This is a genomic window from Pseudomonas sp. 8_5_2, from assembly GCF_059295255.1.
Window position 1 is genome coordinate 55330 of sequence record NZ_CM181238.1, and the last position, 56567, is coordinate 111896.

At 62.8% G+C, this 56567-nt stretch carries 52 protein-coding genes and 1 pseudogene (2 of these 53 only partly in view); 29 read left to right on the top strand and 24 right to left on the bottom strand.

The window, feature by feature from the left end; all coding sequences use genetic code 11:
* Both AC5O5R_RS00270 and AC5O5R_RS00275 read left to right on the top strand, forming a co-directional pair.
* Positions 1-584: the 3' portion of a carbonic anhydrase gene (locus AC5O5R_RS00270; protein ID WP_172226553.1), read on the top strand. The gene continues 136 nt to the left of window position 1, outside the view; the window shows 584 of its 720 coding nt (coding positions 137-720); the start codon falls outside the window, past its left edge; it ends in the stop codon at positions 582-584.
* A gap of 190 nt (positions 585-774) precedes the next feature.
* A complete protein-coding gene (locus tag AC5O5R_RS00275) occupies positions 775-2307 on the top strand; it encodes a SulP family inorganic anion transporter (protein WP_172226556.1) in 1533 nt (510 codons plus the stop codon).
* 133 nt (positions 2308-2440) lie between these two features.
* Here the strand turns inward: AC5O5R_RS00275 and AC5O5R_RS00280 are convergent, their stop codons facing one another.
* Positions 2441-3082, bottom strand: coding sequence for a hypothetical protein (locus AC5O5R_RS00280; RefSeq protein ID WP_172226559.1), 642 nt, complete (start codon positions 3080-3082; stop codon positions 2441-2443).
* A gap of 368 nt (positions 3083-3450) precedes the next feature.
* On the opposite strand from AC5O5R_RS00280, the gene coxB reads away from it, so the two are divergent.
* From coxB to AC5O5R_RS00300, 4 genes are read left to right on the top strand one after another with little or no spacing between them, the layout of a single operon-like run.
* Entirely contained in the window at positions 3451-4578 is a 1128-nt protein-coding gene (gene coxB / locus AC5O5R_RS00285; protein WP_172226562.1) for a cytochrome c oxidase subunit II, read from the top strand.
* Between the two features lie 43 nt (positions 4579-4621).
* Complete coding sequence (gene ctaD, locus AC5O5R_RS00290) at positions 4622-6211, top strand: cytochrome c oxidase subunit I (protein WP_172226565.1); 1590 nt, start codon at positions 4622-4624, stop codon at positions 6209-6211.
* Between the two features lie 10 nt (positions 6212-6221).
* Positions 6222-6788, top strand: a complete 567-nt coding sequence (locus tag AC5O5R_RS00295; protein WP_172226568.1) for a cytochrome c oxidase assembly protein — start codon at positions 6222-6224, stop codon at positions 6786-6788.
* A 16-nt stretch (positions 6789-6804) separates the two neighbouring features.
* The gene (locus AC5O5R_RS00300) at positions 6805-7692 is read left to right on the top strand and encodes a cytochrome c oxidase subunit 3 (RefSeq protein ID WP_172287014.1); all 888 of its coding nucleotides are present in this window, start codon (positions 6805-6807) and stop codon (positions 7690-7692) included.
* Positions 7693-7802: 110 nt separating this feature from the next.
* Here the strand turns inward: AC5O5R_RS00300 and AC5O5R_RS00305 are convergent, their stop codons facing one another.
* Positions 7803-8006, bottom strand: coding sequence for a twin transmembrane helix small protein (locus AC5O5R_RS00305; RefSeq protein WP_054902213.1), 204 nt, complete (start codon positions 8004-8006; stop codon positions 7803-7805).
* Positions 8007-8069: 63 nt separating this feature from the next.
* Between AC5O5R_RS00305 and AC5O5R_RS00310 the strand changes: the two genes are divergently transcribed.
* From AC5O5R_RS00310 to AC5O5R_RS00330, 5 genes are read left to right on the top strand one after another with little or no spacing between them, the layout of a single operon-like run.
* Positions 8070-8807 carry an SURF1 family protein gene (locus tag AC5O5R_RS00310; protein WP_172232297.1) on the top strand — a complete coding sequence of 246 codons (738 nt, stop codon included), beginning with the start codon at positions 8070-8072 and terminating at the stop codon, positions 8805-8807.
* Positions 8776-9357 (top strand): PA_0111/PP_0108 family redox-active disulfide protein, encoded by a 582-nt coding sequence (locus tag AC5O5R_RS00315; RefSeq protein ID WP_172232294.1) that lies wholly within the window; start codon positions 8776-8778, stop codon positions 9355-9357. The genes AC5O5R_RS00310 and AC5O5R_RS00315 overlap by 32 nt, the downstream gene beginning before the upstream one ends.
* A gap of 9 nt (positions 9358-9366) precedes the next feature.
* On the top strand, positions 9367-10446 hold the full coding sequence (locus AC5O5R_RS00320; RefSeq protein ID WP_172232291.1) for a COX15/CtaA family protein: 1080 nt from the start codon (positions 9367-9369) through the stop codon (positions 10444-10446).
* Complete coding sequence (gene cyoE / locus AC5O5R_RS00325) at positions 10431-11324, top strand: heme o synthase (protein ID WP_172287017.1); 894 nt, start codon at positions 10431-10433, stop codon at positions 11322-11324. Before AC5O5R_RS00320 ends, cyoE begins: the two co-directional genes overlap by 16 nt.
* Entirely contained in the window at positions 11321-11953 is a 633-nt protein-coding gene (locus AC5O5R_RS00330) for an SCO family protein (protein ID WP_172232691.1), read from the top strand. Before cyoE ends, AC5O5R_RS00330 begins: the two co-directional genes overlap by 4 nt.
* Before the next feature lie 128 nt (positions 11954-12081).
* Here AC5O5R_RS00330 and AC5O5R_RS00335 read toward each other — a convergent pair whose 3' ends face one another.
* From AC5O5R_RS00335 to AC5O5R_RS00345, 3 genes are all read right to left on the bottom strand, one after another.
* Positions 12082-12852: a MetQ/NlpA family ABC transporter substrate-binding protein gene (locus AC5O5R_RS00335; protein WP_172232688.1), complete on the bottom strand. Its 771-nt coding sequence runs from the start codon at positions 12850-12852 to the stop codon at positions 12082-12084.
* 64 nt (positions 12853-12916) lie between these two features.
* Entirely contained in the window at positions 12917-13588 is a 672-nt protein-coding gene (locus tag AC5O5R_RS00340; protein ID WP_010951513.1) for a methionine ABC transporter permease, read from the bottom strand.
* Positions 13588-14595 (bottom strand): methionine ABC transporter ATP-binding protein, encoded by a 1008-nt coding sequence (locus AC5O5R_RS00345; RefSeq protein ID WP_172287020.1) that lies wholly within the window; start codon positions 14593-14595, stop codon positions 13588-13590. The genes AC5O5R_RS00340 and AC5O5R_RS00345 overlap by 1 nt, the downstream gene beginning before the upstream one ends.
* 226 nt (positions 14596-14821) lie before the next feature.
* Here AC5O5R_RS00345 and katE point away from each other — a divergent pair, with 226 nt between their 5' ends.
* Entirely contained in the window at positions 14822-16966 is a 2145-nt protein-coding gene (katE, locus tag AC5O5R_RS00350) for a catalase HPII (RefSeq protein WP_172287021.1), read from the top strand.
* A gap of 62 nt (positions 16967-17028) precedes the next feature.
* Here katE and AC5O5R_RS00355 read toward each other — a convergent pair whose 3' ends face one another.
* The 4 genes from AC5O5R_RS00355 to zur form a co-directional block, all read right to left on the bottom strand.
* Positions 17029-17736: a PA5502 family lipoprotein gene (locus AC5O5R_RS00355; protein ID WP_172232152.1), complete on the bottom strand. Its 708-nt coding sequence runs from the start codon at positions 17734-17736 to the stop codon at positions 17029-17031.
* Positions 17737-17863: 127 nt separating this feature from the next.
* Positions 17864-18646 carry a zinc ABC transporter permease subunit ZnuB gene (znuB, locus tag AC5O5R_RS00360; RefSeq protein WP_172232155.1) on the bottom strand — a complete coding sequence of 261 codons (783 nt, stop codon included), beginning with the start codon at positions 18644-18646 and terminating at the stop codon, positions 17864-17866.
* A complete protein-coding gene (gene znuC / locus AC5O5R_RS00365; RefSeq protein ID WP_172232158.1) occupies positions 18639-19412 on the bottom strand; it encodes a zinc ABC transporter ATP-binding protein ZnuC in 774 nt (257 codons plus the stop codon). Before znuC ends, znuB begins: the two co-directional genes overlap by 8 nt.
* On the bottom strand, positions 19409-19894 hold the full coding sequence (gene zur, locus AC5O5R_RS00370; RefSeq protein WP_172287023.1) for a zinc uptake transcriptional repressor Zur: 486 nt from the start codon (positions 19892-19894) through the stop codon (positions 19409-19411). Before zur ends, znuC begins: the two co-directional genes overlap by 4 nt.
* 18 nt (positions 19895-19912) lie before the next feature.
* Here zur and AC5O5R_RS00375 point away from each other — a divergent pair, with 18 nt between their 5' ends.
* Positions 19913-20869, top strand: coding sequence for a zinc ABC transporter substrate-binding protein (locus tag AC5O5R_RS00375; protein WP_172231754.1), 957 nt, complete (start codon positions 19913-19915; stop codon positions 20867-20869).
* A 161-nt stretch (positions 20870-21030) separates the two neighbouring features.
* Here the strand turns inward: AC5O5R_RS00375 and AC5O5R_RS00380 are convergent, their stop codons facing one another.
* The gene (locus tag AC5O5R_RS00380; protein WP_172231757.1) at positions 21031-21981 is read right to left on the bottom strand and encodes a homoserine kinase; all 951 of its coding nucleotides are present in this window, start codon (positions 21979-21981) and stop codon (positions 21031-21033) included.
* 69 nt (positions 21982-22050) lie between these two features.
* Positions 22051-22338 (bottom strand): DUF2782 domain-containing protein, encoded by a 288-nt coding sequence (locus AC5O5R_RS00385; protein ID WP_010951520.1) that lies wholly within the window; start codon positions 22336-22338, stop codon positions 22051-22053.
* A 75-nt stretch (positions 22339-22413) separates the two neighbouring features.
* Here AC5O5R_RS00385 and polA point away from each other — a divergent pair, with 75 nt between their 5' ends.
* A complete protein-coding gene (gene polA / locus AC5O5R_RS00390; protein WP_494514881.1) occupies positions 22414-25161 on the top strand; it encodes a DNA polymerase I in 2748 nt (915 codons plus the stop codon).
* A gap of 426 nt (positions 25162-25587) precedes the next feature.
* On the opposite strand, the gene yihA is transcribed toward polA, so the two are convergent.
* Complete coding sequence (gene yihA / locus AC5O5R_RS00395) at positions 25588-26220, bottom strand: ribosome biogenesis GTP-binding protein YihA/YsxC (protein ID WP_172232757.1); 633 nt, start codon at positions 26218-26220, stop codon at positions 25588-25590.
* Between the two features lie 193 nt (positions 26221-26413).
* On the opposite strand from yihA, the gene AC5O5R_RS00400 reads away from it, so the two are divergent.
* From AC5O5R_RS00400 to AC5O5R_RS00430, 7 genes and pseudogenes are all read left to right on the top strand, one after another.
* A complete protein-coding gene (locus AC5O5R_RS00400; protein ID WP_172288388.1) occupies positions 26414-26716 on the top strand; it encodes a c-type cytochrome in 303 nt (100 codons plus the stop codon).
* Between the two features lie 31 nt (positions 26717-26747).
* The gene (locus AC5O5R_RS00405) at positions 26748-27365 is read left to right on the top strand and encodes a c-type cytochrome (protein WP_172226614.1); all 618 of its coding nucleotides are present in this window, start codon (positions 26748-26750) and stop codon (positions 27363-27365) included.
* A gap of 284 nt (positions 27366-27649) precedes the next feature.
* Entirely contained in the window at positions 27650-28285 is a 636-nt protein-coding gene (dsbA, locus tag AC5O5R_RS00410; protein ID WP_172226611.1) for a thiol:disulfide interchange protein DsbA, read from the top strand.
* Positions 28286-28319: 34 nt separating this feature from the next.
* Positions 28320-29152, top strand: a pseudogene (locus AC5O5R_RS00415) (endonuclease/exonuclease/phosphatase family protein).
* 27 nt (positions 29153-29179) lie between these two features.
* Entirely contained in the window at positions 29180-31120 is a 1941-nt protein-coding gene (locus tag AC5O5R_RS00420; RefSeq protein ID WP_172226605.1) for a GGDEF domain-containing protein, read from the top strand.
* 79 nt (positions 31121-31199) lie between these two features.
* The gene (locus tag AC5O5R_RS00425) at positions 31200-31988 is read left to right on the top strand and encodes an N-acetylmuramoyl-L-alanine amidase (RefSeq protein ID WP_172226595.1); all 789 of its coding nucleotides are present in this window, start codon (positions 31200-31202) and stop codon (positions 31986-31988) included.
* 87 nt (positions 31989-32075) lie between these two features.
* A complete protein-coding gene (locus AC5O5R_RS00430) occupies positions 32076-33680 on the top strand; it encodes an EAL domain-containing protein (protein ID WP_172226592.1) in 1605 nt (534 codons plus the stop codon).
* Positions 33681-33864: 184 nt separating this feature from the next.
* On the opposite strand, the gene AC5O5R_RS00435 is transcribed toward AC5O5R_RS00430, so the two are convergent.
* Positions 33865-35631 carry a KinB sensor domain-containing domain gene (locus AC5O5R_RS00435; RefSeq protein WP_172226589.1) on the bottom strand — a complete coding sequence of 589 codons (1767 nt, stop codon included), beginning with the start codon at positions 35629-35631 and terminating at the stop codon, positions 33865-33867.
* Between the two features lie 11 nt (positions 35632-35642).
* A complete protein-coding gene (algB, locus tag AC5O5R_RS00440; RefSeq protein ID WP_172226586.1) occupies positions 35643-36989 on the bottom strand; it encodes a sigma-54-dependent response regulator transcription factor AlgB in 1347 nt (448 codons plus the stop codon).
* A 212-nt stretch (positions 36990-37201) separates the two neighbouring features.
* On the opposite strand from algB, the gene AC5O5R_RS00445 reads away from it, so the two are divergent.
* From AC5O5R_RS00445 to AC5O5R_RS00475, 7 genes are all read left to right on the top strand, one after another.
* A complete protein-coding gene (locus AC5O5R_RS00445; protein ID WP_172226583.1) occupies positions 37202-38023 on the top strand; it encodes a BON domain-containing protein in 822 nt (273 codons plus the stop codon).
* A 174-nt stretch (positions 38024-38197) separates the two neighbouring features.
* Entirely contained in the window at positions 38198-38488 is a 291-nt protein-coding gene (locus AC5O5R_RS00450; RefSeq protein WP_172226580.1) for a hypothetical protein, read from the top strand.
* 34 nt (positions 38489-38522) lie between these two features.
* Positions 38523-38684 (top strand): DUF1328 domain-containing protein, encoded by a 162-nt coding sequence (locus AC5O5R_RS00455; RefSeq protein ID WP_003252966.1) that lies wholly within the window; start codon positions 38523-38525, stop codon positions 38682-38684.
* Between the two features lie 2 nt (positions 38685-38686).
* Positions 38687-39157 (top strand): inhibitor of vertebrate lysozyme family protein, encoded by a 471-nt coding sequence (locus AC5O5R_RS00460; protein ID WP_172226577.1) that lies wholly within the window; start codon positions 38687-38689, stop codon positions 39155-39157.
* 743 nt (positions 39158-39900) lie between these two features.
* On the top strand, positions 39901-41229 hold the full coding sequence (gene gltP / locus AC5O5R_RS00465; RefSeq protein ID WP_172226574.1) for a glutamate/aspartate:proton symporter GltP: 1329 nt from the start codon (positions 39901-39903) through the stop codon (positions 41227-41229).
* Between the two features lie 475 nt (positions 41230-41704).
* Positions 41705-43126, top strand: coding sequence for a group II intron reverse transcriptase/maturase (gene ltrA, locus AC5O5R_RS00470; protein ID WP_494514882.1), 1422 nt, complete (start codon positions 41705-41707; stop codon positions 43124-43126).
* Between the two features lie 245 nt (positions 43127-43371).
* A complete protein-coding gene (locus tag AC5O5R_RS00475; RefSeq protein WP_172221839.1) occupies positions 43372-44601 on the top strand; it encodes a nucleoside recognition domain-containing protein in 1230 nt (409 codons plus the stop codon).
* Here AC5O5R_RS00475 and AC5O5R_RS00480 read toward each other — a convergent pair.
* From AC5O5R_RS00480 to AC5O5R_RS00520, 9 genes are all read right to left on the bottom strand, one after another.
* The gene (locus tag AC5O5R_RS00480) at positions 44583-45218 is read right to left on the bottom strand and encodes an ABC-type transport auxiliary lipoprotein family protein (protein WP_172221836.1); all 636 of its coding nucleotides are present in this window, start codon (positions 45216-45218) and stop codon (positions 44583-44585) included. The two genes, AC5O5R_RS00475 and AC5O5R_RS00480, sit on opposite strands and share 19 nt — an antisense overlap.
* A complete protein-coding gene (locus tag AC5O5R_RS00485) occupies positions 45215-46153 on the bottom strand; it encodes an MlaD family protein (RefSeq protein ID WP_172221834.1) in 939 nt (312 codons plus the stop codon). The genes AC5O5R_RS00480 and AC5O5R_RS00485 overlap by 4 nt, the downstream gene beginning before the upstream one ends.
* 3 nt (positions 46154-46156) lie before the next feature.
* The gene (locus AC5O5R_RS00490) at positions 46157-46948 is read right to left on the bottom strand and encodes an ABC transporter ATP-binding protein (RefSeq protein WP_172221831.1); all 792 of its coding nucleotides are present in this window, start codon (positions 46946-46948) and stop codon (positions 46157-46159) included.
* Positions 46945-48078: an ABC transporter permease gene (locus tag AC5O5R_RS00495; protein WP_172221828.1), complete on the bottom strand. Its 1134-nt coding sequence runs from the start codon at positions 48076-48078 to the stop codon at positions 46945-46947. Before AC5O5R_RS00495 ends, AC5O5R_RS00490 begins: the two co-directional genes overlap by 4 nt.
* Before the next feature lie 113 nt (positions 48079-48191).
* Positions 48192-49214 (bottom strand): DUF5924 family protein, encoded by a 1023-nt coding sequence (locus AC5O5R_RS00500; protein WP_172221825.1) that lies wholly within the window; start codon positions 49212-49214, stop codon positions 48192-48194.
* A 125-nt stretch (positions 49215-49339) separates the two neighbouring features.
* Positions 49340-50746, bottom strand: a complete 1407-nt coding sequence (locus tag AC5O5R_RS00505) for a M16 family metallopeptidase (RefSeq protein ID WP_172221822.1) — start codon at positions 50744-50746, stop codon at positions 49340-49342.
* Between the two features lie 29 nt (positions 50747-50775).
* Complete coding sequence (locus AC5O5R_RS00510) at positions 50776-52434, bottom strand: Na/Pi cotransporter family protein (RefSeq protein WP_172221819.1); 1659 nt, start codon at positions 52432-52434, stop codon at positions 50776-50778.
* A 195-nt stretch (positions 52435-52629) separates the two neighbouring features.
* Entirely contained in the window at positions 52630-53400 is a 771-nt protein-coding gene (locus tag AC5O5R_RS00515) for a TerC family protein (protein ID WP_172221816.1), read from the bottom strand.
* A 70-nt stretch (positions 53401-53470) separates the two neighbouring features.
* Positions 53471-54778, bottom strand: coding sequence for a CitMHS family transporter (locus AC5O5R_RS00520; RefSeq protein WP_494514883.1), 1308 nt, complete (start codon positions 54776-54778; stop codon positions 53471-53473).
* A gap of 267 nt (positions 54779-55045) precedes the next feature.
* Here AC5O5R_RS00520 and AC5O5R_RS00525 point away from each other — a divergent pair, with 267 nt between their 5' ends.
* Entirely contained in the window at positions 55046-55447 is a 402-nt protein-coding gene (locus AC5O5R_RS00525; protein ID WP_172221810.1) for a GFA family protein, read from the top strand.
* 24 nt (positions 55448-55471) lie between these two features.
* On the opposite strand, the gene AC5O5R_RS00530 is transcribed toward AC5O5R_RS00525, so the two are convergent.
* Positions 55472-56567, bottom strand: partial view of a DUF7844 domain-containing protein gene (locus AC5O5R_RS00530; protein WP_494514884.1) — the 3' portion only. 860 nt of this gene lie beyond the right edge of the window; the window shows 1096 of its 1956 coding nt (coding positions 861-1956); its start codon lies beyond the right edge, outside the window; it ends in the stop codon at positions 55472-55474.

The window sequence follows — 56567 nt, forward strand, 5'->3', positions numbered from 1 at the left end:
AGCTCGCCACTGCGCAAACACCACGCGCCATGTTCATCACCTGCGCCGACTCGCGCATCGTCCCCGAGCTGATCACCCAAAGCTCGCCAGGCGACCTGTTCGTGACCCGTAACGTGGGTAACGTGGTACCGCCTTACGGCCAGATGAACGGCGGCGTTTCCAGCGCCATCGAATACGCCGTGCTGGCACTGGGCGTGCACCACATCATCGTCTGCGGCCACTCCGACTGCGGCGCCATGCGTGCGGTGCTCAACCCGCAATCGCTGACCAAGATGCCGACCGTTTCTGCCTGGTTGCGCCACGCTGAAGTAGCTCGCACCGTTGTTGAAAACAACTGCTCTTGCGGCAGCGAACACGAAACCATGCAGGTGCTGACCAAGGAAAACGTCATCGCCCAGCTGCATCACCTGCGTACCCACCCTTCGGTGGCCTCGCGCCTGGCAGCCGGTGAGCTGTACATCCACGGCTGGGTGTACGACATCGAGACCAGCAAGATCGAAGCTTACGACGCCGCCAGCGACAGCTTCCTGCCCCTGGCTGCTGGCGAGCCGGTCCCCTGCGCTACTCCGAGAGGCCGCTACTAAGCGACCCGTCCACAGCTAGAACCTTGATAGCCGGCCGCACCCTGCAGGGTGTGGCGCGGCCTTCGGCTGCCCTGAATTCCCTGACTGCCGTGCCGGCATTTTCGCTGGCGGGCTGCGCCTGCGCGCTTGTCAGGGGCCAACGTGCCCACGGCCAGAGGAACGGCCGTGCGACAAAAAAAGGAGATACACGGTGAACATTACACAGTTGAAAGCGGCCCTGCCGCGAGAGTTGCTGGCGTCGGTAGTGGTCTTTTTGGTGGCCCTGCCCTTGTGCATGGGTATCGCCATTGCCTCCGGCATGCCGCCGGCAAAAGGCTTGATTACCGGCATTATCGGCGGCGTTGTCGTAGGTTTCCTTGCAGGTTCGCCGCTTCAGGTCAGTGGTCCGGCTGCCGGCCTTGCGGTGTTGGTGTTCGAGCTGGTGCGCCAGCACGGCATGGCCATGCTCGGGCCGATCCTGCTGCTGGCCGGGGTATTGCAGTTGCTGGCTGGCCGCCTGCGGCTGGGTTGCTGGTTTCGGGTTACGGCGCCTGCAGTGGTTTACGGCATGCTGGCCGGCATTGGCGTGCTGATCGTGCTGTCCCAGGTACATGTGATGTTCGACACGGCGCCACAGCCGTCGGGCCTGCAGAACCTGCTGGAGTTCCCGGCTACCCTCGCCGCCGCCCTGCCGCAGGAAAGCGCAGGCTCAGGCTGGATGGCCGGTGCGCTGGGCCTGGGTACCATCGTCATCATGTGGGGCTGGGAGCGCCTGCGGCCGCAGCGGCTGCGCTTTGTGCCAGGCGCCTTGCTGGGTGTGGCGGCGATGACCGCCATCGCCATGTGGCTGGCGTTGCCGGTGAACCGCGTGCAGGTGCCGGCAGACTTGTCCGAAGCCATCGACTGGCTGCGCCCGGATGACCTGATGAAGCTGGCCGACCCTACGCTGTTGGTCGCCGCTTTTGCCCTGGCGTTCATTGCCAGCGCTGAAACCCTGCTATCGGCGGCGGCAGTCGACCGAATGCACAGCGGCCAGCGCTCGGACTTCGACCGTGAGTTGTCCGCACAGGGCATCGGCAACATGCTCTGCGGGATTCTCGGTGCATTGCCGATGACCGGGGTGATCGTGCGCAGCTCGGCCAACGTCCAGGCAGGTGCACAGACGCGGGCTTCGGCGATCTTCCATGGCCTTTGGTTGCTGGCGTTCGTGGTGGTGTTGAGCAGCGTGCTGCAGCAGATCCCGGTGGCGAGCCTGGCGGGGGTACTGGTGTTTACCGGGGTCAAGCTGGTCGACTTCAAGGCGTTTCGTGGCCTGGGTCGTTATGGCCGCATGCCGATGTTGACCTACGCAGCGACTGCGCTAGCGATCATCTTCACCGACCTGCTGACCGGGGTGCTGTTGGGCTTCGCCCTGACCTTGCTCAAGCTGGCGTTCAAAGCGGCGCGGCTGAAAATCAATTTGGTCAGCCTGGAGAAGGCCGGGCACATGGAGCTGCGGCTCAGTGGTGCGGCCACGTTCCTCAAGGTGCCGGCGCTGACCCAGGTGCTGGACGGTGTGCCGGCGGGGACCACGCTGCATGTCCCGCTGGGCAACCTGAGCTATATCGACCACTCGTGCCTTGAGTTGCTGGAGGACTGGGGGCGCAGCAATGCAGCCCATGGGTCGCGGTTGCTGATCGAGCAGCGGCGGTTGAAACGGCGCATCGAGGGGCGGTTGCGGACTACGGCGGGGGTTGGGGCCTAAAGCCGGAAGTTTTGTATCGCCTGAACTGGCCTCTTCGCGGGTAAACCCGCTCCCACAGGTTCAACACAGGTTTAAAGGCCGGTGCAGTACCTGTGGGAGCGGGTTCACCCGCGAAAAGACCGGGACAGGAGTATCAGGCCGGTTGACCCAGCTCAACACCCAGCTGGCGCGACAGGCATGGCCAGCGTTTCCAAGCCTCACCCGTTGCCGGGCTGCTCAATTTCTCGCGGTATGCCTCTACCGATTCCACCGCAAAGCTCTGCTCATTGAGCATCTCATCCACCGAGTGGTGCACCACTTCATCCAGCTGGTTGGCAAATTCTTCGCCGATCAACTGGTGAGCAATCAGGTTGGCCATGGTGGTATCGAACGGAATCAGCGGCTGCTGGAAGTGACGGATGTACAGGTCGTTCACCTCTTCCACCAGCCGGTGCGCCAGATACGCCTCATCCAGCAGGCAGTCCAGGCCGACATGCCCGTCCATGACCTCTGGCGGCTGCAGGAAATAGGCCTCGGCAATTTTCAGTACAGGTTTGATCTGCGATTCGATCCCTGCTTCCAGGGCAACCTCGTGGGCAGCCTCGAGCAGTTCCGGGACCTGTTCGATGTAGGCGCTGACGAAGCGCGCCAAAGTACCCTGGGCGTCCTGCTCAGGCAGTTGGATCGAGGGGTGCAGGTGCGGCAGTTGCAGCTCGAGACGCGCTTTCAATTGGCCGGTCTGGCCTTCGTGTTGATGGGCTTGGCTTACCTGCTCGCGTACAGCAGCGATGTTCATGACAACTCCAGGGACATTACGTTTCAAACGGAAGACACTAAATTAGCTCGGTATACAGAATACCTAAGACGTATTTGTTATAAGTCGCGCAAACGTGTGCATCCTCAGGCATATCGGGTGGCCATTATTGGGCCATACCCTATCAAACACGCGCTTTTCCGGGCATCTGGCCATTTGGTGAAGTTCATTTCACTAGCTTCATTGCGTGCCATTGGTCGCTGACTATACTCCCGATGAACGTGATTCGTTGATGAGGCCCAGCTGCTTTTGCAGGGGCTCGGTCGTCGAAGCCAGGTAGTCTTGACCGCCGTTCCCTCTTGCCGCAGGCCACGCCTCCGGGACAACAAGAACGAGAAGGGGAACCCGCAATGATGCGACATCCACATGTCTGGATGGGCCTCCTGTTGTGGTCGGTTTTTGGTCAGGCCAACGCAGCCTGGACCGTGAACATGCACCCGGGGGCGACGGAGGTCTCCAACGCCGTCTTCGATCTGCATATGACCATCTTCTGGATCTGCGTGATCATCGGCATCGTGGTGTTCGGCGCGATGTTCTGGTCGATGGTGGTCCACCGCCGCTCTACCGGCCAGCAGGCCGCGCACTTCCACGAGCACACCTGGGTGGAAATCCTCTGGACCGTGGTGCCCTTCCTGATCCTGGTGGTCATGGCCATTCCGGCGACCAAGACCCTGATCGACATTTACGACGCCAGCGAATCGGACATCGACATTCAGGTCACCGGCTACCAGTGGAAGTGGCATTACAAATACCTGGGCCAGGATGTGGAGTTCTTCAGCAACCTGGCCACCCCTGCCGAGCAGATCCACAACCAAGCCCCCAAGGACGAGCACTATCTGCTCGAAGTGGACCAGCCTCTGGTGCTGCCGGTGGGCGCCAAGGTGCGCTTTCTGGTGACCGCCGCCGACGTGATCCACTCCTGGTGGGTGCCAGCCTTTGCGGTCAAGCGCGACGCCATTCCCGGCTTTGTCAACGAAGCCTGGACCCGCATCGAGAAGCCCGGCATCTACCGCGGCCAGTGCACCGAGCTGTGCGGCAAGGATCACGGCTTCATGCCGGTGGTGGTCGAGGTCAAGTCCAAGGCTGATTACGACACCTGGCTGGGCGAGCGCAAGGCCGAGGCCGCCAAGCTCAAGGAGCTGACCAGCAAGGAATGGACCCTGGAGGAACTGGTGGCACGTGGTGACAAGGTCTACCACACCACCTGCGTGGCCTGTCACCAGGCCGAAGGCCAGGGCCTGCCACCGATGTTCCCGGCGCTCAAAGGCTCGAAGATCGCCACCGGGCCGAAGGAAGGCCATCTGAATATCGTGTTCCACGGCAAGCCCGGCACAGCAATGGCCGCTTTCGGCAAACAGCTGTCGGAAGTCGACCTCGCCGCAGTGATCACCTACGAGCGCAACGCCTGGGGTAACAACAAAGGTGACATGGTCACGCCGAAGGACGTGCTGGCGCTGAAGCAGGCGCAAGCCAAGTGAACCGGGTTACTCGCGGCAATCAATGTGTTGCAGGAGACAGGACATGAGTGCAGTGATCGACGACCACGCCCACGGCGATGACCACGCGCACGGCCCGGCCAAGGGCCTGATGCGCTGGGTGCTGACCACCAACCACAAGGACATCGGCACCCTGTACCTGTGGTTCGCCTTCTTGATGTTCCTGCTGGGTGGCTCGTTCGCCATGGTGATTCGTGCCGAGCTGTTCCAGCCCGGCCTGCAGATTGTGGAGCCGGCGTTCTTCAACCAGATGACCACCATGCATGGGCTGATCATGGTGTTCGGCGCGGTGATGCCGGCCTTTGTCGGCCTGGCCAACTGGATGATCCCGCTGATGATCGGCGCGCCCGACATGGCCCTGCCGCGGATGAACAACTTCAGCTTCTGGCTGTTGCCGGCGGCCTTCCTGCTGCTGGTCTCGACGCTGTTCAGCCCGGGTGGCGGGCCCAACTTCGGCTGGACCTTCTACGCACCGCTTTCCACTACCTACGCACCGGCCAGCGTCACCTTCTTCATCTTCGCCATTCACCTGATGGGCATCAGCTCGATCATGGGCGCGATCAACGTGATCGCCACGATCCTCAACCTGCGTGCACCCGGCATGACCCTGATGAAAATGCCGCTATTCGTCTGGACCTGGCTGATCACCGCGTTTCTGTTGATTGCGGTAATGCCGGTGCTGGCGGGCGTGGTGACCATGATGCTGATGGACATTCATTTCGGCACCAGCTTCTTCAGTGCCGCAGGTGGCGGTGACCCGGTGCTGTTCCAGCATGTGTTCTGGTTCTTCGGCCACCCCGAGGTGTACATCATGATCCTGCCGGCTTTCGGCGCGGTCAGCTCGATCATTCCGGCCTTCTCGCGCAAGCCGCTGTTTGGCTACACCTCGATGGTGTACGCCACCGGCGCCATCGCCTTCCTGTCGTTCATCGTCTGGGCCCACCACATGTTCGTGGTCGGAATCCCGGTGGTGGGCGAGCTGTTCTTCATGTACGCCACCATGCTGATCGCCGTGCCCACCGGGGTGAAGGTGTTCAACTGGGTCAGCACCATGTGGGAAGGCTCGCTCACCTTCGAGACGCCAATGCTGTTCGCCATCGCCTTTGTGATCCTGTTCACCATCGGCGGCTTTTCCGGGCTGATGCTGGCGATCGCCCCGGCGGACTTCCAGTACCACGATACCTACTTCGTGGTGGCGCATTTCCATTACGTGCTAGTGCCCGGGGCGATTTTCGGCATCTTCGCTTCGGCCTACTACTGGCTGCCGAAATGGACCGGCTACATGTACGACGAAACCCTCGGCAAGCTGCACTTCTGGCTGTCGTTCATCGGCATGAACATGGCCTTCTTCCCCATGCACTTCGTAGGGCTGGCCGGCATGCCGCGGCGTATTCCCGACTACAACCTGCAGTTCGCCGACTTCAACATGGTGTCCTCGATCGGTGCCTTCATGTTCGGCGCCACGCAGATCTTCTTCCTGTTCATCGTCATCAAGTGCATCCGTGGCGGGGCGCCGGCACCGGCCAAACCTTGGGATGGCGCCGAGGGCCTGGAGTGGTCGATCCCCTCGCCCGCGCCTTACCACACCTTCCAGACACCGCCGGAAGTGAAATAGGAAACCTGCCATGAACGGCCTGTCGCTGAAACGCCTGGTAACGCGCCTGCTGATGCTGACGGTGGTGATGTTCGCCTTCGGCTTTGCGCTGGTGCCAATCTACGACGTGATGTGCAAGGCCTTCGGCATCAACGGCAAGACCGGTGGGCAGTACGAGGGCAGCCAGGTCAGCGACCCGACGCGCGCAGTGCGGGTGCAGTTCATGTCGACCAATGCCAGCGACATGGTCTGGGATTTCTACTCCACCGCCGACCAGCTGGAGGTCAACCCGGGGGCGGTGAACCAGATGATCTTCATTGCCCACAACCCGACGGACCGGCCGATGAGCGCGCAAGCCATTCCCAGCATCACCCCGGCCGAGGCTGCGGCGTATTTCCACAAGACCGAGTGCTTCTGCTTTACCCAGCAGGTGCTGCAACCCGGCGAACGCATCGAGATGCCGGTGCGCTTCATCGTCGACCGCGACCTGCCGGCCAGCGTGAAGCACCTGACACTGGCCTACACCTTGTTCGACATCACCGCTCGCCACCCGCCGGTCGCGCATGTTGCGGCCCAGGACGTCCAGGGCGCCCGTTAAGGGAAGGAGAACAGCAATGGCAAGTCATCAGCACTACTATGTTCCGGCGCAGAGCAAGTGGCCGATCATCGCCACCATCGGTATGTTCATCACGGTGTTCGGCCTGGGCACCTGGTTCAACGACATGAAGGCCGGCCACCCCGACTCGCACGGGCCGCTTATTTTCTTCGTCGGCGCGTTGTTCCTGGCCTACATGCTGTTCGGCTGGTTTGGTGCGGTGGTGAAGGAGAGCCGCGCGGGGTTGTACAGCCCGCAGCTGGACCGCTCGTTCCGCTGGGGCATGAGCTGGTTCATCTTCTCCGAGGTGATGTTCTTCATGGCCTTCTTTGGCGCGCTGTTCTATGTGCGCGTGCTGGCCGGGCCGTGGTTGGGGGGCGAAGGTGCCAAGGGCGTGGCGCACATGCTGTGGCCCACCTTCGAGTTCACCTGGCCGCTGCTGCATACGCCCGACCCCAAGCTGTTCCCGCCGCCCAAGGAAGTGATCGACCCGTGGCATCTGCCGCTGATCAATACCATCTTGCTGGTCAGCTCCAGCGTGACCATCACCATTGCCCACCATGCTTTGCGTCGGGACCACCGCGGCCCGTTGAAACTGTGGATGGCGCTGACCATCTTGCTGGGCATCTGCTTCATCACGTTGCAGGCCTACGAGTACCACGAGGCCTACACCAAGCTGGGGCTGACACTGGGTTCGGGGATCTACGGGGCGACGTTCTTCATGCTTACCGGGTTCCATGGCGCCCACGTGACCTTGGGCACGATCATCCTGATCGTCATGTTCGTGCGCATCCTGCGCGGGCATTTCAACCCGGAGAAACACTTTGGCTTCGAGGCGGCGAGCTGGTACTGGCACTTCGTCGATGTGGTGTGGGTGGGGTTGTTCATCTTTGTCTATGTGCTCTAGGGCCAATCGCCGGCAAGCCAGCTCTCACAGGGGCCCACTGGACCTGGCGCATGTGGGGTTCCTGTGCGAGCTGGCTTGCCGGCGATGAGGCCATCAAAGCAAATGCAGATTCAGAAGGGGGCGTGTGAAACCAGCTGACCACTGATGAAGCCCCAGGCCACCAGGCCGATGGTCAGGGCAGCCAGGGTCACGCGCACGGTCAGCGCCTTGAGCAAGCGGGTCGAGTTTTCATCGTCCTTGACCAGAAACACCAGGCCACTGAACAGGCTGGCAACCGTGGCCAACAGCATCAGGACAATCGCGGCCTTGAGCATGGCGACACTCCGGGGGGATGCGGTGATGTGGATAAGTATAGCGATCGACCGGGCGAGGCTGCGATGAAGCCGTTTCGCCCAGGCTGGGTACCCACCCTGGTGGTGCTTGCACTGCTGCCGGGGCTGGTCGCGCTTGGCTGCTGGCAACTCGGCCGTGCCGAAGAAAAGCGCGCACTGCTGGCCAGCTATGCCGAACGGCGGGTCGAGGTGCCATTGGCCACCACCCAGCTGACGGCGGATGAAGACAATGCCTTCCGCCGTGTGCATCTATACGGTCGCTTCGACGCCGGGCACAGCGTGTTGCTGGACAACCGCATGCGCGACGGCCAGGCCGGGGTCGAATTGCTGCAACCCTTCCATGACCAGGCCAGCGGGCAGTGGCTGCTGGTCAATCGTGGCTGGCTGCCATGGCCAGACCGCCGCGTGCCGGTGCATTTCGGCACCCCAACCCAGGCGTTGGCGCTGGACGCTGCGGTGTATGTATCGCCGGGCCACACCTTCCAGCTACATCCCGATCCGCTCGGCGGCCAATGGCCGCACCTGCTGACTGCCGTCGACGCCGCCCAGCTGTGGCAGCAGCTCGACCGCGAAGGCTATGCCCATGAACTGCGCCTGGAACCAGGGCCGGCGACCTATCGCCTGGACTGGCCAGTAGTCGCCATGGGCCCGGAAAAACACCTGGGGTACGCCGTGCAGTGGTTTGCCCTGGCGGCTGCCCTGCTGCTGCTTTACCTCTATTTCGGCTGGCACCACAACAAGGAGAAACGCCATGGCCACCGCCACTCCACTGGACCTGCCTGAACCCGGCAAACCCAGAGCCCGCGGGCGTTTGCAGCTGTTGTTGATTCTGCTGGTGGTGCTCGGGCCGATGATCCTGGCCACCAGCATGTACAAGCTCAAGTTCTGGGTACCGGAAGGCCGCAGCTACCACGGCGCCATGATCGGCAATGGCGAGAGCCGTACCGACCTCGGCGTGGCGGGCCACGACGAGCGCTGGCAGCTGTTGGTGAGCGCACCCCAGGCCTGTGCCGAGGACTGCCAGCGCCTGGTCTACCTGGCCCGGCAGATCCAGGTCGGGCTAGGCCGGGATGCCAGCCGTGCCAGCCATGCGCTGGCTGCCGCCCAGCCGCTGAGCGCTGACTACCAGGCGTTGCTCGGTCGCGAATATCCACAATTGCAACGCTACCCGCTGGACGCTCCGCGCTACCTGCAGAAGGTCGGCGAGCCCGGCCCCAAGCTGTGGATCGTCGACCCGCACGGCAACCTGGTACTGCGCTATGACGGCAAGGTCAACGGCAAGCACGTGCTGGACGACCTGCGCCACCTGCTCAAGCTGTCCAATATCGGCTAGGAGCCTGCCATGGCCAGACCTGGATTCCGCATAGCTGTGTTCGCCACCTTGCTGGCACTGGTGGTTGTCCTGCTCGGTGCCTATACCCGCCTGACCCACGCCGGCCTCGGCTGCCCTGACTGGCCGGGTTGCTATGGCTTCATCAGCGTGCCCAAGAGCGAAGCACAGTTGGCGCATGCCGAGCTGCACTTCCCCGAGCACCCCGTGGAAGCCGCAAAGGGCTGGGCCGAGATGGTCCACCGCTATTTCGCCGGCACCCTGGCTATGGTCATTGCCCTGCTTGCCTTGCAAGCGGTGCGCCGGCACGCCCGCGACGGCCAGCCCTATCGGCTGCCCGTGCTGTTGCTGGGGGTGGTGCTGGCGCAGGCGGCCTTCGGCATGTGGACGGTCACCTTGAAACTGTGGCCGCAGGTGGTCACGGCGCACCTGCTTGGTGGCTTCACCACATTGAGCCTGCTGTTCCTGTTGTCCCTGCGGCTGTCCCGGGCCTTTGCGCCATTGCCCAAGCTGCCGTTGAGCCTGCGCCGCATTGCGGCCCTGGCCCTGCTGGTGGTGATCGGCCAGATTGCCCTGGGCGGCTGGGTGAGCGCCAACTATGCAGCCGTCGCCTGTATCGACCTGCCTACCTGCCATGGCCAATGGTGGCCTGCGGCGGATTTCAGCAACGGCTTCCACCTTACCCAGCATGTCGGCCCCAATTACCTGGGTGGGCAACTGGACAGTGATGCGCGCACGGCCATCCACATCAGCCACCGCCTGGGCGCGCTGCTGGTTACCGGTGTGCTAATGATGCTCAGCTGGAAGCTGCACCGCTGCGGCCTTCCCGGCCTGGGGCGGCTGGTGTTGCTGGCGCTGGCGGTGCAGATCGGCCTGGGCATCAGCAATGTGCTGCTGCACCTGCCCTTGGCTGTGGCCGTTGCGCACAACGCCGGCGGGGCGCTGTTGCTGCTGAGCATGGTGCTGGTGAACTACCGCATCCGCGTGGTCGACAAGGTTCGGGTCGGTGTCGGCCAAGGCTGGCGCCTGCGGCCGGTTGTCGGCGTGGGCATTTCCCATCACATGAGGAACGACTCGTGGCGACGCTTCTGAGTACACGGCGGGCCAGCTGGCGCGATTACCTGGAGCTGACCAAGCCCAAGGTGGTGGTGCTGATGCTGATCACCTCGCTGGCAGGCATGTTCCTCGCCACCCGCGCGGGTGTGAGCTGGAACGTGCTGCTGTTCGGCAACCTGGGCATAGGTTTGTGCGCCGGCGGCGCGGCGGTGGTCAACCACGTGGTGGACCGGCGCATCGACGCGCTGATGGCGCGCACCCACAAGCGGCCCCTGGCCCAAGGCCGCGTCGAGCCGCTGCCGGCGCTGCTGTTTGCCCTGGCGCTGGCGTTGCTGGGCATGGCCTTGCTGCTGGTGTTCACCAACGCCCTCACCGCCTGGCTGACCCTGGCCTCGCTGCTGGGCTACGCGGTGTTGTACACCGGCTTCCTCAAACGTGCCACGCCGCAGAACATCGTCATTGGTGGCCTGGCCGGTGCCGCGCCGCCGCTGCTGGGCTGGGTCGCGGTCAGTGGCCATGTCAGCGCCGAGCCGTTGCTGCTGGTACTGATCATCTTCGCCTGGACCCCGCCGCACTTCTGGGCCCTGGCCATCCACCGCAAGGAGGAATACGCCAAGGCCGAGATCCCGATGCTGCCGGTGACCCACGGCGAGCGCTACACCAAGCTGCATATCCTGCTGTACACCTTGATATTGCTGGCGGTGAGCCTGTTGCCGTATGCCATTCACATGAGCGGCCCGCTGTACCTGGGCTGTGCACTGGTGCTGGGGCTGCGCTTCCTGCAATGGGCCTGGGTGTTGTACCGTGGCAGCCGGCCGCACGCAGCGATCGGCACCTTCAAGTACTCTATCGGCTACCTGTTCGCGCTGTTCATCGCGTTGCTTCTAGACCACTACCTGTTGTTGAACCTATGACCCGAACCCAGAAAACCGTCTTCATCCTCGTCGCCCTGGTCGCGTTGATCATGGGCCTGACCGTCAACAAGGTGCTCAATGGCCGCGACCAGCCCAACCCCACCGAGCTGATCGACGCCGGCATTATCCTGCTGCCGCAGAGCCGCACCGTGGCGGATGTAAGCATGACCAACCAGGACGGCCAGCCGGTGCAGCTGGATGACCTGAAAGGCAAATGGTCGCTGTTGTTCTTTGGCTACACCTATTGCCCGGATATCTGCCCGACTACCCTGGCCCAGCTGCGTCAGGTGAAGAGCGAACTGCCCAAGGAAGCTGTCGACCGGCTGCAGGTGGTGCTGGTGAGCGTGGATCCGAATCGCGATACGCCGAATCAGCTGAAGCAGTACCTGGGCTATTTCGACAAGGATTTTGTCGGCGTGGCAGGGTCGATCGAAGATACCCAGAAACTGGCCAATGCCTTGAGCATTCCGTTCATTCCGGCGGATACCAGCAAGCCGGGGTATACCGTGGATCACAGCGGCAACCTGGCGATCGTCGGGCCGGATGGGCGTCAGCGCGGGTTCATTCGGGCGCCGTTCAACAACCAGAAGCTGGTGGCGCAGTTGCCTGGGCTGGTTAAACGGGATTGATGTGGCTCTGAAAGCTTCGCCGGCAAGCCAGCTCTCACAGGGGCCTCACAGAACCTGAGGTTGGCGCTGTACCTGTGGGAGCTGGCTTGCCGGCGAATGGGCCGCAAAGCGGCCCCGGGGATGTGGGATCAGAACGCCGGAACCACAGCGCCCTTGTACTTCTCGATGATGAACTGCTTCACCTCAGGCGAGTGCAGTGCAGCCGCCAGCTTCTTCATGTCGCCCGAGTCCTTGTTGTCCGGGCGGGCAACCAGGATGTTCACGTAAGGCGAATCGCTGCCTTCGATGGCCAAGGCGTCTTTTTCAGGGTTCAGCTTGGCTTCCAGCGCATAGTTGGTGTTGATCAGGGCGGCATCGACCTGGGTCAGCACGCGCGGGATGGTGGCCGCTTCCAGCTCACGAAACTTCACGTTCTTCGGGTTTTCGGCAACATCCTTCACGGTGGACAGGATGTTCTTGTTGTCTTTGAGCTTGATCACGCCGGCCTTGTCCAGCAGCAGCAGGGCGCGGCCGCCGTTGGTGGCATCGTTGGGGATGACCACGGTGGCGCCGGAAGACAACTCGTCGAGCTTCTTGATCTTGGTCGAGTACACGCCCAGCGGCTCGATATGCACGCCGGCCACGCTCACCAGCTGGGTGCCCTTGGCCTTGTTGAACTCATCCAGGTACGGCTGGTGCTGGAAGAAGTTGGCGTCCAGGCGCTTTTCGGCAACCTGTACGTTCGGCTGGATGTAGTCGGTGAATTCCTTCACCTTCAACTCCACGCCCTCTTTGGCCAACTGCGGTTTGACGAAGTTGAGGATCTCGGCGTGCGGCACCGGGGTGGCGGCAACGGTCAGGGTATCGGCGTGGGCCGAGAAGGCCGCAACAGCGGCAGCAACAGCAAGCAGCTTCTTCATGAATCACTCCTTGTGAGGGCCGCGACGGCCCCCGAACGGGTCGGCCGGGCCGACCCCATTGGGGTTACTTACGGGAAAAATGCACGACCAGTTTGTCGCCCACGCTCTGCAGCACTTGAACCAGCACCAGCAGCAGCACCACGGTGACCACCATCACGTCGGTCTGGAAACGCTGGTAGCCGAAGCGGATGGCCAGGTCGCCCAGGCCGCCGGCACCGACCACACCGGCCATCGCGGTGTACGAAACCAGGGTAATGGCAGTTACGGTGATCGCGGCGAAGATGCCCGGGCGGGCCTCTGGCAACAGCGCGCTGGTGATGATCTGGCGGGTGGTGGCGCCCATCGACTGGGTGGCTTCGATGATGCCGCGGTCCACTTCACGCAAGGCGGTTTCGACCAGGCGTGCAAAGAACGGCGTGGCACCCACCACCAGCGGCGGAATGGCACCGGCGACGCCCAGCGAGGTGCCGGTGATCAGCACGGTGAACGGGATCATCACGATCAGCAGGATGATGAACGGCAGCGACCGCAGGATGTTGACCACCAGCGACAGCAGCGCATACACGCCCTTCTGCTCGAACATCTGCTTCGGCCCGCAGAGGAACAGCAGCACGCCCAGCGGCAGGCCCAGCAGCACGGTGAAGAACAGCGAGCCGAACAGCATGATCATGGTATCGACGGTGGCCAGCCAGATTTCGGCCCAGTCGACGTTGGCGAAGAAATTCAGGGCGTCCATCAACGCAGTACCTCCATATGTACGTCAGCTGCCTTGAAGCGGGCGAACGCCGCTTCCATGTCACCGCCGATCAGGGCGAGGGTGAGCTGGCCATAGGGGACATCCTTGATGCGGTCGATACGCCCGGCGAGGATGCTGTAGTCCACGCCCGTTTCGCGGGCCACGGTGCCCAGCAGCGGTGCATAGGTGGCGTCGCCCTGGAAGGTCAGGCGCACAATGCGGCCCGGCACGTGGGCGAAGTCATCACGCTGCTCGCCTTCGTCGACCTGCTCGTCTTCCTGGACGAAGCGCTTGGTGGTGGGGTGCTGCGGGTGCAGGAACACGTCGGCCACCGAGCCTTGCTCGACGATCTGGCCGGCGTCCATCACCGCCACGCAGTCGCAGACCCGGCGGATCACGTCCATTTCGTGGGTAATCAGCACGATGGTCAGCTTCAGCTCACGGTTGATCTCGGCCAGCAATTGCAGGACCGACGCCGTGGTTTGCGGGTCGAGGGCGCTGGTGGCTTCGTCGCACAGCAGGATCTTGGGGTTGGTGGACAGGGCGCGGGCGATGCCGACGCGCTGCTTCTGGCCGCCCGACAGCTGTGCCGGGTACTTTCTGGCGTGGTCCGACAGGCCTACGCGGGCCAGCAGCTCGGTGACCCGCTTGTCGATTTCGCTGCCCGACAATTTACCGGCCAGGGTCAGTGGCAGGGCAACGTTGTCGGCGACGGTCTTGGACGCCAGCAGGTTGAAGTGCTGGAAGATCATGCCGACCTGCTGACGGAAACCGCGCAGTTGGCTGGCGTTGAAGGCGGTGACGTCTTCGCCGTCAACGATGATCTTGCCGCCGGAGGGCTCTTCCAGGCGGTTGATCAGGCGCAGCATGGTGCTTTTGCCGGCACCCGAATGGCCGATCAGGCCGAACACCTGGCCATTCTCGATGGTCAGGCTGGTCGGATTCAGTGCGGGGATTTCCCTACCGGCGACGCGGTAGGTCTTGTGGACATGTTGGAACTCGATCACGTAGCGAACCTTGTGGGGCGCATGGAATTTGGGTCAGCGGTTAGCTGGGGTCGCGCATTTTAGCCTTTTCCCATAGCTGTTCTTAGCATTTATTTCGTAATGCACCAATCCTTCGGGCATATCGCGACAACCGGTAATCCTGATTGAACGCTTGTCAAAGCCCTCCAGTCACTAATGAAACAAGCCCGAACAGGGCACGCCTGAAGACTGACGAGGAGAGCCGATCATGCCCAACAAGAACACGGACGCGCCCAAGCACAGCGAGGCCGCCGGAACCCAGACCCCCGACCGGGCCAACACCAATGCCAAGCTGCAGAGCCTCGAGGACGTGCGCAGCGATGCCACTGGTCACGCCCTGCGTACCAATCAGGGTGTGCGGGTCGCCGACAACCAGAACACGCTCAAGGCGGGTGACCGTGGCCCCTCGCTGCTTGAAGACTTCATCATGCGCGAGAAGATTACCCACTTCGACCACGAGCGCATCCCCGAGCGCATCGTGCATGCCCGGGGTACCGGTGCACACGGCTTCTTCCAGAGCTATGGCAACCACGCCGAACTGACCAAGGCCGGCTTCCTCCAGGACCCGGAGAAGATCACCCCGGTATTCGTGCGTTTCTCCACGGTGCAGGGCCCACGCGGTTCGGGGGACACGGTGCGGGATGTGCGCGGGTTTGCGGTCAAGTTTTATACAGATGAAGGCAACTTCGACCTGGTTGGCAATAACATGCCGGTATTTTTCATCCAGGATGCGATCAAGTTTCCCGATTTCGTGCATGCGGTAAAACCGGAGCCTCATAACGAGATGCCCACCGGCGGGTCGGCTCACGACACTTTCTGGGATTTCGTCTCGCTGGTGCCGGAGTCGGCGCACATGGTGATGTGGGCCATGTCGGACCGTGCCATCCCGCGCAGCCTGCGCATGATGGAAGGCTTCGGCGTGCATACCTTCCGCCTTATCAATGCCGAAGGGGTGGCGAGCTTCGTGAAATTCCACTGGAAGCCGAGCCATGGCGTGCATTCGCTGCTCTGGGACGAAGCGCAGAAGCTGGCCGGCAAGGATACCGACTTCCAGCGCCGTGACCTGTGGGAGGCCATAGAAACGGGCGACTACCCGGAATGGGAGCTGGGCGTGCAGATCGTGCCTGAGGCGGACGAGCACAAGTTCGATTTCGACCTGCTGGACCCGACCAAGATCATTCCTGAAGAACTGGTACCGGTGACCCCGCTGGGCAAGATGGTGCTCAACCGCAACCCGGACAACTTCTTCGCCGAGGTCGAGCAGGTGGCCTTCTGCCCTGGCCATATCGTGCCGGGTATCGACTTCACCAATGACCCGTTGCTGCAGGGCCGGCTGTTCTCCTACACCGACACCCAGCTAAGCCGACTGGGCGGGCCGAACTTCCACCAGATCCCGATCAATCGCCCTGTCGCGCCCAACCACAACAACCAGCGCGATGCCTTGCACCAGCATGTCGTGCACAAGGGCCGCGCCTCCTACGAACCGAACTCCATCGACGGCGGCTGGCCGAAGGAAACGCCTCCTGCAGCGCAGGATGGTGGCTTCGAGAGCTACCAGGAACGCATTGATGCGCACAAGATCCGCCAGCGCAGCGAGTCGTTCGGCGACCACTTCTCGCAGGCGCGGCTGTTCTTCCAGAGCATGAGCCCGACCGAGCAGCAGCACATCATCAAGGCCTACAGCTTTGAACTGGGCAAGGTCGAGCGGGAGGCGATTCGTGCACGGGAGGTGAACGAAATTCTGGCCAACATCGACCTGAAGCTGGCCGCCGCCGTGGCCGCGAACCTCGGGTTGCCAGCGCCCAAGGCAGGTACCGTCAAGGTCAAGGGCAGCAAGCTTGCCGCCTCGCCGGCCTTGAGCCAGATGAACCACCCGGGCGTTGTGGGCATCAAGGGGCGCAAGATCGCCGTGCTGCTGGCCGATGGCGTGGATGGCGGCAGTGTCGACCGGCTGGTCAAAGCCCTCGAGGCCCATAGTGCTCGGATTCTGCTGCTTGGCCCCACATCGGCGCCGGTCAAGGCGGCCGATGGCAAGGCGCTGCCGGTGGACGCGTCAATGGAAGGCATGCCTTCGATCATGTTCGACGGGGTGCTGGTGCCGGCTGGTAAGGCGGCACTGGATGCACTGGGGGCCAGTGGCCTGGCCAAGCACTTCCTGCTCGAAGCTTACAAGCACCTGAAGGCGATAGGTTTTGCCAAAGAGGGCAAGGTGCTGGTGGATGCGCTGGGGCTGAAGGAGGACAAGGGGCTGTTGCTGGGGGATGACCAGAACGCCGTGGACGCCTTCGTCAAGGCTGTCGAAGGGCATCGGGTGTGGGAGCGGGAGGCGGCTGCGGAATCTGTTCCCGCCTGATCGGGCCTCTTCGCGGGTAAACCCGCTCCCACAGGAATGTGGCGGGTTTACCTGCGAAGACATCAACGCTGATGCGGGACCAGCACCACCTGCGCCGGTAGCGAACGCTGGATCTGATGTTTCTGCTGCAGCTCGAAGCCGCTGTCGAGTTTGCGCACGCGCTTTTCCAGCAAGGTCTTCAACCAGGGCGCGTCCTCGGTGCGCGGCACCTGGAACACCACCTCGCAGTCATAGCTCACCACATCCGCTGCAATATCATCGAGCTGGCGGCGCAGCGCGCGGCTGTCGGTGGTCTTCAAGGCGACCACGGTGCTTGGCGCCGTCGGGTCGATGATACGTGCCCTGGGCTTGGCTTCTGCAGCCTTCAGCGCCGCCTCGGCCTTTTCCAGCTCGGCCTTGCGTGCCTGCGTCACGGCATCGCCACCGGTTACTGCCGGGGCTTGCGGCATCAGTGCACGGGCTCGGGACAGGGCGGTGGCCGCCGCGTTCACATCACCCTTCTGCAGCACGATCTGGCTGCGCTGCAGGTAGGCTTCGGCCAACTGGCGCTGGTATTGTTCCACGCGCGCGTCATCCGGCGACTGGGCTTGCAGCGCAGCCAGCTGGTCTTCGGCGGTGGCCAGCTCGTTGCTGGCGATATTCTGTTGCAACTGCTGCCAGGCATCGGCTTGGGCAGGTGCGGTGGCCTGTTCGACCGGCGCGCTGGAACAGGCAGCCAGTAACAGGGAAAACGCGGCGACAAGCAGATAACGGGAGGCAAACGGCTTCATTCCTGCGACTCTCTATTTGCGCAAAAAGCGAGCAAGTCTACACCCAGGTGCGCACGCTCGAAAACAGGTCTTACAGACCCTTTACCCGGCCAAAGGTTGCAGGGCGTGCCATCACACGCCCGGTTTTTCAGCGTTTTGGCAGGGCCAGGCTCAGCAAGAATAGCACCGCCGCGCAGACCACGATCGATGGGCCGGCAGGGGTGTCCTTGAACCAGGACATGGCCAGGCCGCCGCAAACCGCCGTCACGCCCAGCAAGCTGGCGCCCAGAGCCATCTGCTCGGGGGAGCGGGCGTGCCGCTGCGCCGCAGCGGCAGGAATGATCAGCAGCGAGGTGATCAGCAGTACGCCGACAATCTTCATGGCCACGGCAATCACCACCGCAATCAGCAGCATTAATGCCATGCGCAGGCCGGCCACTGGCAGGCCTTCGACCATCGCCAGCTCTTCGTGCACGGTCACCGCCAGCAGTGGCCGCCACAGCGCCGCAAGCAGCAGCAGGACCAGCGCGCTGCCGCCCAGGATCCAGGCCAGGTCGGTGGGACTGATCGCCAGCAGGTCGCCGAACAGGTAGGCCATCAGGTCGATGCGCACGTCGTGCATGAAGCTCAACACCACCAGGCCCAGCGACAAGGTGCTGGGGGCAAGGATGCCGAGCAGGGTGTCAGAGGCCAGCGGCTGGCGTTGCTGCAAGGTCACCAGCAAGATCGCCAGCAACAGGCAGCCCACGGTTACCGCCAGCGCCGGGCTGACGTCCAGCACAAAGCCCATGGCCACACCCAGCAGCGCGGCATGCGACAGGGTGTCGCCGAAGTACGCCATGCGTCGCCACACCACGAACGAGCCGAGCGGGCCCGCGACTACTGCCAGGGACAAGCCTGCGAGCAAGGCGTAAAGAAGAAAATCAGCCATGCTTGCAATGCTCTCCGTGAACATGGGTGCCAGGCGCAACCACCGAACCGTGCAGGTCGTGGCTGTGGTCGTGATGGTGGTGGTAGACGGCCAGGCTTGGGGCGTTCTGGCCAAACAGTTCGACGAAGGCCGGGTCATTGCTGACCTGCTCGGGGTGGCCGGAACAGCAGACATGGCGGTTCAGGCAAACCACCTGGTCGGTGGCACTCATCACCAGATGCAGGTCGTGGGAGACCATCAGCACACCGCAGCCGTGGCGGTCGCGCAAGCGGGTGATCAGGTTGTACAGCTCGGTCTGACCGACCACGTCGACGCCTTGCACCGGTTCGTCCAGCACCAGCAGTTCGGGCTCGCGCAGCAGTGCCCGGGCCAGCAGCACGCGCTGCATCTCACCACCGGAAATGGTCTGGATGGGGCTGTCGATGACCTGCTCGGCGCCCACTTCCTGCAGCGCCGACAGGGCTGCCGCACGGTCTACTCCGGGCACCAGGCGCAAAAAGCGCAGCACCGACAGCGGCAGCGTGGCATCTACCTGAATTTTTTGCGGCATGTAGCCGATGCGCAGCCTGGGCTTGCGCCAGACCTTGCCACGGTGCGGCTTGAGCAGCCCGAGCACGGCGCGTACCAAGGTGGTCTTGCCTGCCCCGTTGGGGCCGATCAGGGTGACGATCTGGCCGGGTGCGACCGACAGGTCGATGCTGTCGAGCACCGCTTCGCCGGCAAACGTGACGCCGACCTGCTCCAGGCGGATCAGTGCGTCGCTCATGCCGCGCTCCGGCAGGTACCGCACAGGCCGACCACTTCGACGGTCTGGGTCTCGACGGTGAAGCCTACGCCTTTGGCGCTGTTGATGATGGCGTCGCTGATGCTGCTTTGTTCGAGCTCGATGGCCACGTGGCAGACGCGGCAGATCAGGAACTGGCCCTGGTGCACATGCTCGGGGTGGCTGCAGCCGATGAAGGCGTTGAGCGAGGCGATACGGTGCACCAGGCCGTTTTCCAGCAGGAAGTCCAGAGCGCGGTACACCGTCGGCGGCGCGGCGCGGCGGCCATCCTGCTCGCTGAGCACGGCGAGGATGTCGTAGGCACCCAGCGGCTTGTGGCTTTGCCACACCAGCTCCAGCACCCGGCGGCGCAACGCGGTCAGGCGCAGGCCCTGGCGGGTGCACAAGGCGTCGGCTTCAGCCAGTGCGCTGTGTACGCAGTGGGAGTGATCGTGGGGACGGTTGGCCAGCGGCGTGATGGACATGGGCAGCGACGGTTCTGGATGGAGACGTTATTATGTTACCTGTTTCTGATGACTCGAGTATCCACCGTGTCCCGATTCCTAGCTCTGTTTGTCGCTTTCATCGCATTTTCAGCCCAGGCCGATGTGCGCGTGCTCACCACTATCAAGCCCCTGCAGCAAATTGCTGCTGCCGTGCAGGACGGCGTGGGCAGCCCCGAGGTATTGCTGCCGCCGGGCGCCTCGCCGCACCACTACGCGCTGCGTCCGTCCGACGTGCGGCGGGTGGGCGATGCCGACCTGTTGTACTGGATTGGCCCGGACATGGAGAGCTTCCTGCCGCGCGTGCTGGGCAGCCGCAGCAAGCCCACGGTGGCCGTGCAGTCGCTGGCGGGCATGAAGCTGCGCCGCTTTGGCGAGGACAGCCACTCCCATGAGGAAGCAGACCATGACGACCACGATCATGATCACCGCCCGGGCAGCCTGGACGCGCACTTGTGGCTGTCGTCGGTCAACGCGCGGATAATCGCGGCGAAGATGGCTGCGGATCTGGCCCAGGTCGATCCGGCCAATGCTGCCCGCTACCAGAGCAACCTGAAGGCTTTCAATGAGCGCATGGATGCACTGGATGGACGTATCAAGGCGCGGGTAGCCGGTATTGCCAGCAAACCGTACTTCGTGTTCCACGAGGCGTTCGATTACTTCGAGGCGGAGTATGGCCTGAAGCACACCGGCGTGTTCAGCGTGGCATCCGAGGTTCAGCCGGGGGCGCAGCATGTGGCTGCGATGCGCAAACGCCTGCAGGAAGTGGGCAAGACCTGTGTGTTCAGTGAGCCGCCACTGCGGCCGCGGTTGGCTGAGACCCTGACTGCCGGGCTGCCGGTGCGCTTGGCTGAGCTGGATGCACTGGGTGGTACCGACCCGGTGGATGCCAAGGGTTATGAGCGCTTGCTGGAGAAGCTGGGTGGCGACCTGGCTGGGTGCTTGGAGCAGTTGTAAGCCGGGTTTTGCAGGAGATTGCATCAGGGCGGCCAGGTGTTCGCCGTAAGGTTTGCAGCGCCTGTGAAACCGAGCGCCGCCCGCGCGGCGCTCGATTTCACAGGCGCAGAAAGCATCAAGGCGGGCACCTGTCAGCCCTCACACAATCCAGTCGGCGGGCCCTAGAGAGCAAACGGCAGGCGCAAAGCCACCTGCTGCCGCTGTGCCAAACGCACTTCGAACTCGCTCGGGTCATGGATCATCACATCCATCCCGGCAAACGACTCCGCCGCAATCAGCCGCGACAGCCAGAAGCGCACGCAGCCTACCCGCAACATCTCTGGCCACAGCTCGGCTTCGGCTGCAGTGAACGGCCGCAGCGCGGCATACGCTGCCAGCAGCGCCTGAGCGCGGGGCATGTCGATCGCGCCGTGCTCATCCAGGCACCAATCGTTCACGGTGATGGCGATGTCATACAGCATCGGCCCGGAGCAGGCGTTGTAGAAGTCGATCACACCTGTCAGGTGGGTGCCTTCGAACATCACGTTGTCGCGGAACAGGTCGGCATGCAGGTTGGCCCGCGGCAACGCCAGGATCTGCGCCTTGTGCGCGGTAATCTCGGCCAGGGCCGGCTGCAGCAGTGCAGCCTGCTCGGCAGTCAGCCGTGGCAGCAACTCGGCCCCCGCAGCCAGCATCCAGTCCAGGCCGCGGTCGGTGCGGCGTTCGATGATGTGCTCGCGGGTGGCCAGGTGGATGTGCGCCAGCAGCTCGCCCACCTGGGCGCAGTGCTGGTTGTTCGGGGCCTTGATGTGCTTGCCCGACAGCCGTGGCTGCAGCAACGCCGGTTTGCCGCACAGCTCGCGCAGGCCGTTGCCGTCGCGGTCACGAATCGCATAGGGCACCGGCATGTCGGCTTCGTGCAGGGTGTCCAGCAGCTCGATGAAGAACGGCATGTCCTCGCTGGGCCCGCGCTCGATCAACGTCAGGACGAACTCCCCCTGTTCGAGGCTGACGAAGAAATTGCTGTTCTCGGTGCCGGCGGCAATGCCCTGGAAGTCGAGCAGACGGCCCAGCTCGTACGGCGCCAGAAAGGTTTCCAGCTCAGGCCGGGTCACGGGGGTGAAGACTGACATGATGAAAAATTGCCCATACGGGCACTTCCGCCGGGAAGTGCCGGGTTGATGTGAACGGTGCGCGTCAGATTACCACTCGAAGATCTTCCAGGACGGTATCAGCATGTCCGGCTGGTCGGATCGAATGAAATTGGCGTCGGTGCCATCGGCGCGTACCAGGAAATAAGGCTTGCCGTTTTTCGGCGTGATCTTGATCGCATACAGGAACCCGTTCTGCCGGTACTCCTGGATGGTTTTGTCGCCTTCCGTGCGAATGGTTACCTCGGGATCGGCCGAGGGCGCGTCGTCCGCCGCCAGGGTGACGACAGGCATGGTTGCCAACAGGCCGAGCAGTAACAGGCGATTGAGTGTACGCATGATAACCTAGTCCCTTTGTCGTCAATGATTCTGGCTATTCTAGCGCCGGACCCGTCGAAAAGGTTGATTCTGCTCATGAGCCAAGCGCCCCTCGTCCTGGTGGACGGTTCCTCCTACCTGTACCGCGCCTTCCATGCGCTGCCCCCGTTGACCACGTCCAAGGGCATGCCAACCGGTGCGGTGAAGGGCGTGCTGAACATGCTCAAGAGCCTGCGCAAGCAATACCCCGACAGCCTGTTCGCGGTGGTGTTCGATGCCAAGGGCGGCACCTTCCGCGATGCCATGTTTGCCGAGTACAAGGCCAACCGGCCCAGCATGCCGGACGACCTGCGCGTGCAGATCGAGCCGCTGCACGCCAGCGTCAAGGCGCTGGGCTACCCGCTGCTGTGCGTCGAGGGCGTCGAGGCCGACGACGTGATCGGTACCCTGGCCCGCAGCAGTGCCGCCCAAGGCCGTCCGGTGGTGATCTCGACCGGTGACAAGGACATGGCGCAGTTGGTGGACGGGCACATTACCCTGGTCAACACCATGACCGGCACCGTGCTGGACGTGGCTGGCGTGCACGAGAAATTTGGCGTCGGCCCGGAACATATCATCGACTTCCTGGCCCTGATGGGCGACAAGGTCGACAACATTCCTGGCGTGCCCGGCGTCGGCGAAAAGACCGCGGTGGGCCTGCTGACCGGCATCGGCGGTGGCCTCAGCGACCTGTATGCCAACCTGGACAAGGTGCCTGCACTGGCCATCCGTGGCGCCAAGACCCTGCCGGCCAAGCTGGAGGAACACCGCGACGCGGCGTTCCTGTCCTACGAGCTGGCCACCATCAAGGTCGACGTGCCGCTGGACGTCGAGGTCGAGGCGCTGGTCTGCGGCGAGCCTGACCGCGACGCGCTGCTGGCGCTGTATACCGAGATGGAGTTCAAGAGCTGGGTTGCGGATGTACAGCGCGAAGCGGCGCGGGCCGGTGAGGCCATCGCAGCGGTCGAGGAGCCGGCAGCCAAGGTCGAGCCGAAGTACGAAACCATCCTCGACCAGGCCCGTTTCGATGCCTGGCTGGAGAAGCTGCGCCAGGCGCCGCTGTTCGCCTTCGACACCGAAACCACCGGCCTGGACGCCCAGAAAGCGCAGCTGGTGGGCCTGTCGTTCGCTGTCGAGCCGCATGCGGCGGCCTATGTGCCATTGGCCCACGATTACGAAGGCGCGCCCGCCCAACTGGACCGCGAGGCGGTGCTGCTGGCGCTGAAGCCGCTGCTGGAAGACCCGTCCAAGGCCAAGGTCGGGCAGAACGCCAAGTACGATATCAACATCCTCGCCAATGCCTCGCCTGCCATCGAAATGCGCGGCGTGGCCTACGACACCATGCTCGAGTCGTATGTGCTGAACTCCACCGGCACACGTCACGACATGGACAGCCTGGCGCAGAAGTACCTCGACCACACCACCATCGCCTTCGAAGACATTGCCGGCAAGGGCGCGAAGCAGCTCACCTTCAACCAGATCCACCTGGACAAGGCCGGCCCCTACGCCGCCGAGGACGCCGACATCACCTTGCGCCTGCACCAGGCACTGCAGGCTCGCCTTGCGCAAACGCCGAGCGTGCAGCCGGTGCTGATGGACATCGAAATGCCGTTGGTGCCGGTGCTGGCCAGGATCGAGCGCCAGGGTGCGCTGGTCGATGCCGCGCTGCTGCGGGTGCAGAGCGGTGAACTGGGGGTGAAGATGGCCGAGCTGGAGCAGCGCGCGTATGCGTTGGCCGGCGAGGAGTTCAACCTCGGCTCGCCCAAGCAGCTGGGTGCCATTCTTTACGACAAGCTGGGCATGCCGGTGCTGAGCAAGACCGCCAAGGGCCAGCCATCCACCGCCGAAGCGGTGCTCGACGAGCTGGCCGAGCAAGGCTACCCGCTGCCCGAGGTACTGATGCAGTACCGCAGCCTGAGCAAGCTCAAAAGCACGTATACCGACAAGCTGCCGGGCCAGATCAACCCGCGCACCGGGCGTATCCACACCTCATACCAGCAGGCGGTGGCCGCCACCGGCCGGCTGTCGTCGAGCGACCCTAACCTGCAGAACATCCCGATTCGCACTGCCGAAGGCCGGCGCATTCGCCAGGCGTTTGTCGCCAGCCCGGGTTACAAGTTGCTGGCGGCGGACTACTCGCAGATCGAGCTGCGCATCATGGCCCACCTGGCCAAGGACGAAGGCTTGCTGCATGCGTTCCGCAACGACCTGGACGTGCACCGTGCCACGGCAGCCGAAGTGTTCGGCGTGGCACTGGAAGACGTCACCACCGACCAGCGGCGCAGCGCCAAGGCCATCAACTTCGGCCTGATCTACGGCATGAGCGCGTTCGGCCTGGCCAAGCAGATCGGCGTCGATCGCAAGCAGTCGCAGGACTACATCGACCGTTACTTCACCCGCTACCCGGGCGTGCTGGCCTATATGGAGCGCACCCGAGCCCAGGCGGCCGAGCAAGGCTTTGTCGAAACCCTGTTTGGTCGCCGCCTGTACTTGCCCGACATCAACGCCAAGAACCCGGCCCTGCGCAAAGGCGCCGAGCGTACGGCGATCAACGCGCCGATGCAGGGTACGGCGGCCGACATCATCAAGCGGGCCATGGTCAATGTGGATAACTGGCTGAGCGAGAGCGGGCTGGATGCACGGGTGATCCTGCAGGTACACGATGAACTGGTGCTGGAGGTGCGCGAAGACCTGGTGGAGCAGGTCAAAGATGAAATTCGCCAGCACATGAGCCAGGCCGCGCAGCTGGATGTTCCGCTGCTGGTCGAGGCAGGAATTGGCGCGAATTGGGATGAAGCTCACTGATTGAACGGGGAAAGCTGTGTAGGATCTGCGACGTAGGGACGCGGATCCTGGCACTGCCCAGTGCCATTGGTGCTGAAGATTCCTGAAATTATCGCAAATAGTTTTCAGGGCTTCGGAACTAAACCAGTGAAGCGGAACTCAGAGTAACTGAATGGCTGGTGAAGCCCTTCGATGCTCCTATGTTGTGTTAAGTGTTGGCAGATATCCGGACCCCGCCCTAGCGGTCCGGACTTGGACCCCGAACTTCCCCCTCCCCATACGAAGTCCGGGGTTTTTTTTGCCCGGAATTTGGGTCGGCAGTTGCTGCTCACACCTGTAGGAGCAGCCTTGTGCTGCGAAATGGCCGGCATGAGCAATAGATGTCTACAGCCTGTCGTGGCCTCTTCGCAGCACAAAGGCTGCTCCTACAAGGATTCATGCAGGCCCTCAGGCAACTGGCTTGTCTTCCAGCTCCATCCAGTCCGCCAGCACCCGGTAGGCGTCTTCCACACCCAGGCGCTTGGGTGCCGAGAACAGCTGGATGGTCACGCCATCGCCCCAGCCCTTGCGGATTTCCGACTGCACTTTCAGCAAGGTGTTCTTGCCTGCGCCGTGGGTCAGCTTGTCGGCCTTGGTCAGCAGGATGTGCATCGGCATGCGGCTGGCCTTGGCCCAGTCCAGCATCATCTTGTCGAAATCGGTCATTGGGTGGCGGACGTCCATCATCAGGATCACGCCACGCAGGCACTCACGGCTGCCCAGGTAGGCTTCCAGGTGCTTCTGCCAGTGTTGCTTGAGCGGAATCGGCACTTTTGCATAACCGTAGCCCGGCAGGTCGACCAAACGCCGTTCATCGTCCAGACTGAAGAAATTCAATAGCTGGGTGCGACCGGGGGTTTTCGAGGTACGCGCCAGGCTGGCATGAGTCAGGGTATTGAGGGCGCTGGATTTGCCGGCGTTGGAGCGGCCGGCGAAAGCCACCTCGTAACCCTGGTCGTCCGGGCATTGTTCGACCTTGGCTGCGCTAAGGGCGAATGTGGCTTTCTGGCAGAGGCCGAGGATGGGGTTCTTGACTTGCATGGGATATCCGATGTGGGTGTTGCCAAAGCCTAGGCCGGCAAGCGGTGTCATTTCCGTTTGGCTGACAGAAGTATATAATGCCCCAGTTTTTGTGTGCCCATTCTCCCAGCGAAGGAGAACGGGCATGGGGTGCCGAACTATAGCTTGCGCATCAGAACGCAGCGCGTCCCCCAACCCTGTCAGGTCGTTTCGCCTGGCGAAATGGCTGCTAGCTGTCGGTATGTTCCTGCCGTTTTTCAGCGCACAGGCTACACAGGATCCCGAGGCGTTGTACAACCGCACGTGTGCGGCCTGTCACGCCGGGCAGTTGCCGCAGGCGCCCAAGAAGGGTGACCGGGCAGCCTGGGAGCCAAGGCTGGCGCAAGGCATGGAGGTACTCATGGCGCATGTGAATCAGGGTTTCAAGGCTATGCCGCCGCGTGGATTGTGCATGGACTGCAGTGCCGAGGACTACCGTTTGGTCATCCTTTGGATGAGCGGCAGTCCCGATACATAACATTTCACCCTTAGCCGTGTTGGATTAGCTGATGAACAAACTAGTCGTGAGTCTGCTGTTGACCCTGGGGGTCGCGGGTGCGGCCACTGCTGCGCAAACTGTCAAAGGCGATGCCGCCGCCGGCCAGGCCAAGACGGCCGTCTGTGGCGCCTGCCACAACCCCGACGGCAACAGCCTGGCACCGAACTTCCCGAAACTGGCTGGGCAGGGCGAGCGCTACCTTGAAAAACAACTGCACGATATCAAGTCCGGCAAGCGTACCGTGCTGGAAATGACCGGGATGCTGGCCGCGTTCAGCGATCAGGACCTGGCCGACATCGCCGCCTATTTCTCCAGCCAGAAAGGCAGCGTGGGTGCCGCCGATCCCAAGCTGGTGGAACGTGGCCGTGCGCTGTTCAACGGTGGCGACCTGGAGAAAGGCATGCCTGCCTGCACCGGCTGCCACTCGCCGAACGGCGCGGGTATCGCCTTGGCTGGCTTCCCGCACCTGGGCGGGCAGCACTCCCAGTACGTGAGCAAACAGTTGACCGAGTTCCGCGAGGGTGTGCGCACCAACGATGGCGATGCGATGACCATGCGGACCATCGCCGGCAAGCTGAGCAACCATGATATCGAAGCGTTGGCCAGCTACATCCAGGGCCTGCACTGAGGCTTTCGACCGCCTGTGATGGCCCTATCGCCGGCAAGCCAGCGCCCACATGGACCGCGCCGCCCTCAAGCCCTGCGCCATCCCTGTGGGAGCCGGCTTGCCGGCGATAGGGCCGTCAAGGGCACTGCATTAACTTTCAGTTAATGTTGTAGGCCAATGATGAAAGGGTGGCCGGGCTGCCCTTTTTTCCGTCCGCTGCCGGTACACTACAGAACTCGAGCCCTTCCCGGCCTGTCTCAATTCAGGTCGCGTCGAGGTGACCCATGACTGCTCAGGAGTAAAGCATGCGTAAACTGATTCTCAGCGCTGCGCTGGTCGCTGCCAGCGTATTCGGTATGGCTGCCGTCCAGGCAGCCGAGCCTGCCACGGCTGGCAAGGAATATATCGAGCTGAGCAACCCTGTTCCGGTGTCCGTGCCTGGCAAGATCGAAGTGGTCGAGCTGTTCTGGTATGGCTGCCCTCATTGCTACCATTTCGAGCCGACCATCAATCCATGGGCCGATAAGCTTCCGGCCGACGTCAATTTCAAGCGTATTCCTGCCATGTTCGGCGGCCCTTGGGACGCTCACGGCCAGATGTTCCTGACCCTCGAGGCCATGGGCGTCGAGCAGAAGGTGCACGCGGCGGTGTTCGACGCCATCCAGAACCAGCACAAGCGTCTGACCGACAAGAATGACATGGCCGATTTCCTCGCAACCCAAGGCGTGGACAAGGACAAGTTCCTCGCGACCTTCGATTCGTTCGCCATCAAGGGCCAGGTACAGAAGGCCAAAGAGCTGGCGAAAAAATACGAAATTACTGGTGTGCCAGCCATGGTGGTCAACGGCAAGTACCGTTTCGACCTGGGCACTGCTGGCGGGCCGGAAGGCGTGCTGAACGTCGCCGACCAGCTGATCGACAAGGAGCGCGCCGCCAAGTAGGCGGCGTAACCCATGCCCCGCTTCAGAACCACGCGTGGCATTGGCCTGCACCAGCCGCAGGTCAACGAGCATCACCTGCAGGCCTCGGGCCTGCCCGAGGATGGTCGCCTGCGGCTGCTTAGCTTCAACATCCAGGTGGGCATCAGCACCGAGCGCTACCGGCACTACCTGACCCGCAGCTGGCAGCACCTGCTGCCGCATACCGGGCGGGCCGGCAACCTGCAGAAGATCGGCAAGTTGCTGGGTGACTTCGATCTGGTGGCCTTGCAGGAGGCCGACGGCGGCAGCATGCGGTCGGGCTACATCAACCAGGTCGAACACCTGGCTCATCTGGGCGCCTTCCCCTATTGGTATCAGCAGCTCAACCGTAACCTCGGCCGTTTCGCCCAGCACAGCAATGGCGTGCTCAGCCGCCTGAAGCCGCAACTGCTCGAAGACCACCCGTTGCCGGGCCCGGCTGGCCGCGGTGCGATCCTGGTGCGGTTTGGCGAGGGCGAAGATGCGCTGATCGTAGTGATGATGCACCTGGCACTGGGCGCCAAGACCCGCGCCCTGCAGCTGGGCTACATTCGTGAGCTGATCGGCGGCTACCGCCATCAGGTGCTGATGGGCGACATGAATACCCATGCCACCGACCTGCTGCAGCACTCGCCGCTGCGCGACCTGGGCCTGATCGCGCCTCAGGTCGAAGCCACCTTCCCGAGTTGGCGACCACAGCGTTGCCTGGACCATATCCTGCTCAGCCCAAGCCTCACGCTGGAGCGTGTCGAGGTGTTGGCGCAGCCAATTTCAGACCACCTTCCCGTTGCCGTCGAGATTCGATTGCCTGATGCATTGACTGTGGATACGCTGCCGGTTTTGAGCTAATTGCCATCACCGTTTGCGGACCCGGGCATGACTGAAGACGCTGAGCGCTGGAAAGAGAAATACCTCAAGAGCATCGAGCAGCAGGAAAAGCTGGAGCGCCGCTGGGACGCCCGTCTCGACCTGCTGCGTCGCGGCCTGGTGCGCAGCACCCTGGCTGCCGAAGGCAGTGACAAGGTGGTGGACGAGTGCATGAAGGAAATGCGCGAGGTCATCCGCAGCGACAACATGGACGCCGGCCTCGCCGGGTTGATCCCGCGCCTTGAAAAAGCCGTGCTGGACTCTGAACAGCGCCGGGAAAACCGCATGCACCAGGTCGGCGATGCGTTGACCGCACTGGTGGGCCAGCTGCAAGGCCTGCCGCTGCCCAACGATATCTCCCGGCCCCTGAAAAAGCTGGCGAAGAAGCTCGACGGCGGGGTTGCCCAGTCACGCGACCTGCCGCCGTTGCTGGGCGAATTGAGCGGCTTGCAGGGTCGCGCGTTGTCCGCCCTCGGCAAGCCGGAGGAGGAAGCCCGGCCTGGTTTTTTGCAGCGCTTGTTCGGCAGCCGCGAGGACGACGGCCAAGGTGAGGCAGAACTGGCAACGGTGGTGCCGGCTGCTGCCGACACACATCCCCAGGCCACACCAGCCAATATCGGGGTATTGCAGCCCGAAGACGTCGATGTGCTTCAGCCACTGCCCGCCCCCTCAGCCCCCGCAGAAGCGCTGGTCGTTACCCGCGACCCCGAGCTGGAGCCAGCAGGCCCGGCATTGATCGAGTCGGTGGAGATGCCGTCAGCCTCGCAGTCGCAGCCGTCACAGGCAGAAGTGCCAGCGCTACAGATTGGCGCCGACGACGAACCTTCGGCAGAGCCTCTATCAACCCTCGAAGAAACCTTCGGTGAAGACGGGCCCTACGCCCTGCCCTACGCGGTGGAGCCGCCGTACAGTCAGGTTGCCGCGCACATCGAGCAGACTTTGATCGGCCTGCTTGACGACCTCAGCTTGCCCGAGCGGCACAAGGCCCAGGCCCTGGAAATGCGCGAGCGGGTCGCCCGCGGTTTGAACTGGTATGAGCTGATTCCGGTACTGGATGACCTGGCAGTGCTGCTGCTGGCAATCAACGACAGCGGCCAGCACGAATTCGAAACCTACCTGCAGCAGATCAACGAACGCCTTGAGGGTTTTCAGAGCCATCTGCAAGAGGCCAGCGCCGGCCACGCTGACAACAGTAGCGCTGCGCGTGAGCTGGATACGCAGCTGCGTGAGCACGTCGACGGCCTGCAGAGCAGCGTGCAGGGTGCCGCCGACGTGGACAGCCTGAAGCACATTCTGGAAAACCGCCTGGAAGGCCTGTTGGTGACCATGGACGAGCACAAGCACGAACGTGACCGCCGCGAGCTGGAACTGGCGGGGCGCCTGCATGGGTTGTCGGAGCGGGTGGCGAACATGGAGCAAGAAGCGCTGGGCTACCGTGAGCACCTCGAGGAGCAGCGCCAGAAAGCCTTGCTCGACCCGCTTACCGGCTTGCCTAACCGTGCGGCCTGGAGCGAACGAGTTGAACGCGAAATGCTCGAATGGCAGGAAAACGGCGGCCATCTGGCGATGGCGATCCTCGATCTTGACCATTTCAAGCGCATCAACGACAGCTACGGGCACCTGGCCGGGGACAAGGTGTTGAAGATTGTCGCCGACCAACTGCGCAAGCGCTTGCGCGGCCGTGACTTCATCGCCCGCTTTGGCGGCGAGGAGTTTGTCCTGCTGCTGCCACAGACGCCGCCAGCCGCCGCCGCCCAGATGGCCGAGGTGCTGCGCGCAGCCGTCGAGGCATGCCCGTTCCACTTCAAGGGCGAACGGGTGGTGATCACCACCTCCATCGGGCTGGCTGCGTTCCGTTCGGGCGAGCGCGGCGATCAGGTGCTGAAACGCGCCGATGCGGCGTTGTACCGGGCCAAGGAGCAGGGGCGCAATCGCGTCGAGCAGGGTTGACCCAAAGCGGCTGGCCCGTGGCAAGCGCGCCCTCGGCCAGCACGTTATACTGTAGCGCTCATACGCTGAGGCCACCGACGTGTTTTCCACGCTGAAAAAAACCCTGATTTCCTTGCTGCTGCTGTTTGTAGCAGGTTGCTCCACGGGCCTGCGGATAGACCGCAGCCACCCTTCCGCCAACCACGACAACCGCATCCAGTTCGTTGTCCTGCATTACACCAATGCCTCGCTGGAGCGCTCCCTCGCCTTGCTTACCCAGGGTGAGGTCAGTAGCCATTACCTGATCGGCGATGGTCCGGCGACGGTCTACCAACTGGTGGATGAAAGCCGCCGCGCCTGGCATGCCGGTGATAGCCAATGGCAGGGGCGCACCTGGCTGAACTCCTCGTCGATCGGTATCGAGATCGTCAACCCGGGGTTCACCGAAACGCCGAGTGGTCGGGTCTGGCACCCTTACAGCGAGGCCCAGGTGCAGTCGCTGATCGCGCTGCTCAAGGACATCGTCAAGCGCAACAACATCGAACCACGGCACATCATCGGCCACAGCGACATTGCTCCGTCGCGCAAGCTGGACCCAGGCCCGTTGTTCCCTTGGAAGCGTTTGGCAGATGCCGGGCTGGGTGTCTGGCCGGACGCCAATGCCGTGGCACGCCAGCAGGCTTACTTCAGCGTCAACCCACCAGGCATTGGCTGGTACCAGCAGGAGCTGCGCCGGTTTGGCTACGCCATCGAGCAGACTGGGGTGCTGGATGTGGCCACCCGCCATACGCTTGCAGCGTTCCAGATGCGTTTCCGCCCACAACGCTTCGACGGCATGCCTGACGCCCAGACCGCTGCGATGTTGCAGGTGCTCAACCGGATGCGTTGAGCCGGCAGCAGCCCAAGCGAGGCGCTAAACGGTGAGGGTGATTATTGATTCAGTTGCTATACCTTAGTAATCAACTGGATGCCTTTGATGTCAGCACTCATCACCTTGCTGCGCCAAATTTTCTACCGCCCCTGGATGCTGGCCACCTTGGCAGCATTGGCCAGCGCCGCTCTGTTGCTGTCTGCCAGCATCGGCATTGCCTTGCAACAGATGAAGCAAAGTGAAAGCGAACAGATGAATGCCCAGGGCGAGCGGTTTCTCGATCGCCTCGAGCAGGTGTTCGGCCAGTTGCGCGAAGGCGTGGATGTTTTGCAGGCGCAGCCCTTGCGGGGCTGCAGCCCGGCAATGCTGACGGCTTTGCAGCAAGTCGGCCTGAGTTCTCGCTTCATCTATGAAGCCGCCTATGTAGATGGCGATGTGGCCTGCTCCAACCGGGGTGACGAGCGCGCGTTCGTGCCGCTGCGGGCCCCCGATATCCAGGGCCCGACATACAGCTACTGGCTTAATACCACCACCGAACCGAACGAGAACCTGGCGGCACTGATGCTGGGTCGGGGCAAATTTCTGGTTTCCACATCCCGTGGGCACCTGACCGATGTGGTGGACCTGCCACCGGGCGGCAGCCTGGTAGTGGTGCTGGACAACGGCGCGCGCGCCATCCCCGTGCTGGGCCCGCCACAGGTGTGGCCGCCGCCCTCGGCCTGGTCCAACAGCGACAAGTCGCTGCTCGAACTCAGCGATCGACTGATCTACCGCATGCCCACCAAGTCACCGGATTACCAGCTGGTACTGATTGCGCCGCGGGCAAGCCTGCCGCTGAGAATGAACGGCATGCTCTGGCTGCTGTTCCCCGGTAGCGTGCTCGCGGCCTGTTGCATTGGCTGGCTGGTGTTGCAGTTGATCCTGCAACGGCGCTCGATGAGCTCGGAACTGCAGCACGCCTTGCGTCGTGGAGAACTGCAGGTGCTGTATCAGCCGATTTTCGAGCTCGACAGCCGGCGCTGCGTGGGGGCCGAAGCACTGGTGCGCTGGCGCCGCCCGGACGGCACCCTGACCAGCCCGGACCTGTTCATCCCGCTGGCTGAAAACACCGGGCAGATTCGGCAGATCACCGACTTTGTGCTGCAGCGCGTGCTCGAGCAGCTGGGGCAGCTGCTGCGCTCGCACCCCAAGTTGTACATCTCGGTAAACCTGGCGGCGTGCGATGTGATGGTGCCGCGGATTGGCCGGGTGGCGGCGCGCCTGTTGGCGCTTCACCGGGTATCGGCAACCCAGATTGCCTTCGAAGTGACCGAGCGCGGCCTGATCGACGTGGTGGTCGCCCGCGATAACCTGCAGGCGCTGCGTTCCGTTGGGCACCAGGTGCTGATCGATGATTTCGGTACTGGCTATTGCAGCCTGGCATACCTGCAAACCCTGCCGGTGGACTGCCTGAAGATCGACAAGGCGTTCATCGATGCGCTAGGGCATGATGCCGCCAGCAGCGGTGTCGCCCCGCATATCATCCGCATGGCCCATGACCTGCACCTGCGGGTGATTGCCGAAGGCATCGAGTGCGAGGACCAGGCGGTGCTGCTGAACAGCGAAGGGGTCAACTATGGCCAGGGCTGGCTGTTTGCCCGGCCATTGAACGCCCGGCAATTCGCCGAGCTGGTGACCCGCGGGCAGCTGCCGCGGCGGGTCGAGCATTGAGTCAGCTCCCACAGGGATCGCATCTGGGCTCACAGGCCCTGCACACCTAGCGGCAAGCACCTGTCAGCCCTGATGCAACTTGCCAAAGCCCATGGAATTTCCTACAGGTACCGCACAGCTGCCAAGTGCGGCGCTATCCCTGTGGGAGCTGGCTTGCCGGCGATGAGGCCGGCACAGGAGAAACTCATACCGGCAGTGCCATATAGAACTGCGTGCCCTGCCCTGGCCGGGAAAACACGCCCATGCGCCCGCCGTGCAACTGCACGATCTCCTTGCACAACGCCAGCCCCAGCCCCGCGCCACCCTTCTTGCGGCCTACCTGCACGAAGGGTTCGAAAATGCGCCCCTGCTGTCCATAGGCAATGCCTTCGCCATTGTCTTCCACGCTGATGATCACCCGCTCCGCATGGCGCCGGGCATGCAGGCGAATGCGCCCGCCGTTGGCGGTATGGCGGATGGCATTGTGCAACAGGTTGTCCAGTACCCGGTCCAGTTGCGCAACGTCGGCCTGGATGCGCGGCAGCGGCGGCTCCAGGGCATTGATCAACTCGATCTGCTTGTGCGCCGCCTGCTGGTCAAAGCGCAGCTGCGCGCGCTCCAGCAACTCGTCGATGGCACAAGGCGCCAGCTCGAGCTTCTGCAGCCCGCTCTGGTAGCGGCTGAAGTTGAGCAGGTCGTTGATCAGCTGGGTCAGGCGTTGCATTTCCTCGCCGATGGTTTCCAGCAGGTCGTTTTCCCGCGCTTCGGCGGGAAACTTGACCCGCTCGCGCAACAGGCCGAAGGCCATGTGCATACCGGTGACCGGGGTGCGAAGCTCGTGTGAGGCACGCAGTACGAATTCGCTGCGCACGCGCTCGAACGCGCGCTGTTCGGTTACGTCATGCAGCACCATCACCGCGCCAAGGATCGGGCCTTGCGGGTGGCTGACCGGGGTCAGGCTATAGGTGAGCAGGCGCGTTTCCTCGTCGACCTCGATGCTCAGGTCGTCTGGCGCACGGTCCAGGCTGCCGCCGCGCAGCACCTGGCGCAGCTGGTGTTCCAGCTCTGGTCGCTGCAGGGCTTCGGCCAGGCTGCTGCCAACCCGGCTGTCATTCCAGCCCAGTTGGCGATGGGCTACCGGGTTGAGGTGCTCCAGGCGGCCCTGGCGGTCGATGATCAGCAAGCCATCGTCGATGCTGTCGAGCACGGCCTGCAGGCGCTGCTGGCCGGCCAGCAGTTCATCGACATTGGTGGCCTGGTGCTTGCGCAAGGCATCTGCCATGAGGCCGAAGCGGCGGGTCAGCTGGTTCAGTTCGGACGCCTGGGTGACCGGCAGGGTGACGTCGAAATTGCCTTTGCCCAGCTGGTCGGCGGCTTTGGCCAAGGCTTCGATCGGCTGGCCGAAGCGCCGGGCGATGTTGTGCGCAGTGATAAAACCCAGTACCAGCACCACCAGGCCCATCAGGCCGAGCACACCGCTGACCAGCAGGGCCTGATCACGGCTGTTTTCCTCGTTGCGAGTGATGAGGTCCAGGGCCTGTTTGTGGGAATCGATCAGGTCGGTACGAACCTGGTTGAACGCGGCCCCAAGCGGTTGATCGGCGGCCATGCTGCGAGCCGGCGCGGGGCTGTCCCGGTAAGCCTGGAGAAAGGTCTGGTAGTGGCTGCTGGCCTTGCTGAAACCGGTGCGCTCGCCGCCTTGTTCCAACCCTTGGTTGAGCAAGCCCTGGAAGTTTTCCTGCAGCAGCCGCAGGTTTTCCGGGGCGGTGCCTTCGTCGAGAATCAGGGTAAGCTGCTCGCCCAGGTTCTGGCGCAACTTGAGCCCCACTTCCAGGGCGTGGGTGGTCTCGCGCACCAGTTGTTGCTGCACCGTGGCCATCTGCAGCACGCTGACCAGGCCCAGCAGCAGCCCGAGCAGGGCCACCGTGACCAGCGCCGAGATGCTCAGGAACAGCCGCGTGCGCAGCTTCATGGGTGGCCACTTCACAGGTTGTACTGCTTGCGCTTGCGGTACAGCGTTGAGGCATCGATGCCCAAGGTCTTGGCGGCCTGGTCCAGCGTGTCGCTGGCGGCCAGCACGGCGCCGATATGGGCGCGCTCCAGCTCATCCAGGCTTAGCGCGGCGCCCACCCGCGGGGCGTTGCCGGCAGGTTGCTCGCCCATGCCCAGGTGGCTGATTTCGACACGCTCCTGCGGGCAGATGATGCTCGCCCGCTCCACCACGTTGCGCAGTTCGCGAATGTTGCCGGGCCAGCGGTAATTGAGCAGGGCCGCACGGGCTTCATCGCTGAAACCCCGGGCCGGTCGGGAGTATTCCTTGACGAAGCGGGCGAGGAAGCGGTCAGCCAGGGTGAGGATGTCTTCACTGCGCTCGCGCAGGGGCGGCAGGTGCAGGGTGATGACGTTGAGGCGATACAGCAGGTCTTCGCGGAAGCGGCTTTCGCGCACCATCTCTTCGAGGTTGAGGTTGGTCGCGGCCAGAATACGTACATCGGCGCGGCGGGTGACCGGGTCACCCACACGCTCGTATTCCTTGTCCTGGATGAAGCGCAGCAGTTTCGGCTGCAGGGTCAGCGGGAAATCGCCGATCTCGTCGAGGAACAGTGTGCCACCGTCAGCCTGGTTGACCCGCCCCAGGGTGCTTTCGCTGGCGCCGGTGAAGGCCCCGCGGGTGTGGCCGAACAGCTCGCTTTCCATCAGTTCGGCGTTCAGCGACGGGCAGTTGATGGTCACACAGGCTTTGCGCGCGCGCTTGCTCCAGCCGTGGATGGCCCGGGCCAACTCGCCCTTACCGGTACCCGACTCGCCCAGGATGAGGATGTTGGCGTCGGTGGTGGCGACCTGGCGGGCGGTTTCCAGCACCGCCATCATCGCCGGGCTGTGCGAGTCGAGGCCGTCCTTGGGTTTGCGCACTTCGCCTTCCAGGGCTTCCAGGCGCGCCGAAAGCTGACGCACTTCCAGCTGCTTGGCGGTGGCCAGGCGCAACTGGTCCGGGCTGCAGGGCTTGACCAGGTAATCGGCGGCGCCGGCCTGGATGGCGTCGACGGCCGTGTCGATGGCCGAGTGCGCGGTGACAATTACCACCCGCATCCAAGGCGCCTGAATACGCATTTGTGCCAACACGTCGAGGCCGTTGTCTTCCCCCAGGCGTAAATCGAGGAAACACAGGTCGAACACCTGACGCTGCAGCAAGGATTCGGCCTGAGTCGCGCTGTTTGCCGTCGCCACGCTGTAGCCCTCGTCCTCGAGGCAATAGCGGAAGGTGCGCAGGATCGCGGACTCGTCATCCACCAGCAGAATGCGGCCTTGGTTGTCCTGGGCTGATTCCATTTTCCTGCGCTCCTTAGGGTAGATCTTCAATTAGTGTGGGAAAAATCGGGCAAGTTGCATGGTCAATTCTGAAGGATTCTGTCCTTTGCATGCTAGCCAATGGCCAAATAACGGCGGAACGCCGCGATATTCCGATGATTTGCTTAGAGACATGCGGTGGCACATTGGTTGCGACGATTTTCAGCTTTTGCCTACAAAAAGGAGGCTTCGCCATGTCCACTTCCTTTCGTACAGCCGTTGTGGCTGCTGTTTTGCTGCCCTTGATCAACCCGGCGTTTGCCGACCCGGTGCAAGACGCCCGCCTTGAAGGCGCGCTGCAAACCGCCCTTTCGTTAAACCGCATGCTCAACCCGTTCCGCATCAAGGTCGAAGTGGAGGGCAAACAGGCGCGGCTTGTCGGCGAGGTAGAAAACGACGTCGAACGCCAACTGGCCGAACATGTTGCCTTGGCCACCCGGGGCATCGAGCAGGTGGATAACCAGCTGCAGGTCAATGCCCAGTTGGTGGAGCGCCCGCTGGAGCTGCGTGCCTACGCCCAGCGCCTGGAGGATGCCACCCTGGCAGCAGTGATTCGTGCACGGCTGTTGTGGAGCCGTACCACTGAGAAAGCGCCTATAGAAGTCCAGAGCAGTGAAGGCGTGGTGACGCTTCGCGGCAGGGTCGACAGTGTCGAGGCCAAGGAACTGGCGGGTGTGGTGGCACGGACCACCGATGGAGTGCACCTGGTCAACAACCTTGTCAGCCTTGATACAGCTGCCATGGCCAAGGCCAGGGAAACCCCGGTCGGGGCGCCAACCGGGCCGCAACCCAGTGATAGCTGGATCGTCGACAAGATCCAGAACAGCTACCGCTTCAGTCGCAATCTGGATGGCCTGAACCTCAAGGTAGCCAGTGAAGAAGGCATGGTGCGGCTGTCGGGTGAAGTCGTCAGTGCAGAGCAGAAGACCATCGCCCAGGAGATCGCCCGCCAGATCATCGGCGTGCGCGGGGTGGATGCCGACATGCTCAAAATAGCATCCAAGGTCGAGGGCTGATCGTGCAATTCGCACGAGCGCTTGGGTGCCATCGTGCAGGATACGTCCTCAGGTGCACTACGCCGCTTATATAAGCTATTGATTTTTAAGGATTTTATTTTATTCGGCAGGCTGGCATGCAGGCTGCAATTACCTGTTCAGGTTTGAACAAAAATTACAGCAGGAGGAGCCGGCATGAATCGCCAATCCGTCAACCGTTCGCAAGTCGCCGCACTGCCCCTGCGCCAGATGCTGACACTCGGCATGGCGCTGCTGCTGACCTTGGCAGCCGGGCTGTTTTATTACAGCTTGCAGACTGCACGGCTTGCGGATCAGGTAGCGGCGCAGACCGCCCTGCTGGCGCAAATTCAGTCGACCCGTACAAACAATTTCGTCAAGGCAGCCGAGCCGTTGCCTTCTGATACCCACGCCGCGTCGCCGGCCACTCTGGAACATGTCGTGCCTCAGGACCGTTGGGTGTTCTGAGCCGGACTGTTTTGAAAAAGAAAGGAGAAACACCATGCTGAGCTGGGCTATCACTTTCCTCATCATCGCCATTGTCGCTGCCGTTCTGGGCTTCGGTGGTATCGCCGGCGCTGCCACAGGTATTGCGAAGATTCTGTTCATCGTCTTCCTGGTCCTGTTCGTAGCTTCCTTCTTCTTCGGACGCGGTCGAGGTTGAAAATGAGCAGGATGCTCCCGACTGCCCTGGCTGCCGCCCTGCTTCTGGGTGGCAGTGCAGCGGCGATGGCGGCCAATGACGGCCAGGTCCGGGCCGACCAGTTGTTGGGGTCGGACCCTGAGTACCGGCAAGCCTGGCAGGACGCGATCAAAGGCGAGGAACGCCTGCCCGACTGGGTGGTCAACCTGACCGGCAGTGCCGAGCAACAGATGTCTGCCGTTACGGAGGACGGCGACAAATACCTGGTTGGCCCGCTGTGCGAGGCTCAGGAAAAATGTACCTATAAGCGGCTGATCGTGGCGTTCAGCTGGGACAAGGAAGATGCCTACGGCATGCTCGTCGAAGTACCCGAGGGGTTGCCGAGCGACAAGTCGCCTACCCGCCATGCGCAATACCGGTGGCTGGGCGAGCCGGACGACGGCATGAAGGCAATGCTGCAGGAGCAGCTCAAGCGTGACCCGAACTGGTACTGAGCTTTTTCAGGCGGTACGGACGAAAGGTTACGCACTGTCACGTAATAGAAGCTGAACCTTTCTATATTTCAGCCTTCTATGATGCGCCGCCCCGAGGAGGGGCAGCACATGACCAAGGGGCCGGGCTGTTCTGATTGTTACCGGATCGGAGTGGCCTAGGGGTACAGGGAGTGCCTCCAGCAATGGGCCGGGTCAGGAAAGGCGGAATCGGAAGTATCAGGTCGGCGGTGTCATAGGGGCACCTGGCCAGACCTGACTTCCGAGGAGCCATATCGAAACGCCGCTTCCCTTGCGCGTTTTTTCCTCCGAGACACATTTTGTCTTGACCGTACATCAACTTTTTTTCAAATCCCCTGATGCTTGTACAAGTGACATTTCGGCCATTCGGATTGTCGAACAAGCCATCTTCTGTCTCCTTTTCCTACAGTCAAATCTGCCGAAATATGGCGGTTTGGTCTTGTTCGGGATTCCGAACGTTATAAATCAAGCACTTGCGAACCTATCGAGTTGGTCGAAAACGTTATGCATTATGGGCATGGGTCATGCGTTTCCGGCATTAGATTTCCCCCCTTGCCATCGCAATAGTTGCCGCCTTTTTCGCTGGCCTGAGCGCCCTGTCGCTCGCCTGCGGTGTCCTTACATGAAGTCGCCGGATGGATGCATCTGCTGCCCGTGACCTGGCCAACGGCTCTGTTACGCGCCTTTCCATCGGTGCCATGACCACTAGAACAAAGGGTAAAGACATGAAGAAGGCAAAACTGAGCCTCGCCTGGCAGATCGTTATCGGTCTGGTGCTTGGCGTTGCAATCGGCGCGCTGCTGAACCACTTCAGTGCGGAAAAGGCCTGGTGGATCAGTAACGTCCTCCAGCCCGCCGGTGACATCTTCATTCGCCTGATCAAGATGATCGTCGTCCCGATCGTGATTTCGTCTCTGATCGTGGGCATCGCCGGGGTTGGCGATGCGAAGAAACTCGGCAGCATCGGCCTTAAGACCATCCTCTACTTCGAAGTGGTGACCACCATCGCCATCGTTGTGGGCCTGGTGCTGGCCAACCTGTTCCACCCGGGCGCCGGCATCGACATGAGCACCTTGGGTACCGTGGACATCTCCAAGTACCAGGCGACTGCGGCCGAAGTGCAGCATGAGCACGCATTCATCGAAACCCTGCTCAACCTGATCCCGTCGAACATCTTCGCAGCGCTGATGCGTGGCGAAATGCTGCCGATCATCTTCTTCTCGGTGATGTTCGGCCTGGGCCTTTCGAGCTTGCAGGCAGAGCTGCGCGACCCGCTGGTGCGTACCTTCCAGGCCGTTTCGGAAACCATGTTCAAGGTCACTCACATGATCATGAACTACGCCCCGATCGGCGTGTTCGCCCTGATCGCCGTGACCGTGGCCAACTTCGGTTTCAGCTCGCTGCTGCCGCTGGCCAAGCTGGTGCTGCTGGTGTATTTCGCCATCGCCTTCTTCGCCTTCATGGTGCTGGGCCTGGTCGCCCGCCTGTTCGGCTTCTCGGTGATCAAGATCATGCGCATCATGAAAGATGAGCTGATCCTGGCCTACTCCACTTCCAGCTCGGAAACCGTGCTGCCGCGTGTGATCGAGAAGATGGAAAAGTACGGCGCGCCGAAGTCGATCTGCTCGTTCGTGGTACCGACCGGCTACTCCTTCAACCTCGACGGCTCGACCCTGTACCAGAGCATCGCGGCCATCTTCATTGCCCAGCTGTACGGTATCGACCTGTCGTGGAGCCAGCAGCTGCTGCTGGTGCTGACCCTGATGGTCACCTCCAAGGGCATCGCTGGCGTGCCGGGTGTATCGTTCGTGGTGCTGCTGGCTACTCTGGGCAGCGTTGGCATCCCGCTGGAAGGCCTGGCCTTCATCGCCGGTGTCGACCGCATCATGGACATGGCGCGTACTGCGCTGAACGTGATCGGCAACGCCCTGGCGGCACTGGTCATTTCCCGTTGGGAAGGCATGTACGATGCGGCCAAGGGCGAGAAGTACTACGCCTCGCTGATGGCCGACAAGCAGGAAGCTGCGGTGGTTGGCGAAACTGCCAAGCGCTGAGCCTGATGGCTGATTGACCAAGAGCCCCGACTTGTCGGGGCTTTTTGTTGTGCGCCAGGCATGGCGCGTTGCGCGTAAGCGCAACCTGCTTGGCTGTGGTGGCCGAGCGGGTGACCTGGAGGTGAAAGTCCTCTACACACCCGGCAAGGGGAAGTGTTAGCCGGAGGCAAGGGTGTCGCGGGCGACTGCGAATCTGAAGGAAGCCCGAGGCAAAATGCTGGCCTGACGAACAGGAAGCGGATCAGGCGGCACAGCGGGGTCAGGCGGCAACAATCGCCAAAGCCCAATACTTGCACGGAGCGCTGTGACGTAAATCCGACAGGCATAAGCAGGAAGGTCGCGCGAATTACCCTAGGAGATCTGTACGCTTGCCATAGTGCTACCGAGCGTCGAGAGGCGACGGGATGAGCGTGCAGAAGTCAGCCGAAGCCGTAGTAAGTGGCGGTTAACCGCGCCACCAAGGGCCGAACAGGTTATGCCGCTAGTAGGCGTCACTGTCTCGTTGGTAGCCGTAATGCAGAAATTTCCTACAACGGAATCTGTCACTCCGAATCCCGGCCAGAAGCCGAGGGTGATGCCTGACAGTGCAAAGGTGCCGGCGGCGTCAGCGACGTGGACGAACGCAGAGCCGGACACGCTGATGGAGCGGGTGCTTGCACCGGCCAACCTCAGGCGTGCGTATCAACGCGTGGTTAGCAACAAGGGGGCTCCGGGTGCTGATGGCATGACGGTCGCTGACTTGGCGGGCTACGTGAAACAGTATTGGCCAACCCTCAAGGCCAGGTTGCTGGCCGGTGAATACCATCCCCAAGCAGTGCGAGCGGTTGAAATTCCCAAGCCGCAGGGCGGCACACGGCAACTGGGAATCCCCACCGTCGTGGATCGCCTGATCCAGCAAGCACTGCAGCAGCAGCTCACACCTATCTTCGACCCACTGTTCTCGGACTACAGCTATGGTTTTCGTCCGGGCAGAAGTACGCATCAAGCCATCGAGATGGCTCGTGCTCATGTGACAGCGGGACACCGCTGGTGCGTGGAAATCGATCTGGAGAAGTTCTTCGATCGAGTCAACCACGACATCCTGATGGCCTGTATCGAGCGCCGGGTCAAAGATAAGTGCGTACTCAGGCTTATCCGCCGCTACCTTGAAGCGGGAGTCATGTCAGGCGGTGTCGTCAGCCCACGGCAGGAGGGGACGCCGCAAGGCGGCCCGCTCTCGCCGCTGCTGTCGAATATCCTGCTCGACGAACTTGACCGCGAACTGGAACGGCGGGGTCACCGCTTCGTGCGCTATGCCGATGACGCGAACATTTATGTACGCAGCCCTCGGGCTGGCGAACGGGTACTGGCCAGTGTCGAACGCTTCCTGAATCAACGTTTGAAACTGACGGTGAATCAGAAGAAGAGTCGAGTCGCGAGAGCCTGGAAGTGTGACTACTTGGGCTATGGGATGAGCTGGCATCAGCAGCCAAGGCTGCGGGTGGCAACGACGAGCCTGGGTCGCCTGCGCGACCGGCTCGCAGAGCTGCTACGCGGTGCACGGGGTCGCAAGATGACGAATACCATCGAGCGGATAAACCCTGTCCTGCGAGGCTGGGCGGGTTACTTCAAGCTTAGCCAGAGTAAACGGCCACTTGAGGAACTGGATGGCTGGATCAGGCACAAACTCCGCTGTGCCATCTGGCGCCAATGGAAGCAGCCCTCTACGAGGGCGCGCAACCTGATGCGTCTGGGCTTGAGCGAAGAGCGTGCCTGTAAATCGGTCTGTAACGGCCGAGGCCCGTGGTGGAACTCGGGGGCGCCACATATGAATCAGGCGCTGCCGAAGAAGCTATGGGATCGACTCGGACTGGTCTCGATACTGGATACGATCAACCGGCTTAGCCGCATAGCTTGAACCGCCGTGTACGGAACCGTACGCACGGTGGTGTGAGAGGACGGCGGGTGTGAGCCCGCCTCCTACTCGATATCTGTAAGGATCACGGGGGCCTGCACCGGCCCTATCGCCGGCAAGCCAGCTCCAACCGGTAACCCGCTGGCCTCGGCCCTTGTGATACCCCTGTGGGAGCTGACTTGCCGGCGATGAGGCCGGTGCAGGCAACTTCCGCTATCATTCGGGCATTTTTCAGGGGGAACACGCGGATGCTCAACGGCCTTTGGCTCGGCTTTTTCCTGGTGGCGGCGGTGTCTGCCCTGGCCCAATGGGTGATTGGTGGCAATGCCGGTATCTTCGCCTCAATGGTCGAAAGCATCTTCGCCATGGCCAAGCTGTCGGTCGAGGTGATGGTGTTGCTGTTCGGCACGCTGACCCTGTGGCTGGGCTTTCTGAAGATTGCCGAAAAGGCCGGCATCGTCGAATGGCTGGCCAAGGTGCTGGGCCCGTTATTCGCCCGCCTGATGCCGGAAGTGCCGCCCGGCCACCCGGCCCTGGGCCTGATCACCATGAACTTCGCTGCCAACGGCCTGGGCCTGGACAACGCCGCCACCCCGATTGGCCTCAAGGCCATGCGCGCGCTGCAGGAGCTGAACCCCAGCAGCACCACGGCGAGCAACGCGCAGATCCTGTTCCTGGTGCTCAACGCTTCATCGCTGACCCTGCTGCCGGTGACCATCTTCATGTACCGGGCCCAGCAAGGGGCGCCGGACCCGACCATGGTGTTCCTGCCGATTCTGCTGGCCACCAGTGTCTCGACCCTGGTCGGCCTGCTGTCGGTCGCGGTAATGCAGCGCCTGCGCCTGTGGGACCCGGTGGTGCTTGCCTATTTCATCCCCGGCGCCTTGCTGCTGAGTGGCTTCATGGCGTTTCTCGGCACATTGTCGGCCGCTGCGCTGGCCAGCCTGTCGTCGATCCTGGGCAACCTCACGCTGTTTGGCGTGATCATGTTGTTCCTGGTGATTGGCGCCTTGAAGCGGGTGAAGGTGTATGAAGCCTTTGTCGAAGGCGCCAAGGAAGGCTTCGACGTGGCCAAAAACCTGTTGCCCTACCTGGTGGCGATGCTGGTGGCGGTCGGTGTGCTGCGCGCTTCAGGCGCCCTGGAGCTGGCCCTGGACGGCATCCGCCATGCCGTCGGCTGGATGGGCCTGGATACCCGCTTCGTCGAGGGCCTGCCCACCGCGCTGGTGAAGCCGTTTTCCGGCAGCGCGGCGCGCGCGATGCTGATCGAGACCATGCAGACACAGGGCGTGGACAGTTTTCCGGCCCTGGTAGCGGCGACGGTGCAAGGCAGTACCGAGACCACCTTCTATGTGCTGGCGGTGTACTTTGGCGCGGTCGGTATCCAGCGCGTGCGCCACGCGGTTGGTTGCGCACTGCTGGCCGAGCTGTCCGGGGTGATCGCGGCGATCTTCGTCTGCTACTGGTTCTTTGCCTGAGCCTGCCGTGGCACCTGATTGGTCTGGGTGACGGTCCATCCCACCACTTGCCCCACCAACTGGTCGCTGGCCGAGCCGAACCCGGCGACCACCGCTGAAACTTGCCTGTCGGCCAGCGGCTGGCGCACTTCGAAGCGCTTGCTGGCGAGGATACGCTGGGTGCGGCCCTGCACCAGGCGCGCGTCGTAGCGGATCACCACCTCCACCGTTCCGTCCGGGCGGTATTCACTCTGGAACGCCTGCAGCTCACCCGCCAGCTCGTAGTCGGCCTGCAGGTTGCTGTCGTCGGCGCTCAGCCGCTGTACCTGGCCGTCCCGCTGGAAACCGTCGAGCAGGCGGTTGCGCAGCAGTACCGGCACCGCGTCGCTCCAGCGGGCGCCCTTGTAGCTGCTGATCACATCGCCCTGCGGAATCACGGCAATCCGCGGACCGGCCAGCGCTTCGCTGGCCAGTGGTTTGTTCAGGCGCAACGACCAGTCCAGCGGCGCCACGGTGCGGCTGGCCTGGTTCACCGGCAGGCGGTAGAGGTCGACAGGTTCGGCCTGCGGCAGGATAGAGCAGGCACTGGCCAGGCTCAGGGCGGCCGCCAGGGCCAGCAGGCGCAGCGACGGTTTCATGGCTGGAACTCCTTGTTGTTGTCGCGGCCGAGCAGGTAGCCGCTGGGGTCGGCCTCCAGTTGCCGGGAAATACCCTTGAGCGCGTTGAGGGTTTCGCGCAGTTCGCGAATGGCTGGGGTCAGCTGGTTGAGGCCCTGGGCACCGTCGCCGATAGCCTCGCTGTTGTTCTTGAGCAGGCTGTTGATGGTGGCGGTGCTTTCAGCCAGCGACTGCATGGCCTGCTCGGCGCTGCCGATGGCCTGTTTGCCCTGGGTGCCCAGCAGGCCGTTGGCATTGCGCATCAGCGTTTGTGTTTCTGCCAGGGTGGCGCTGGCCTGCTTGCCCACCTGCACCAGCTGTTCGATGGCCTCGCCGATGCTGCCGTGCTGGCCGGCGAAGGCGCCGGTGGTCTTGTCGAGGTTGGCCAGCGTGTTGCTGAGGTGGCCGATGTTGTCCTCGGAGAACATCTGGTTGGCGTTGTGCAGCAGCAGGTTGATATTGGTCACCAGGTCGCTGCTGTCATTGAGCAGGCGCGAGATTGGCGAGGGTGATGCAATGATCACCGGCAGCTTGCCATCCTTGCCTTTCAGTTCCGGGCTTTGCGGGGTGCCGCCGCTGAGCTGGATGAACGAGTTCCCGGTAACACCGGCCAGGGTGAGCTTGGCCTGGGTATCTTCCTTTACCGGGGTGTCGCCGCTCAGGCGCACCCGTGCCAGTACCCGGCGTGGGTCTTTCGGATCCAGGCGCAAGGTGGACACGTCACCGACCTTGATGCCGTTGTACTGCACCGGGCTGCCGCGCGACAGGCCGGACACCGCCTCGTTGAATACCACTTCGTAATCCTTGAAAGCGTCGTCGACGCTGGACTTGGCCAGCCACAGGCCGAACAGCATGGCGCCAGCCACTACCAGAACGGTGACCAGGCCGATAAGAACGTGATGGGCTCGGGTTTCCATTGCTCAGCGCTCCTGCCCGGCACGGGTGGCAGCCTGTTCGGCTGCGCGCCCGCGGGGGCCGTGAAAGTATTCTTGAATCCAGGCGTCGTTGGTCTGTTCGACCTCGGCCAGCGGGCCGGCCACCAGGACCTTTTTCTGCGACAGCACCGCGATGCGGTCGGTGATGGTGTACAGGGTGTCGAGGTCGTGGGTGATGAGGAACACTGACAGGCCCAGGGCGTCGCGCAAGGTCAGGATCAACTGGTCGAATGCAGCGGCGCCGATCGGGTCCAGGCCGGCGGTGGGCTCGTCGAGGAACAGGATATCGGGGTCCAGTGCCAGGGCCCTGGCCAGCGCCGCGCGCTTGATCATGCCCCCTGACAGCGAGGACGGGTACTTGTCGGCGGCCGAGATCGGCAGCCCGGCCAAGGCCAGCTTCACCCCGGCCAGGTGTTCGGCATCGGCGCGGGACAGCCCTGCATGCTCGATCAGTGGCAAGGCCACGTTCTCGGTCACCGTCAGCGAAGAGAACAGCGCGCCCTTCTGGAACAATACGCCAAAGCGCCGTTCAACCAGCGAGCGCTGCTGTTCACCGAGGCCGACAAGGTCCTGGCCGAATACCTTGATCTGCCCCTCATTGGGCCGGCGCAGGCCGATGATGCTGCGCAGCAGTACCGATTTGCCACTGCCTGAGCCGCCGACCACGGCCAGGATCTCGCCGCGATACAGGTCCAGGTCCAGGTTTTCATGCACAACCTGACGACCGAAACGGTTGCAGATGCCGCGGGCCTCGATCACGGTTTCCTTGCCACTCACCAGCCCATCTCCATGAAGAACAAGGCGGCCACCGCATCCAGCACGATGACCACGAAAATCGACTGCACTACCGCTGAGGTGGTGTGCGCGCCTACCGATTCGGCGCTGCCGCTGACCTTGAAGCCTTCCAGGCAGCCGATGGCGGCGATCAGGAAAGCGAAGAACGGCGCCTTGGCCAGGCCGACCAGGAAGTGCTGCACACCGATGTCGCTTTGCAGCAACGACAGGAACATGGCCGGTGAAATGCCCAGCGACAGGGCACACACCACCGCGCCGCCGACGATGCCGCAGATCATCGCCAGGAAGGTTAGCAAGGGCAGCGAAATAAGCAGGGCCAGCACCCGTGGCACTACCAGCAGCTCCATGGGGTTCAGGCCCAGGGTGCGGATGGCGTCGATTTCTTCATTGGCCTTCATCGAGCCGATCTGCGCGGTGAAGGCGCTGGCGGTGCGCCCGGCCATCAGGATGGCGGTGAGCAGTACGGCGAATTCGCGCAGGAACGAGAATGCCACCAGGTCGACGGTGAACACGGTTGCGCCAAAGTCGGCCAGTACCGTGGCACCCAGGAAGGCCACCACTGCGCCGACCAGAAAAGTCAGCAGGGCGACGATGGGTGCGGCGTCCAGGCCGGTCTGTTCGATGTGCGCCACGACCGGGGTCAAGCGCCAGCGATGGGGTTGCAAGGCACGGCGCAGCACGGTCTCGAGGATCACACCGATAAAGCCGAGCAACTGCATGGTGTCTTGCCACAGCGTGCCGACGGCGCGGCCGATGCGCTCCAGCAGTAGCAGCAGCACGTTGCGCTCTGGCTCCTTGACCGGAATACAGTAGTCCTGGACCGAGCAATAGACGTTCTTGAGCAACGCGCGGCTGGCTTCGGGCAGCTCGTCCGTGCAGCGCGACAGGCGCTCGGAGCCGAGCAGTTCGGCCAGCAACGAGGCGCCGGCGGTGTCCAGGCGGCCTAGCTGGCTGAGGTCGGCAACAGTATCGGTACTGGATTGCGCGCGCAGGCGCTCGCTTTCGCGCTTGAGGCTGGCGTAATGCGCCAGGGTCCAGTCACCGGTAATGCGCAGGCAAGCCGGCTGGCTGCTGGTATCCAGGGTGGCGCTGGGGGTGGTCATTGGCTCCATGCGATTGACTCGGCGCTAAGGCTTAGGGGCTGATCATAGCGCAGCGGGCATGGGCTGTTTGGTGATTATGTGCTGTCTAGAAGGGGCTGGGGCCGCAAAGCCGCCCCTTTCAATCATTGTGTCGGGTTGTCGTCGACCACCTTGAAGCGCAACACGCCAATCACCTGCCCGTCCTCGGTCAGCACCCTCACCTGCCACTTGCCCGCCGGGTTGGGCGGGAAGTTCTGCTTGTGGGTCCAGGCCCGGTAGCCTTCCTTGCGCCCGCCATGGATGTCCAGGGCAATGCGGTCGACTTCCTTACCGTCTTTCTGCCACACGTGGTAGATGCGCTCGTTCAGGCCGCGTGGCGCGTTGATTGCGGTGTAGGCATACAGCCCGCTGCTGCGGATGCGGCTGGCAGCGATTTCGTCCAGCGAATCGCCAGGCTGGCGGTTGAGTACTTCGGTGCTCACTGCCACCTCGGTCATCCATAAAGTTGCTGGTGGCACCCAGGAACGCAGCAGCCAGCCGCCGGCGCCGACCGACAAGGTCACCAGCACCAGAGCCACGCCGCGGCGCCAGCTGTTGACCGGAAAGCTGCTCGCCAGGCTGGGGAACGACAAGGCCATCGCCGTGATCAAGGCCAGCTTGAAGCTCTGCGCGGTGGTCAGGTGCAGGATGATCGGCAGCGCGGTCAGCAGTGCGGCGAACAGGGTCAGGGTGTGCAATGCCAGGAACAGCCAGCGCCGCGGTGCCAGCCACTTGTAGTACAGCGGGTCGATGATCGAAACCAGCCCGGCGGCACCCAGCAGCCCGGTGAACACCAGTTGGCTGCTGTTCCAGGTGGTGGTGATGAAGAAGAACGGCAGCACGAAAAACAGCGTTTCCTGGTGGATCATCTGCGTCGCATAGCGCAACAGTGGCTGTGGGATTTCGCGGTTGAAGGTACGAGCGAACAGGCCGGTGAGGGTGTTTTCCAGCATCAGCCAGACCCAGCTGACCAGCATGAGCACGGCCACCCAGCTGGCCAGGCCGGCTTGGCGGTCAACCAGGATGAAGCTGCCGACGCCGGAGAGAAAACCGCCGAGCGCGATGATGCCGGGGTAGCGTTTGAGCAGTTCGATGATGCGCTGGACGATGCGGGGGATCTGGGGCATTGGGGGCTACAACAAAAAAGGAGGTGGCTGTGCCGGCCCCTTCGCGGGTAAACCCGCCCCTGCAGGTGGCGCAGGAGCGAGTTACCCCACGAAGAGGCCGGTACTGGCAAAAGGATACCGCCGATTCACCGCTTCCGTGTAGCACCACTGGGCCGTTGAGGGCCCTGGCGGCGCCAACGCAACAGGCCCGCAGCCAGAATCAGCCCGACCAGCAAGGCGACCAGCCCATAGAGCTCGTCATAACCCAACAGCGGCTTCTCGATGCGCACATAGCCCTGTTCCTTGAGCAGCTCTTTCAACGCCGCATTGGCCTGCTCCAGGCTGACCTGGCGCAGTTTGCGCACCGGGTTGGCAAAACGCCCGTCCGTGTAGTCGTTCAGCGCGCCCCAGTAGTAGTCGGCCAGCGCGCTATTGCCCTGGGTGCTCCAGCTTTCCTTGGCTGCGCTGGCGTACTTGATGCGGGCAAAGGTGTCCGGGTCGAGGCCGTCCTTGCGCAGGTGGTCGAACAGCGCCTGCATGACTTGGACCGCCTTGTCGACATCGTCACGTTCCAGGTCGGCATTGAGGCTGAGCAGGCCGGTGTCGCCGAAGCTTTCGCGTTGCACCGACGGGCCATAGGACAGCCCGTTGCGCAGGCGCAGCTGGTCATACAGCGCCCAGTCAAGGTAGCGCGAGAGCAGGTCGAGGGTGGCCTGGTGGTCGTTGTCCAGCACCGGCTCGATGAACAGCCAGTGCAGCTTCACGCTGTCGCCCAGCCAGCCGCGGCTTAGGTCGCGGCGTTGCTCGGCCTGATGGGTGATGCTTTCCAGGTTGCGACGTTCTTCCGGCTCGGTTGCCGGCAGCTCGCCAAAGGTCCGTTCGAGGTAGGCCGGCAGCAGGCGATCGAGGCCACCGACCAGGATCAGGGTCATGTTGTTGGCCGCGTACCAGTGCTCGCGCAAGGCTTGTACCTGCTCCAGGGTCATGTCGTCGACATCGGAGCGTTCCGGGCACTTCAGGCCCAGCTCGGTGGCCAGTTGGTCGCTGGCGGGGTGGCCGATGTCCTGGCGGTCGAGCCAGCGCTGCAGGTGGCCATAATGGCCGCCATCCTCACGCTCGATAATGCGCTTGGCGGTGGCCAGGGCCTTGGCATCGATGCGGGTGTCGCGAATCACCGCCAGCAGCAGGTCCAGTACCTTGCGCTGATTACGCGCCGGGGCCTCGATGACGAAGGTGGTATCGGCGCTGCTGGTAAAGGCATTCCACTCGCCACCCAGTGCTTGCAGGCGTTCTTCCAGGCCTCCTTCGCCGGTTTCGTCGATGCCGCTGAACAGCAGGTGCTCAAGCAGGTGCGGCAGCTCTTTCTGCGCGCAGTCAAAGTCATCCAGGCCAACCCCGACCACCAGGCGAATCGCCACATGGTCACGCTCGTAACCGTCTTTCAGGATGACCTGCAGGCCGTTGGGCAACAAGTAACCCTCAACCCGCGAGCGGTCGAGGGCCAGTGAGGGCAGGCTGCAGATCAGCAGGCAAACGAACATCAGGCAACGCATGGGCGAGCTTAGGTCCTCGGGTGGAGAAATCACGGCAATCGGGCTTCGTCCGGCACGCTGTCGAGCATCAGCCCGCCCGTGTCCGAGCCGCCCAGTACCACATAGGCACTGCTACAGAACAAAGAGTTCAACCGCTTCATGTCGGCGATCAGCTCCAAGTGTAGCGAACTGGTCTCGATGCTTTGCACCACCTTGCGTTGCAGGCGGCTGACATGGGCGTGGGCAAGCCGCCGTTCCTGGGCGCGGAAACGGCGTTTTTCGCGCAGCAGCAAACGGGCGCTTTCCGGATCGGCACTGAGGAACACCGACAGGCCCAGGCGCAAGTTGGCCAGCAATTGTTCCTGCAGGCCGGTCAGCTCTTCCAGCCCCACCTGGGAAAAGTCGCGGCGCTGACTGGTTTTCTGCTGCTGGACCTTGCGCAGCATCCGTTCGATCAGGTCGCAGGCCAGCTTGAGGTTGATTGCCAGTTCGATGATTTCGGCCCAGCGGCGGTTGTCCTGTTCGCTGAGGTCTTCGCGCGACATCTGCGCCAGGTACAGCTTGATCGCGCTGTAGAGGGCTTCGGCATCCTCGCCCAGGGCGCGGACCTGCTGCGGCAACGCGGTCTGGGTGCCGCGCAAAGCGCCGAGCATGGCTTCGAGCAGGTTGTCGACGATATCGCCCAGGCGCAGGGTTTCGCGCGCGGCGTTGGCCAGTGCCAGGCTGGGCGTTTCCAGCGCCGAGGTGTCGAGGTGGCGCGGGCGCACCTGGCCATTGCTGGCTTCCCGCTCCGGCAACAGGCTGTTGCACAGCCGGCCCATGGGCTTGACCGTGGGCAGCATGATCACGCAGCGCAGCGTGTTGTAGAGCAGGTGGAAGCCGATGACCAGTTCCTGCGGGCTGAAACTCAGCGAGTCCATCCATTCGACCAGCGGATGCAGTACCGGGATTATCAGTAGCAGGCCGATCAGCTTGTACAGCAGGCTGCCCAGGGCGACTCGCCGCCCGGCGGCGTTCTGCATGCTGGTGCTGATGAAGGCCAGCAGACCGCTGCCGATGTTGGCGCCGACCACCAGGCCGATGGCTACCGGCAGGCTGATCACTTCGGCGCCGGCCAGCGTCGCGGTGAGCAGCACGGCGGCGAGGCTGGAATAGGACACCATGGCGAACAGTGCGCCGACCAGGGCATCGAGCAGAATGTCGCCGGTCAGCGACGCGAACAGTACTTTTACCCCTTGGGCATGGGTGATCGGCGCAGCTGCCTGCACGATCAGCTCCAGTGCCAGGATGATCAGGCCAAGCCCTATGCCTACCCGGCCCAGTTGCCCGGCGCGCGTCTGCTTGCGCGAGAGAAAGAAGATGACTCCCAGGAAGATCAGCAGCGGCGACAGCCAGGACAGGTCGAAGGTCAGTACTCGGGCCATCAGCGCGGTACCCACATCGGCCCCGAGCATGATCGCCAGCGCCGGGGTCATGGCCATCAGGCCCTGGCCGACGAATGAGGTGACCAGCATGGCGGTGGCGTTACTGCTCTGCACCATGGCGGTGACGAGGATGCCGGCAATGAACGCAAGCGGTCGCTTGTTCATGTTCTGGCTGATGATGCGCCGCAGGTCCGAGCCGAATACCCGGAGGATGCCGGTACGCACGATATGGGTGCCCCAGACCAGAAGTGTCACGGCTGAAAGCAGGTTGAGCAGGGTCAGCATGGCGAAGGCCCCCTGTTGCATAGGCCCAGCGGGCCAAGAGAAGAAGCGTGAGCGGTTGAAGAATTTTCAGTGCTCACTCAAAGCTTTAGTTGTTTTGCACAGCTGTCGCCAGCTTCGCACGAAGGTCTTCCATTTGAAACACGGCAAAAATGAAAAGGGCCCCGAAGGGCCCTCAAGATGCTGCGCTCCGTGATCTTACTGACCCGGGATGTCCTTGCGCAGTTTCACTGGGTCTTGCTCCTTGCCGTCCTTGCGGGCGAGCGCAGTGCGCATGCGGATGTTGATGGCCTCTACCGCCAGCGAGAAGGCCATGGCGAAGTAGACGTAGCCTTTCGGCACATGCACGTCGAAAGCCTCGGCGATCAGTACGGTACCCACCACGATCAGGAACGAAAGCGCGAGCATCTTCAGCGACGGGTGTTTGTCGATGAAGTTGCTGATGGCACCGGCGCACAGCATCATCACCAGCACAGCCACGACGATGGCTGCGATCATCACTGGTACGTGGGAAACCATGCCCACCGCCGTGATCACCGAGTCCAGCGAGAACACGATATCGATGATGGCGATCTGGATGATGGTGTAGAAGAACTTGCCACCTGCGCCTTTGGGCGTGTCGGCGTTTTCGTCCTCGCCCTCCAGGCCGTGGTAGATCTCCTGCGAGCTTTTCCACAACAGGAACAGGCCACCGAAGAACAGGATCAGGTCACGTCCGGAGATGCCCTCGCCGAACACCACGAACAGGTCGGCGGTAAGCCGCATGACCCAGGTGATCGACAGCAACAGCATGATGCGGGTGACCATGGCCAGGGCCAGGCCGAAGATCCGGGTGCGAGGCTGCATGTGCTTGGGCATGCGGCTGACCAGGATCGAGATCATGATGATGTTGTCGATGCCGAGCACGATCTCAAGCGCGGTAAGGGTAAAAAAGGCAACCCAGATTTCCGGGCTGGTCAGCCATTCCATGTGTTTTCCTTCAAGCGGTAATGGCAACGCGCCCTAACCAGGGCGCGTCGCGGTAGGTAATACGCGTTTATTAAAGACTACTGAACAGCGGAAAAATGCCCATCAGCAATGCGGCGAGCATTATGCACAGGCACACCAGCACTGCCCACTTCAAGGTGAAGCGCTGATGGTCACCGAACTCGATGCCGGCCAGTGCCACCAGCAAGTAGGTGGAGGGTACCAAGGGGCTGAGCAGGTGTACCGGCTGCCCGACGATCGACGCACGGGCCATTTCCACCGGGGTGATGCCGTAGTGGCTGGCGGCCTCGGCCAGTACCGGCAATACGCCGTAGTAGAAGGCGTCGTTGGACATGAAGAAGGTGAACGGCATGCTCACGATCGCGGTGATCACCGCCAGGTACGGGCCCAGTGCCTCGGGGATGACTGCCAGCAGGCTCTTGGACATGGCGTCGACCATGCCGGTGCCCGACAGGATACCGGTGAAGATACCGGCGGCGAAGATCAGCCCGGTCACGGCCAGCACGCTGCCGGCGTGGGCGGCGATGCGGTCCTTTTGCTGCTGCAGGCACGGGTAGTTGACGATCATGGCGATGCTGAAGGCGATCATGAACAGCACTGGCAGCGGCAGCACACCGGCAATCAGCGCCACCATCAGCGCCGCAGTCAGGGCACCGTTGAAGTACAGCAGCTTGGGCCGGCGTGCATCCGGGTACTGCGATACGCTGATTTTGCTGTGGTCGATGTCGTCGGTAGGCAGGTGCAGTTCGCCCAGGCGGGCCCGCTCACGCTTGCCGTACAGGTAGGCAATGGCCAGGATCGCCAGCACGCCAAACAGCATGGCCGGGATCATCGGCACGAAAATGTCCGACGGGTCGACATGCAGGGCGCTGGCGGCGCGGGCTGTGGGGCCACCCCAGGGGGTCATGTTCATCACCCCGCCGGCGAGAATGATCAGGCCGGCCATGATCCGCGGGCTCATGCCCAGGCGGCTGTACATCGGCAGCATGGCGGCGCAGCAGATCATGTAGGTGGTGGCGCCGTCACCGTCCAGCGAGACCACCAGGGCCAGCACGGCGGTACCGACAGAGACTTTCAGCGGGTCGCCCTTGACCAGCTTGAGGATCTTGCGCACGGCCGGGTCGAACAGGCCGGAGTCGATCATCAGGGCAAAGTAGAGGATGGCGAACATCAGCATCACGCCGGTCGGCGCAAGCTTGCTGATGCCTTCGAGCATCATCGGGCCGATCTTGGCGGAAAAGCCGCCGAACAGGGCGAACAGGATCGGTACCAGGATCAGCGCGATCAAGGCCGACAGGCGCTTGGTCATGATCAGGTACATGAAGGTGATGACCATGGCAAAGCCGAGGAAGGTCAGCATGGCAATACTCCAGGCGTGGCGCGGCGAAAGGTAAGTCGATTCGGGCGGATCAGCGCGTGGGGCGCTGTGCAGGGAGCATGCGAAGGGGGACTGCGAAAAGGCGGGCACAGGAATACATCAGAATCACCATTGTTGTTGTTGATTGGGCCGGGCGCGGTGTTTACCGGGTGCCCTGGCTGACCGGTCTTGTGCCGGTAGTGGGGGCTATCCTATGAGCACAAGCTTTCAGCCAGCTTTCGCTGATGCAAAGGCGACGAGAGGTAGGTGATGCACGATGTAACCGAAGGTGGCTGCCATTGCGGCGCATTGCGGTACCGGTTGGTGGGTGAGCTGACCGATATTGCCCATTGCCATTGCTCGATCTGCCGGCGGGTGAGCGGCGGGCTGGTGGTGACCTGGCTCACCCTGCCCCGCTCAGGTTTCCAGTGGCTGCAAGGTGAACCGGGGTGCTATGTGGCGCCGGCCAGTTGCAGCCGGTACTTCTGTGGGCATTGCGGGGCGCATGTGGCGTTGGTGACCACGCACAGCCCGGAGACGGTCGATGTGACGGTGGCGACGCTGGACCACCCGGAGCGGGTACGGGCCAACCGGCATATCTGGGTAAGCAGCCGGTTGCCGTGGTTGCATCTGGATGAGGATCTGCCAGAAGAGGACGGCGAAATCCAGTAAGGGATTGTGCCGGTACAGCCATACTTACAACTGCAGACCACCCGCGGCTTTATGCAGCGCCCGTAAATGCTCGCCGATCTGCTTCACATTGGCTTCGACCGCGGCAATTTCCTTGGCGCGCGAAGGCTCCAGCAGCGCCCTCACCTCCTTGTCCAGGCTGGTGCTCAGGCGCAACAGCTGCGCCTGGCGCTCGCCGCTCACCTTCTCCAGGTGCGTGCGCTCCTCTGGCTGCGGCAAACCATAGCCCTTGGCATCGAGCAATTCTGCCGGGCGGCTGAGGAAGCCGCTGTTGGCAAGCATCTGCTTGAGCGTCGCGTCGGCTTTGTTGATGCTGCCATCTTTCAGCGCGGCGGCATTCAGGTAGCGCTGTTTCACCTCGTCCTGGGCCAGCAGCAGTTGCCGGCGCAAGCTGGCCTGCTCGAGCAGCAGCAAGGCCGCGCTGGTGCGCAGGTCGGCCTGGGCGAACCAGGGGCGGCGTTGTTCGGCGTCCTGGGCCAGCCAGTCTTCCACCAGCGCTTGCTTGATCGGCAACTGCTTCTTCAGCACCTCGAACATGGCCTGGTAGCGATCTCGGTAGGAGTCGAAGCGGTAGCCCAGGCGCAGGGCCTCTCGCGGGTCGTCGAGCACGCTGGTATCGGCCAGCCCCCTGCCCTTGAGCACCGCCAGCAAGCCATTGGGCATGATGCTGTCGAGGTCGTTCAGGCGTGAGTTGGCGGTGCCGCTGCGCAGCAGCTTCAACGACTCGACCGCGCAGTTGTTGGACAGGAACCAGTAGTTGCCGTCGTAGCTCCAGTGCATCTCGGCGGCCTGGCGCACCAGGTTCTCAACTTCTTCACGGTTCAGCTTCAAAGGCACCGAGGCCAGGCTACGCAGCTCGGTCTTGGTGTATTCGTCGATCACCTGGCCCAGCGGCAGCACGAACAGCCGCGACGGGTAGACACCGATCAGGCCGTCCCAGCTGGACAGCTGCACATCGTTGACAAAGGCGCGGTACGACAGCACCAGGCTCTGTTCGAGGTCCAGGCGGCAGTCCGGCCCGCGAGGCCGGCCAGGCTTGCAGATCACCAGGCGCAGCATGCTGTGGCCCCAACGGCTGACCAGGTTCTGGTTGGCTTCGGCC

What these genes read in the sequence shown, in the direction of transcription:
- AC5O5R_RS00330 (WP_172232691.1), top strand. Translation starts at nt 11,321, where the DNA reads ATGACCCGAACCCAGAAAACCGTCTTCATCCTCGTCGCCCTGGTCGCG.
- AC5O5R_RS00355 (WP_172232152.1), bottom strand. Translation starts at nt 17,736, where the DNA reads ATGAAGCCGTTTGCCTCCCGTTATCTGCTTGTCGCCGCGTTTTCCCTG.
- AC5O5R_RS00320 (WP_172232291.1), top strand. Translation starts at nt 9,367, where the DNA reads ATGGCCAGACCTGGATTCCGCATAGCTGTGTTCGCCACCTTGCTGGCA.
- AC5O5R_RS00495 (WP_172221828.1), bottom strand. Translation starts at nt 48,078, where the DNA reads ATGGAGCCAATGACCACCCCCAGCGCCACCCTGGATACCAGCAGCCAG.
- AC5O5R_RS00460 (WP_172226577.1), top strand. Translation starts at nt 38,687, where the DNA reads ATGAGCAGGATGCTCCCGACTGCCCTGGCTGCCGCCCTGCTTCTGGGT.
- AC5O5R_RS00455 (WP_003252966.1), top strand. Translation starts at nt 38,523, where the DNA reads ATGCTGAGCTGGGCTATCACTTTCCTCATCATCGCCATTGTCGCTGCC.
- AC5O5R_RS00520 (WP_494514883.1), bottom strand. Translation starts at nt 54,778, where the DNA reads ATGCTGACCTTCCTCGGCTTTGCCATGGTCATCACCTTCATGTACCTG.
- AC5O5R_RS00475 (WP_172221839.1), top strand. Translation starts at nt 43,372, where the DNA reads ATGCTCAACGGCCTTTGGCTCGGCTTTTTCCTGGTGGCGGCGGTGTCT.
- yihA (WP_172232757.1), bottom strand. Translation starts at nt 26,220, where the DNA reads ATGCAAGTCAAGAACCCCATCCTCGGCCTCTGCCAGAAAGCCACATTC.
- AC5O5R_RS00385 (WP_010951520.1), bottom strand. Translation starts at nt 22,338, where the DNA reads ATGCGTACACTCAATCGCCTGTTACTGCTCGGCCTGTTGGCAACCATG.
- AC5O5R_RS00380 (WP_172231757.1), bottom strand. Translation starts at nt 21,981, where the DNA reads ATGTCAGTCTTCACCCCCGTGACCCGGCCTGAGCTGGAAACCTTTCTG.
- algB (WP_172226586.1), bottom strand. Translation starts at nt 36,989, where the DNA reads ATGGAATCAGCCCAGGACAACCAAGGCCGCATTCTGCTGGTGGATGAC.
- gltP (WP_172226574.1), top strand. Translation starts at nt 39,901, where the DNA reads ATGAAGAAGGCAAAACTGAGCCTCGCCTGGCAGATCGTTATCGGTCTG.
- AC5O5R_RS00305 (WP_054902213.1), bottom strand. Translation starts at nt 8,006, where the DNA reads ATGCTCAAGGCCGCGATTGTCCTGATGCTGTTGGCCACGGTTGCCAGC.
- znuB (WP_172232155.1), bottom strand. Translation starts at nt 18,646, where the DNA reads ATGGCTGATTTTCTTCTTTACGCCTTGCTCGCAGGCTTGTCCCTGGCA.
- AC5O5R_RS00450 (WP_172226580.1), top strand. Translation starts at nt 38,198, where the DNA reads ATGAATCGCCAATCCGTCAACCGTTCGCAAGTCGCCGCACTGCCCCTG.
- AC5O5R_RS00505 (WP_172221822.1), bottom strand. Translation starts at nt 50,746, where the DNA reads ATGCGTTGCCTGATGTTCGTTTGCCTGCTGATCTGCAGCCTGCCCTCA.
- AC5O5R_RS00485 (WP_172221834.1), bottom strand. Translation starts at nt 46,153, where the DNA reads ATGGAAACCCGAGCCCATCACGTTCTTATCGGCCTGGTCACCGTTCTG.
- AC5O5R_RS00480 (WP_172221836.1), bottom strand. Translation starts at nt 45,218, where the DNA reads ATGAAACCGTCGCTGCGCCTGCTGGCCCTGGCGGCCGCCCTGAGCCTG.
- ctaD (WP_172226565.1), top strand. Translation starts at nt 4,622, where the DNA reads ATGAGTGCAGTGATCGACGACCACGCCCACGGCGATGACCACGCGCAC.
- znuC (WP_172232158.1), bottom strand. Translation starts at nt 19,412, where the DNA reads ATGAGCGACGCACTGATCCGCCTGGAGCAGGTCGGCGTCACGTTTGCC.
- AC5O5R_RS00310 (WP_172232297.1), top strand. Translation starts at nt 8,070, where the DNA reads ATGAAGCCGTTTCGCCCAGGCTGGGTACCCACCCTGGTGGTGCTTGCA.
- AC5O5R_RS00280 (WP_172226559.1), bottom strand. Translation starts at nt 3,082, where the DNA reads ATGAACATCGCTGCTGTACGCGAGCAGGTAAGCCAAGCCCATCAACAC.
- AC5O5R_RS00335 (WP_172232688.1), bottom strand. Translation starts at nt 12,852, where the DNA reads ATGAAGAAGCTGCTTGCTGTTGCTGCCGCTGTTGCGGCCTTCTCGGCC.
- AC5O5R_RS00315 (WP_172232294.1), top strand. Translation starts at nt 8,776, where the DNA reads ATGGCCACCGCCACTCCACTGGACCTGCCTGAACCCGGCAAACCCAGA.
- AC5O5R_RS00340 (WP_010951513.1), bottom strand. Translation starts at nt 13,588, where the DNA reads ATGGACGCCCTGAATTTCTTCGCCAACGTCGACTGGGCCGAAATCTGG.
- AC5O5R_RS00405 (WP_172226614.1), top strand. Translation starts at nt 26,748, where the DNA reads ATGAACAAACTAGTCGTGAGTCTGCTGTTGACCCTGGGGGTCGCGGGT.
- AC5O5R_RS00300 (WP_172287014.1), top strand. Translation starts at nt 6,805, where the DNA reads ATGGCAAGTCATCAGCACTACTATGTTCCGGCGCAGAGCAAGTGGCCG.
- AC5O5R_RS00445 (WP_172226583.1), top strand. Translation starts at nt 37,202, where the DNA reads ATGTCCACTTCCTTTCGTACAGCCGTTGTGGCTGCTGTTTTGCTGCCC.
- AC5O5R_RS00435 (WP_172226589.1), bottom strand. Translation starts at nt 35,631, where the DNA reads ATGAAGCTGCGCACGCGGCTGTTCCTGAGCATCTCGGCGCTGGTCACG.
- AC5O5R_RS00525 (WP_172221810.1), top strand. Translation starts at nt 55,046, where the DNA reads ATGCACGATGTAACCGAAGGTGGCTGCCATTGCGGCGCATTGCGGTAC.
- AC5O5R_RS00515 (WP_172221816.1), bottom strand. Translation starts at nt 53,400, where the DNA reads ATGGAATGGCTGACCAGCCCGGAAATCTGGGTTGCCTTTTTTACCCTT.
- zur (WP_172287023.1), bottom strand. Translation starts at nt 19,894, where the DNA reads ATGTCCATCACGCCGCTGGCCAACCGTCCCCACGATCACTCCCACTGC.
- katE (WP_172287021.1), top strand. Translation starts at nt 14,822, where the DNA reads ATGCCCAACAAGAACACGGACGCGCCCAAGCACAGCGAGGCCGCCGGA.
- AC5O5R_RS00500 (WP_172221825.1), bottom strand. Translation starts at nt 49,214, where the DNA reads ATGCCCCAGATCCCCCGCATCGTCCAGCGCATCATCGAACTGCTCAAA.
- ltrA (WP_494514882.1), top strand. Translation starts at nt 41,705, where the DNA reads ATGCCGCTAGTAGGCGTCACTGTCTCGTTGGTAGCCGTAATGCAGAAA.
- AC5O5R_RS00510 (WP_172221819.1), bottom strand. Translation starts at nt 52,434, where the DNA reads ATGCTGACCCTGCTCAACCTGCTTTCAGCCGTGACACTTCTGGTCTGG.
- dsbA (WP_172226611.1), top strand. Translation starts at nt 27,650, where the DNA reads ATGCGTAAACTGATTCTCAGCGCTGCGCTGGTCGCTGCCAGCGTATTC.
- polA (WP_494514881.1), top strand. Translation starts at nt 22,414, where the DNA reads ATGAGCCAAGCGCCCCTCGTCCTGGTGGACGGTTCCTCCTACCTGTAC.
- AC5O5R_RS00430 (WP_172226592.1), top strand. Translation starts at nt 32,076, where the DNA reads ATGTCAGCACTCATCACCTTGCTGCGCCAAATTTTCTACCGCCCCTGG.
- coxB (WP_172226562.1), top strand. Translation starts at nt 3,451, where the DNA reads ATGATGCGACATCCACATGTCTGGATGGGCCTCCTGTTGTGGTCGGTT.
- AC5O5R_RS00375 (WP_172231754.1), top strand. Translation starts at nt 19,913, where the DNA reads ATGGAGACGTTATTATGTTACCTGTTTCTGATGACTCGAGTATCCACC.
- AC5O5R_RS00295 (WP_172226568.1), top strand. Translation starts at nt 6,222, where the DNA reads ATGAACGGCCTGTCGCTGAAACGCCTGGTAACGCGCCTGCTGATGCTG.
- AC5O5R_RS00420 (WP_172226605.1), top strand. Translation starts at nt 29,180, where the DNA reads ATGACTGAAGACGCTGAGCGCTGGAAAGAGAAATACCTCAAGAGCATC.